Origin of the sequence: Vibrio hepatarius (assembly GCF_011806575.1) — a bacterium.
Lineage (GTDB): Bacteria > Pseudomonadota > Gammaproteobacteria > Enterobacterales > Vibrionaceae > Vibrio > Vibrio hepatarius_A.
The window spans coordinates 1-41,286 of sequence record NZ_JAATOO010000032.1 but is presented as its reverse complement, the minus strand read 5'-3'; the positions used below and the strand labels follow the sequence as shown (position 1 = coordinate 41,286).

Sequence of the window (41,286 nt, the reverse complement as noted above, 5' to 3'; positions counted from 1 at the left end):
CCAGATCCAACCCCATTTGCGTAACACCTGAGCGAGACAGCAACACAGGAATACCCATTTGCGCGACTTTTATTACCATCTCAGACGTCAAACGGCCGGTGGTATAAAAGATCTTATCTTCACCTGACTCCCCATTGAGCCACTTTTCACCCGCCAGTGTATCCACCGCGTTATGGCGACCGACATCTTCAACAAAAGACAGTACTTCATCGCCACGGCAAACCGCACAGCCATGTACCGCGCCCGCTTTTTTGTAGGTATCGTTGTAATGTGTTAGCGCTTCTAACGCCGCATACACTTGTGATTGCTTCAGCTCGACTTGTGGTACTTGGTAGTTTTCCAACTGTTTCATTACGTTGCCGTACATAGTGCCTTGACCACAGCCCGACGTAACCGTCTTTTTCTTTAGTGCGCCTTCAAGGTGCTCGGTATTTTCTTTGGTGATAACCGCAGCAGTATGGGTTTGCCAATCAATGATGACTGACTCAAGTGCTTCTGGATTAGATAGGAAACTTTGGTTTTTTAAGTATCCGAGTACTAAAGACTCAGGCCTTGAACCGAGCGTCATCAAGGTGACGACTTCTTTCCAGTTAAGCATAACGGTCAAAGGGCGTTCACAGGCAATTTGTTTGACGAGCTTTTCGCCGTACTCGTCATACACTTCGACTTCAATGGTCTGCAGAGGGTTTTCACTGGTTTTTATAATATTTGGCTTAACCACGAGTTGTCCTATGTTTAGAGTTGGTTACGAATTCTAAGAATATACTACAAGCAATTACTATTCCTTGTTTAAGCGCGTCATAATTTTATTTCTCGCTGATTGTTTCTTGTCGCCCACTTGTGCTGGTGAGCTTGAAGATAGGTATAAATATTGCTTAGCTTGATAGATGACGAGAATATAGGGAAAAACTTAATGACCAACCAAGATATTGCTGACAGCAAATTAGAGAAAAATGAGGAACTTTGGTCTCTGGAATGCAATTTAGTTGCGCACGAGATCACGACTGGTATGTGGCTGACCACGCAATGGCAACTTACGGGGTTTAACTTAAAGCCAGAGACCGTCAGCAAACGCGTTGTAACGCTTCAACTGCATCGTGATGAGCGAACTGACTATCGCTTTAACTTAAGTTCTCAGCAGCCGAAATTGTTCTTGGTGCTGGATACCGTAGAGTGTGAGGACGACCCTAACATCGTGTTGCTCACTGCCTCTCAAGGTGTTGCGGGACAATACATGGACGGAGACTATCTGGTGCTGTCGGCTGATATGCCACTGCCTGTTCAGGCTTGGATGGAAGCCTATATCGGGCGTCACGGTGAATTGTTAGAAACACGACGTAAGAAACGCAAAGGTGCAGGGCGAGCAAGTGGCAACTAGTTTTTTAGGGCGCTGGTCAAAGCGTAAGCTAGAAGGTGATAACAAGGAACCGGATGTGGTTGGTTCTGACAGTAGCGAACTTGCAGTTGAAACTCATGATCAAGATGAACAGCTCGTTGTTTCACCTGATGAAGAGAACACTATTGATGTAGCCTCAACTGACGAAGGGGAAGAATTATCAGTAGCGGCGTTACTGGCGTCGGAAGCCGAAGCGGCAGTCAAAAAGGCCGCACTACGAAAACTGTTCCTGTCTGGTGAGTTCAGCGAAGTTGACCGACTTGTTGACTATGACCATGACTATGCTGCTGTGAGTTCATTGCCAAGTGAAGCTGCAGCCAAACTTCGTGAATGGTTAAACACAGCAGAAGAAGAGTCAGAAGAGAGTGAGGCTCAACTCGTTGACGAAGAAACGCAATTAGCGTCTGTTGATACAGAAGCTGCGGAAATCGATGATTCAGAACAAGATTTGCAAGTGGGACAAAATATACCACACGAAAACTAGGTACATTTTGACTAAGTCATCAATTGAACGGGTGCGACATTTTGTCTCATCCGTTTTTTATTTATTCTGTTTTTACTCAGTAGTTATATAAATTACTGATTTTAATTGAAATAAAAGTTGGTACAGCATTTGCTATTACTATCCAGAGTGAATATTCATGTTCTAACTGGAACAGAGCAATGCTTAGACAACTACTACAAGAATCTACGTCTGAAAACGGTAAAGCGCGTTTGTATGCGTTTGAAAATACTGTTGAACTGACAAACCTCATTCCTCCTACGGTCAGTTATGAAAGTGGCGGGAATACCCTGATTATTGGTCCTACAGCAATCATTGAGAGTGCGGCTGAACAGCTGTCTCAAATGAATAGCTTAACGTTACTGTCGACAGACGGTGAGGATGGGACGCATCAAAACCTCTACTACGCAAATAGCGTTCAGGTGTCGGGCTTTTTAGGTACGTTCGAAGTGATTATCGAAAATCGCGATGTGTCGAGCAATTTGGCAAAAGTCGCGATTAACCATGATTGCTTTGATGTTGTGCTCGACCTTTGCCTAAATAGCTGCATGGCAGAAGAAGTTCCCGTCCCGGGTTATTACCCCGTTGGACGCGGTTATCCAAAACTGGCTGAAGCATTAGAAGAAATTCCCACGTTGATGGGAACATTCGATAAGCCAAAGTTTTTCCGTTTAGACACAGACTTATGTGCCCACAGTTCACGTGGCGTGAAAGGCTGTGAACGCTGTGTCGATGCTTGTCCTGCTGGTGCGCTGTCGAGCGAAGGTAATGACAAAATTGGTCACCGCATCGAAATCAATCCTTACCTTTGTCAAGGGGTGGGGACTTGTGCGACGGCTTGTCCAACAGAAGCGATTCATTATGCGTTGCCAAATCCACAAGACACGCAAAAATTCATTGAACGTATGCTGGCGAATTATCAGCAAGCCGGAGGCGTTGATCCAATCGTCCTTATTTGTAGTTCTCGCCATGAGACCTACAACGTTATGGCACTAAAAGCGCTACCAGATAACGTTATCCCTGTTGTCGTTGAAGAGCTACCTTCTGTTGGTATTGATAGCTGGTTTGCGGCTTTGGCGAACGGTGCGACACAAGTGTTGTTTGCAGCGAGTCGTTTTATGCCCGCAACTATCATTCGTGTGCTCACTAGCGAAATATCGACCGCTCAAGAACTGCTTGAACAGATGGGAATTGCGAAAGAGACGATCGACATTCTTTATCTAGAGTCTCTACGCGAAGCGCAACCGACGTTGACGACTCAACCTTTCGGTTTGTCGCTAGGCGATTTGGCTGGCAACAAACGTGCACGTCTATTTACTGCACTTGATGCTCTGGCTGAGAACCATATTCCAGCTGAAACCATTCAAGCGCTTCCAGCAAGCGCGCCGTTTGGCAATGTCGATTGCGATAAAACAGCGTGTACCTCTTGCATGAGCTGCGTTGCGGTATGTCCAACGTGCGCGCTACACACTGAAGGTCATTCACCATCACTTAAGTTTATTGAACAAGATTGTGTTCAATGTGGTTTATGTGCCAAGGCATGCCCTGAGAATGCACTAAGCTTAACTTCGAGAATGAATTGGGATGCTTCAGCGCGTCAACAAGCGATTGTACTTCATGAAGAGAAAGCGGCGGAATGTACGCGTTGTCACAAACCATTCGCACCGCAATCTATGATTGATATGTTGCAGAGTAAGTTACGCGGTCACTCTCATTTCCAAGATGATTCGGCGATCAACCGTATCGCGATGTGTGAAGACTGCCGAGTGATCGACATGTTCGAGTCAATGGCAGAAGACCCAATGCAGCAGCTGAAATACTAGGAGTTCTCGTGGAAAATCAACAAGACACATTACGTTCAGATATTTACTTACTCCTTTCTGCACTTTACCGCCAGAGTCCGAATTCTGAGGTGTTGGCATTTTTGGCGGGCTTAGAGCCTGAATCTGCCGCTAGCGATATGCAGAAAGCTTGGCTTGAGTTGATTGAAGCTGCACGCAATGCCAACGAAGAAACACTTGCCGATGAATATCAAGAACTGTTTATCGGTATTGGTCGCGGGGAAGTGATTCCATTTGCCTCTTGGCATCGCACGGGTTCGCTAATGGAAAAACCGTTAGCAGAGATTCGTCGAGACTTAGAACTGCTCGGATTAGAGAGAGAGGCTGAAGTCAAAGAGCCGGAAGATCACATTGCAGCGCTTTGTGAAGTAATGGCGATGCTTACCCAAGAAGAAGAGGGACTGCAGCAAGCTTTCTTCAATAAACATATCGCGCCTTGGTTTTCATTGTTCACTGGACAAATTCTTCGCGCACAACATACTGCGTTTTATTTGCCAGTCGCGCAGTTTACCCAAACGTTTTTAACACTGGAGCAAGTTCGTTTCAGTGAGAACACCCATAGCAGTAAAAGCAAAATAAAAATTGATGTGAAAAACGTCACTGAGTACGACCCAACTCAGCCGTAACGAGTTCGCGTCGATAGAGAGGCTCAGAGTCTCCAAGTACCGCAAGGTAAGGAAGCAAAATGAAAGACAATAATGAGAAATCAATAGATACATCCCGTAGGGATCTACTTAAAGGATTAACCACTGCAGCAGTGGCTGGTGCTGTTGTCGCAGGTACGACAAAAGTTGCCAATGCGACAGAATCCGTTGAAGTAGAAAAAGACGTTAACAAGACCGGATACCGCGAAACGCAACATATCCGAGATTATTACGAAACCCTATAGGAGCTGAGTAATGAAACTAATTAAACGCTCCGATAGTGTGAGCAAAGAACAAAATCAATTGGGCATTTCACGCCGCGCATTCATGAAGAACAGTTCGCTGGCTGCTGGTGGTGCTGTTGCAGGAGCGTGTTTATTCACGCCGGGCATGATCAAAAAAGCCGAAGCGAAGTCGGTTGATCCAAATGCAAAGACAGAGATCAAACGTACTATTTGTTCTCACTGCTCAGTGGGTTGTGGTATCTACGCCGAAGTACAAAACGGTGTTTGGACAGGACAAGAGCCTGCTTTTGACCATCCATTTAACGCTGGTGGCCACTGTGCGAAAGGTGCAGCATTGCGTGAGCACGGACATGGTGAGCGCCGCTTGAAATACCCAATGAAGCTAGAAGGCGGTAAGTGGAAAAAGCTTTCTTGGGAGCAAGCGATTGAAGAGATCGGCAATAAAGCGCTAGAGATTCGCAAAGAGTCAGGTCCAGATTCGGTTTACTGGTTAGGCAGTGCGAAACACAGCAATGAACAAGCGTACATGTTCCGTAAGATGGCGTCGCTTTGGGGGACGAACAACGTTGACCACCAAGCGCGTATCTGTCACTCAACCACGGTAGCCGGTGTAGCAAACACTTGGGGCTACGGCGCGATGACCAATTCTTTCAACGATATGCACAACTGTAAATCGATGCTATTTATCGGCTCAAACCCGGCGGAAGCTCACCCAGTTGCGATGCAGCATATCTTGATCGCAAAAGAAAAGAACAGTTGTAAGATCGTCGTTGCTGACCCACGTCGTACTCGTACCGCAGCAAAATCTGATTTCTACGTTTCTCTGCGTCCTGGTTCTGACGTCGCGTTCATTTGGGGCATCCTATGGCACGTATTTAAAAATAACTGGGAAGACAAAGATTTTATCCAACAGCGTGTATTCGGTATGGATGAGATTCGCCAAGAAGTGGCCAAGTGGAACCCAGCCGAAGTTGAACGCGTAACAGGTGTTAGCGAAGAAGAAGTGTACAACACCGCGAAGATCCTTTCTGAAAACCGTCCGGGTTGTGTGGTTTGGTGTATGGGTGGTACGCAGCACACCACAGGTAACAACAACACTCGTGCTTACTGTGTGCTTGAGCTTGCGCTTGGTAACATGGGTAAATCTGGCGGCGGCGCAAACATTTTCCGTGGTCACGATAACGTACAGGGTGCAACTGACCTTGGCGTACTATCGCACACATTACCAGGTTACTACGGTCTCGCTGATGGCGCGTGGAAACACTGGGCAGGCGTATGGGATCTGGATTTTGAGTGGATTAAAAACCGCTTTGACCAGAACGAATACCGCGGCCAAAAACCAATGAACAACATGGGTATTCCGGTTTCTCGTTGGATTGACGGTGTGTTGGAAAACAAAGACAACATCGAGCAGAAAGACAACATTCGCGCCATGTTCTACTGGGGCCATGCGGTTAACTCGCAAACCCGTGGCGTTGAAATGAAAAAGGCGATGCAGAAACTGGATATGATGGTAATCGTTGACCCGTATCCAACAGTAGCTGCAGTAATGAACGATCGTACAGACGGCGTTTACTTGCTGCCTGCGACCACTCAGTTTGAAACATACGGCAGTGTGACGGCGTCAAACCGCTCACTTCAGTGGCGTGACCAAGTTATTCAACCGCTGTTCGATTCAAAACCAGACCACGAAATCATGTATCTAATGTCTAAGAAACTTGGTTTCGCAGAGCAGTTGTTCAAACACATCAAAGTAGAAAACAACCAACCAGTCATTGAAGACATTACCCGCGAGTTCAACAAAGGTATGTGGACGATCGGCTACACAGGCCAAAGCCCTGAGCGTTTGAAGCAACACCAACAAAACTGGCACACATTCCACAAGACAACGCTTGCTGCGGAAGGTGGTCCAGCTCATGGCGACACTTATGGTCTACCTTGGCCATGCTGGGGTACACCAGAAATGAAACACCCTGGCACGCACATTCTTTACGATACGTCTAAGCCTATTGCTGAAGGCGGCGGTACTTTCCGTGCGCGTTTTGGCGTTGAATTTGAAGGCAAGAACCTGTTGGCGGAAGACAGCTACTCACAAGGTAGTGAAATCCAAGACGGTTACCCAGAATTTAGCGACAAGCTATTGAAGCACCTAGGTTGGTGGGATGACCTGACTGAAGCAGAGAAAGCTTCAGCCGAAGGTAAAAACTGGAAAACGGACCTGTCAGGCGGTATCCAACGTGTGGCTATCAAGCACGGCTGTAACCCGTTTGGTAACGCGAAAGCGCGTGCCATTGTATGGACGTTCCCAGATCGTGTACCGCTACACCGCGAACCACTGTACACACCACGTCGTGACTTGGTTGCTGACTACCCAACTTGGGATGACAGTGAGTCAATTTACCGTCTACCAACGATGTACAAGTCGATTCAGGATCAAGATAAGTCGAAAGAATACCCGATTATCCTGACGTCTGGTCGTCTGGTTGAATACGAAGGTGGTGGTGAAGAAACCCGTTCTAACCCTTGGCTTGCTGAACTCCAACAAGAGATGTTTGTGGAAGTGAACCCGAAAGACGCTAACGATCTTGGCTTTAAAGATGGCGATATGGTGTGGGTTGAAGGGGCAGAGAAAGGCCGCATTCACGTCAAGGCGCTGGTAACACGTCGTGTGAAACCGGGTTTGGCATTCATTCCGTTCCACTTTGGCGGTAAGTTTGAAGGCGTTGACCTGCGTGATAAGTACCCAGAAGGAGCCGACCCATACGTGATTGGTGAGTCTGCCAATATCGCTACGACTTACGGTTATGACCCTGTAACGCAAATGCAGGAAACCAAAGTCACCCTATGTAACATTCGCAAAGCGTAAGGAGTCTACTAATGGCTAGAATGAAATTCCTTTGTGACACCAAGCGCTGTATCGAATGTAACGGCTGTGTCACTGCATGTAAAAACGAAAACGATGATGCTCTTGAGTGGGGCATTCAACGTCGTCGCGTCGTTACTCTAAATGATGGCGAACCGGGCGAGAACTCAATCTCAGTTGCTTGTATGCACTGTACCGATGCGCCTTGTATGGCGGTGTGTCCAGCAGACTGTTTTGAGCATACTGAAGACGGCATCGTGTTACACAATAAAGACCTGTGTATCGGTTGTGGCTACTGTCTGTTTGCCTGCCCATTTGGCGCACCTCAGTTCCCTAAACAGGAAGCGTTTGGTGAGCGTGGCAAAATGGACAAATGTACATTCTGTGCGGGCGGCCCTGAAACTGAACCTGGCTCAGTTGAAGAGCGTCAGAAGTACGGTGCAAACCGCATCGCAGAAGGTAAGCTGCCAATGTGTGCGTCGCTTTGTTCAACAAAAGCGCTACTTGCGGGCGATGCAGAGAAAGTATCTGACATCTTCCGTCAACGTGTGGTTGAGCGCGGTGCGAAAGGCGCTGGTTGGACAGATGGCAATGATCTGTCTTACGACGCAACGAAAAGCTAATGCTGGAGAGAGTCATGTTTTCAATGTTTAAACGTGCATCTCTCACAATGCTGTCATTGTTGGCAGCATTGGTTTTTGCTTTGTCGTTGCCCGCGCATGCTGAGCAAAAAGAGTCTGATGTTGCACAACGCGAAATGACCCAACTGGCTGGCGCTGATTTTTGGCGTCAGGTTCGTCAGGGTGAAGAGGGCTATACGACGTCTCAGTTCCCAGAGCACGGAATGCTAATTAGTAAGCCAGGACAAACCTGGTACATTTTGAAAGAGAAATGGATGTCTCCTGCGGGCGCTATCGCGATCTTTGGTAGTATTGCTTTCGTGATTTTGGTTTACCTCTTCATGGGACCAATCATGTTAAGTGCGCCAAGAACTGGCAAGCGAATCAAGCGCTGGTCTCGTCTCGATCGAGCAATGCACTGGAGTATGGCATTTACTTTTTTAACCCTTGGTTTTAGTGGCTTGATGCTTGTATACGGCAAGCACTTCTTGAAGCCTTATATTCCCGCGGATTTGTGGGGATTCATTATTATGCTGGCTAAGCAGTACCACAACTACATCGGTCCTATTTTTGGTGTGTTGTTGATCTGTGTGTTGGTGAAATGGTGGCGTAAATCTATCTTTACTAAAGTCGACTTTGTTTGGTTTATCAAGCTGGGTGGTATGGTAGGTAAACACAAAGGCTCGCACCCATCTGCAGGTTTTTCGAATGCAGGTGAGAAAGCGCTGTTTTGGCTACTGATCGTTGTTGGTAGTGTAGTGGCTGTGAGTGGTCTGGTGCTTGATTTCCCTATCTTTGGCCAAACACGCCGTGATATGGAATTGTCGAACCTAGTACATATGCTAGCCGCGTTAATCCTTATCTGTGGTTTTGTTTTCCATATCTACATTGGTCTATTTGGTATGGAAGGCGCGCTGGAAGGTATGGTCACAGGCGAAGTTGATGAAACATGGGCGAAAGAGCACCATGACCTTTGGTATGAAGAAGTGATGGCGAAAGAACAAAACGCGCAAGCTGCAGAGCCTCAAGATAAAGTGAAAGGAGCGACGGCAAATGAACAAACCTCATAAAGGTATTTGGGTCGCGTATATCCTGAGCTGCTTCACTCCGTTTACATGCCTTATCTCTGGCGTAGTTGCGATTATCTACGCGGGCTACCGTCTGGATAAAGGAGAGGATGGAGAAGTGATTGATTCGCACTACTATGGTCTGATTCGAACTTTTTTCCTTAATCTGACCTATTTCGTTGTGCTGATCATCACAGTGGCCACGTCAAACGGTGTGTTGGTAGGTCTAAATGACTACTGGTATAAGAGCAGCGTGTTAGACAGCATCGCGTTTTACATTCCTTATGCTGGCATGTTACTTGGCTTGCTAGCGATCTTCCTGTGGTTTATCCGCATGTATGAAGGGATGACTAAACTGAGAAACAATCAACCGTTTAAATTCTCTAAAGGTCCGAACCTTTAATTCCCCCAGAGCCCTGAATCAATCAGGGCTCATTTCTTCTCGATGCACAATGTAAGAACGCTTTAAATTGGTGCGTTGTCACCATAATTGTGCAACCTGGCGTCTGACTTTGATTACAGAGTTAAGTGGTCATCCATCAAGAATCAATAAAATCAGTGCCTTATATCTCATTGTTTTTTATGTTGTCAGTTGGCACATTCATTGCTCCAACACGTTTTTGATATTCATATCACCAATATGGTGAATTGAATGTGCTACTGCACAGGATAAGTGCACGCAAACACAACGGAGAACAAAAACGATGAGTGTAACCGCAAGTCAGGTTCATGGAGCCGTTCAAACCCTGACCCAAAGTTCCGATACTTTATTCTTGCTACTAGGCGCAATAATGGTGTTTTTAATGCACGCGGGTTTCGCCTTCCTTGAAGTGGGAACCGTTAGGCACAAGAACCAAGTCAACGCCTTAGTTAAAATTCTTGCCGACTTCGGTATCTCAGCCATTGCGTACTTTTTTATTGGTTACTGGGTCGCGTATGGCGCTAACTTTTTCGCCGACGCGCAAACTCTCTCGCAAGGCAATGGTTACGAGTTAGTGAAATTCTTTTTCTTACTGACTTTTGCTGCTGCTATCCCTGCCATCGTCTCAGGTGGAATTGCAGAGCGCGCTCGATTCTATCCCGTCTTGATTGCGACCTTCTTTACCGTTGGTATCGTTTACCCACTGTTTGAAGGTATGATCTGGAACGGCAATTTTGGTTTGCAAGCGTGGTTTGAAACGCAATTTGGTTATGGCTTTCATGACTTTGCTGGTTCTGTTGTTGTACACGCTGTTGGCGGCTGGATTGCTCTGGTCGCGGTTACGTTTTTAGGCATGCGTAAGGGACGTATTCGCGCAGGTAAGCACACCAACTTTGCTCCCTCGAACATTCCTTTCTTGGCACTAGGGGCTTGGATCCTTTGTGTGGGTTGGTTTGGCTTTAACGTCATGTCGGCGCAAACTTTAAACGGCATCAGCGGTCTGGTTGCAATGAACTCGTTGATGGCGATGGTTGGTGGTATTGTGGCATCGCTGCTTGCAGGCAAGAACGACCCAGGCTTTATTCACAATGGTCCGTTAGCAGGCTTGGTGGCGGTTTGTGCTGGCTCTGATTTGATGCACCCAATTGGTGCTTTGGTGACTGGCGCGGTGGCAGGGGCGTTATTTGTTTACTTATTTACCTACTTGCAAAACAAAACCAAAATTGATGATGTGCTGGGTGTATGGCCTCTGCACGGTGTTTGTGGCGCATGGGGTGGTGTCGCTGCAGGTATCTTTGGTCAAAGCACACTAGGCGGCTTAGACGGCGTAAGTTTTGCTGTTCAGCTACTGGGAACCATAGCGGGTATTTCAATCGCTGTAGCTGGCGCTCTGGTTGTTTATGGTGCGATCAATAGCATGACCGGACTACGCTTATCTGAAGAAGATGAATTCAACGGTGCAGACTTAGCGATTCATAAAATTTCAGCGACCAACGAAGACTAAAGCAAAAACAATCATGGAAAGGGCGGCTTTGACCGCTCTTTTTTGTATCACTTCACAATCCCTGCTGATAAAACGCCAACTTCGACTATGGTCTAACCCTCATAACTTCTGATGTTATTCATCAAATGCTAAGCTACAGACAAAGGATATGAAGAAGGATGTGGTATGAAGTTTCCGTATCGTAATGTAGTTGTATTAACGGGAGCCGGTATTTCTGCCGAATCAGGAATACAAACGTTCAGAGCCCAGGATGGCTTGTGGGAAGATCATCGAATTGAAGATGTCGCTACGCCAGAGGGCTTCGAACGCGACCCAGACCTAGTACAAGATTTCTATAATCAACGCCGTTTAAAACTGCAAGAGTCGCATATTGAGCCAAACGCTGCGCATTTAGCGCTAGGGCGCTTAGAAAAAGAGCTTGAAGGTTCGGTGACGGTAATTACGCAGAATATCGACAATCTGCATGAGCGTGGTGGTAGTAGCAATGTCATCCACATGCACGGTGAACTGCTTAAAGCGCGCTGTAGCGAGTCGAACCAAGTGATAGAGGAACTGGGTGAGATCAAAACTGGTGATCTTTGCCATTGCTGCCAAATTCCATCTCAGTTGCGCCCGCACGTGGTTTGGTTCGGTGAAATGCCGCTGCGCATGGGTGACATCTATGAATCACTCGAGCAAGCGGACTTATTTATTTCGATTGGTACTTCTGGTGTGGTATATCCAGCAGCGGGTTTTGTCCATGATGCGAAAATGCACGGGGCGCACACTATCGAAATCAACTTAGAGCCGAGTGCTGTAGAAAGCGAATTTGAAGAGAAGCGTTACGGCAAGGCAAGTATTGAAGTGCCAAAATTGGTTGAAGAGATCCTCGATCTGCAGAAACCTGACTCGCAAAGTGCTTAACAGCAGTCATTCCCCACATACAAATAAAGCGGCTTTTAAGCCGCTTTATTATTATCTAAATCGCTACTGGAGCAATAGATTAGTTATCTACTTTAAGTTTTTGGAAGTACTCGTCGTAAATCACGCTTGCTTCGCCAACTTCATCTTGCCAAGTACCGCTGTCCATTACTTCTTGAGGAGGGAAGATGCTTGGATTGTTAGCAAACTCTTCAGGAAGCAGTTTATGCGCACTTGCCACTGGTGTTGGGTAGCCGATTTCTAGAGCGATCTTCGCCGCGTTTTCAGGGCGAAGTAGGAAGTCGATCATCTTGTGTGCCGCATCAACGTTTTTCGCTTCTGCCGGGATGGCTAGGCTGTCCATCCAGAAGATCGTGCCTTTTTCTGGCCAGATGATATCGATGGATGCGCCTTCTTGACGAGCCATGTACGCAGAACCGTTCCAAAGCATACCGAGTGATACTTCACCCGCGAGGTATGGGTTTGCTGGGAAGTCTGAGTTAAATACCAACACGTTTGGCATCAGTTTCTTCAACTCTTCGTATGCTGCTTTGATTTCGTCAGGGTTAGTGGTGTTTGGCGAGTAACCCAGCTTGGTCAATGCGATGTGGAACACTTCACGTGAATCGTCCATCATCATTAATTGACCTTCCCACTTGCTGTCCCAGAAATCATCCCATTTGGTCACAGATGATTTGTCTAGCATGTCTGAGTTAATACCAATGCCCGTTGCACCCCAGATGTATGGGATAGAAAAGTTGTTGTTTGGGTCAAACGGCTTGTTTAGGAAGTTAGTATCGAGGTCTGCAAAGTGAGAAAGCTTGCTCTTGTCGATTTCTTGAAGCATACCTTCTTTGCGCATCTTAGATACGAAATAAGTAGACGGAACCACAAGGTCATAACCAGAACCTTGAGTCTTTAGCTTCGCGTACATGCTCTCGTTAGACTCGTAAGTCGAGTAGATAACTTTGATGCCTGTCTCTTTGGTAAAATCTTCAAGAATTTCGTTAGGAATGTATTCAGACCAGTTGTAGAAGTAGAGTTCTTGATCAGCAGCCATTGCAGAAGAAGCGGTTAGTGCCGCTGCGCACAGTGCGCTTGCATAGAATTTACTTTTCATTACTTTTCCGTTTTTGTTTTTGCCTAGCCATCAGAGCGTCAATCGGGACGAAATGTTCTGATTAAGCAGTGGGTTAAGTGCTTGTCGAAAGACAAACTATACAAAAAAAGAAAGTATATCAGTCAATAAACAAAATAGGCAGCGAATGCTGCCTATTTTAAAGTAAAAGGAAGAGATTATTGGCCGGCTTTCAGTTTTAAGAAATATTCTTCATATTTAACTGTTAAGTCGCCAACAGCGTCTTGCCATTCAACACGGTCAAGGTCTTCTTGAGATGGGAATAGCGGCGCAACATCTTTAAATTTGGCGTTAGACTCAGCGACCGCAGTCAAGTAACCAGTGTCAGCTGAAATTTGCTCTGCAATTTCAGGACGTAGCAGGAAGTTGATCATCTTGTGCGCTGCATCGACGTTTTTTGCGCCAGACGAGATCGCAAAGTTATCAACCCAGCCGATACCGCCTTCTTTAGGGAAAACCAGTTTAAGGTTCAGGCCTTCTTTTTGTGCCGCAGCCGCACTGCCGTTCCAAAGCATACCAACGCCGACTTCACCAGACATGTATGGTGCGCCCGGGTTGTCAGAGTTAAACACCAATACGTTTGGCATCAGTTTTTGTAGCTCTGCGTACGCTTCATCAATCTGTTTAGGATCGGTAGAGTTACCCGAGTAACCCAATTTGCGTAGGGCAATATGGAACACTTCGCGCGTGTCATCCATCAGCATTAACTGACCTTCAAGCTCTGGGTTCCATAAATCAGCCCAACTTTGGAAGTCATTTGGATCATACATGTCAGTGTTCACCGCTAGACCTGTGATAGCGACAACGTGAGGAATGGAGTACTCGTTGTTTGGATCAAATGGCTTGTCCAAGTAGTTTTTGTCTAGGTTGTCAAAGTTACTCAGCTTTGATTTGTCGATCTTTTGTAGCATGCCTTCATCACGCATCTTTGCAACAAAGTACGTCGAAGGAACAACTAAATCATAACCTTCATTATGTGTTTTTAGCTTTGCGTATAAAGTCTCGTTCGACTCGTAAGTCGAGTAGATCACTTTAATTCCAGTCTCCTTGGTAAATTGTTCTAGAAGGCTACTGTTGATGTACGGCCCCCAGTTCATGAATACCAATTCCTTATTTTCGTCCGCTGCCACTGAACCAGAGAACAGAGAAAGCGCACATGCACTACCAGCTAATAAAGTAGCCCATTTTTTCATTGACGTTAGCTCCAAACCAAACGTTGCTCATTACGAGCGTAGATAGAAAAACAGAATGGCTATTCTTGGCCATTCTGTTTGGTAATTCACGCGGATTCTACTTCACTTTTTCTCTTGCTAGCAACTGAGATATGACTACCAAAATCAAGGAAACAATCAGCATGACTGTTGCGAGAGCATTCACCTCTGGTGATATTCCCACTTTTACCATCGAGTAGATTTTTAATGGCAAAATTTCATATGTTGGCCCCGTCACGAATGAACTGATAATCACGTCATCCAGTGATAGGGTAAAGCTCAATAACCAACCTGCAGCAACCGCAGGTTTGGCAAGTGGCAGAATAATCTGTTTTAAGATAACCCATTCACTCGCACCTAAATCTTTTGCTGCTTCTAGCATCTTCACATCAAAACCATTCAATCGACTGTAAACCGTTACGACAACGAAAGGTAAACAGAAGGTGATATGCGCAATCAATAGTGTAAAGAAGCCAAGCTGTGCACCTAAAACAAGGAACAGGGCAAGCAACGAAATTGCCATCACAATATCCGGAGACATCATCACTACGAATAGCATGCCATTCACAGCGCCTTTACCTTTAAAGGTATAGCGGAATAGGGCAACAGCAGTAAAGCTACCGATAATTGTAGCCGCTGTTGCAGAAAACACCGCAACATTCAAAGAATGCCACGCAGCCTGCATTAAACTGTCGTTGTTTACTAAGGTTTCGTACCACTTGGTGGTAAAGCCGCCCCATTTCATACCAAATTTATTGGCATTAAATGAGTTCACAATTAGTACAACGATCGGTAGGTACAAAAATGCGTATACCAACGCCATAAAGCTAAATCTAACTGAACGTCCCATTAGTCTAGCTCCACTTTCTTATTCAAAAGTTTGCCTGCTCGGTAGTAGGCGTAAAGCATAATTGCCATGGCAATCGTTAAGGCAATGCTTGTTGCCGCGCCAAATGGCCAATCACGTGCGTTCAGTACCTGACTCTTAATCACGTTACCAATTAGAAGGTTCTTCGCACCGCCTAATAGGTCTGAGATATAGAACATGCCGAGTGCTGGTAGCAATACCAATAAACAACCGCCGATAATACCTGGCATGGTTAAAGGCAGAGTCACTTTAGTAAAGATCTGGAACTTGTTTGCGCCTAAATCTTTTGCCGCTTCTACGTAGGTATGGTCAAGTTTTTCAATCGCCGAGTACAAAGGAAGAATCATAAATGGCAATAGGATGTAGACCAGACCGATCATTACTGCGGTTTCGGTGTACATTAAACGAATCGGTTTATCGATGATTTCCATTGCGATTAGAGATTTGTTCAAAATCCCTTGTGTACCCAAAACAATCTTTAGACCGTAAGTACGAATCAGCGAGTTGGTCCAAAACGGTACAATCACCAAAAACAGCATGATTGGCCGCCATTTTTCGGGCATTTTCGCCACGATATACGCAAATGGATAACCGATTATTAAACATAAAATCGTTGCTACGATCGCCATGTAGAAAGAGTGCAACAACACTTTTGCGTACAGTGGGTCAATCAGCCTTAAATAGTTATCAAAGGTGAACGTTAACTCAATCAGATTGGCTTCATCACGAGTTAGGAAACTGGTTCCAATGATCATCACGTTTGGAATTAGGACGAATAGTGTCAGCCAACCAACGATGAGAGCAATGATTGCGTTCTGAAGATTAAACTTCTTGCTGATCATTAAGGACGACCTCCCAGCTCTCAACCCAAGTGACCGCCACTTTTTGACCGATAGAGTGGTCTACATCTGGGTCATCTTCGTTGAAGAATTCGCTTACCATCACACGCATGCCCGATTCGAGTTCGATAACGGAATCTAACGTCATACCTTTATAGGTGCGCTCAGTAACGTGGCCAACAATGCCTTTTTGCTCAGATTCTTTGATCTCTTCGATACGCAAATCTTCAGGGCGGAGCAAAACTTGCAGTTTATCACCAGCCTGTGCTGGCTTGTCGTAATAGACGACAGATTCGACACCTTCAATCTCTGCGCGAATACGCTGCTCGTCAATGCGGTTAAGCATCGTTGTATTGAAGACGTTAATCTCACCGATAAAGCGGGCTACGAAAAGGTTCTTTGGTTCTTCGTAAATTTCACGTGGTGTGCCGTCTTGTTCAATAACTCCGTCTCGCATTACTATAATACGGTCAGACATAGATAAAGCTTCTTCTTGGTCGTGTGTGACAAAGATAAATGTAATGCCAAGTTGACGTTGAAGCTGTTTCAGCTCAATTTGCATCTGCTTACGTAGTTTGTAATCCAGTGCAGAAAGAGATTCATCCAACAGAAGAACTTTGGGTTTGTTCACAACCGCACGAGCGATTGCGATACGTTGTTGCTGACCACCTGAAAGTTGATGCGGTTTACGCTGCGCCATTTTTTCTAGGCGAACCATACGTAACGCTTCCATGACTCGCGGCTCGATATCTGCCGAAGGCACTTTTTGCATACGCAAGCCAAATGCAACGTTTTCAAATACGGTCATGTGAGGGAAGAGTGCATAACTTTGGAATACAGTGTTGACGTGCCTTTGTTCAGCAGGGACTTCAGTAACGGTCTGGCCATCAAGAATGATGTCGCCATTATCAGCGGCTTCGAAACCAGCAATCATCCTAAGAACGGTCGTTTTACCACAGCCGGAAGGACCAAGGATGGTTAGAAATTCACCATGGTTTACATCAAGGTTTAGGTTGGCGATGATTTCCTTGCCATCGAAACTTTTGCTGATGCCAGTTAGACGGATAACTGGTTGTCCTGCTTGTTGTTTAGCGTTCAACGTCTGTCTTTCTCCCACATTGGATATTTAACTCGTAAATATACCCGTAGTTATACAAAATAGAGGCGCGCATCATAATCACCAAAATGGTGAATTCAAAGCAATTTCTTAACTTGAAACACAAAAAATTTTGCAGGTAAAAGTAAACATTTCTTACCATACTGTTTCTAAGCGATTTATATGCGCAAATAGGGCTTGAATTTCATATCTGAATCAAGAGCCTATACCTTACCAAGCACATGTTTTCGGTCAATTATTAATCATACAGATGAGAAAGCAAGTGATTGGTGGATATCTGATTTTAGACTTTCAAACGTTTAAGTATAATGTCACACAATTACAGCCTGACATTCAAACAACAAGCTAGCTTAGTGAATACTAAGTGCTGGATTCAATAATGAATAATGATATAGAGAAAGATTTTAATTTAGGTGGAAGTGTGGAGCGTGCACTTTCAGGAGACTATGAACTTAAAATAGGCGATGTGCTAAAAGAAGCATGGAACCTAACCATCAAGAACTTCCTTTCATTTTCACCAGCGATAGTGGCGCTGATCGTGATTCAGTTTGCCATCTTTTATATCGCACTCAAATTACAATTAGGTGACCCATCAATGATCATCGACGCGTTTACCAGCGCCGATGCGTTTGATCCTAATATTATCAATGCGATTATGGTGGCAAACTACAGCTACGAAGTTATCAGTGCGCCTATCTATGCCGGCATCAGCCTAATGGCGATGAGTCACGCGGCAGGACTGACGACAAAGTCTCGTCACATTGCTAAAGGGCTTCAGTTTACTATCCCTGTAATTCTGGCAACCTTGTTCAGTTTGATGCTTCAGGGCATTGCGGGTTTATTGCTGCCATTCATATCGTTGTACCTTTCAATCGCGTTCAGCAATTCGATCTTGTTGATTTGTGAAAAGAAAGTGCCACCGATGCAATCGTTGTTGTTATCGTTAAGAGCGGCCAACAAAAAGATATTTGTCTTAGCTGGTATCTATCTAGTAGTTTCCATCATGTTTGTAATCGGCATGATGTTTTACGGTTTAGGCTTAATCATCGTACTGCCGTTTTTCTTCCATGTTAAAGGTATTATCTACCGCAACATGTTTGGCATTAAATTAAGAATTATCGCTTCAGACCGTCCTAAAAATGATGATGACCATGACAAAAATTCACAAGTGTTCGATGCGTAAGGGCGAGTTCCTTGCGATTGCAGCTGCGGGTATTCTCGCGAGTTGCACTACCTATCAATATGAAAGTACTCAAGAGCGAAAGAAAATTGTCACTTCTGAGGCTGCCGCGAAAGTCGGTGACGCACCTGATTTCACTGCGTTTACCGATACGCGAGCAAAAAAGCAGGCGTTCTTCGATTATTTAAGACCGGGGATTGAGCTTGAAAACCAGCGCGTAAAGAAAGAGCGCGAACGTCTAGAAAATATCCAGACTCATTTGCAGCAACAACAGCTCTCAAATGACGATATTGAGACAGCCAAACGTTTAGGGAAGCTCTACAACCTAGAACTGAATGAGGGAGAAGTCACTCAAGTTTGGATGGACAAGATGTTACATCGCGTCGACGTGTTACCTAAAGCATTAGTCATGGTACAGGGGGCAAACGAATCAGCTTGGGGAACATCGCGATTTGCGACTAAAGCGAATAACTACTTTGGGCAATGGTGCTATAGCAAGGGGTGTGGGCTGGTTCCGTTACAGCGAGCTGATGGGATGAGCCACGAAGTGGCCAAATTTAGCTCTGTTCAACAGTCGATTCATGGTTACTTTATGAACGTCAATCGTAACGCCGCATACGAAGCGTTGCGCGAGATCCGTTATCAACGTCATATCGCTGGTCAAAGTTTAACGGATATCGACGCAGCTATCGCACTGACTAACGGATTACTCAAATACTCTGAAAGAGGTGAGGCATACGTCAACGACTTACAAACAATGATTCGTCATAATAAGCCGTTTTTTGAAAGCCAGACCACTCAACAATAAGATTATAAATTCAATGAAGAAAATATCATTAGCCTTCTTGGCTGCTGCTTTGACGACTGTAGCAGCACCTTCATATGCTCAAGAATATATGTTCACCTATAGCAAGCTCTTTACTCAAATGAAACAGAATGTGAAGGAAGGGCACGATGACGTGAAAATCGGCTTCTTTTTTCTCGATGCGCAAAGCAAACAACTTTGTCCCATCGATAAAGCTTGGATGGAAAAAGAAGAACATTACGAAGAGCTAAAATCCTCCCAATACAATGAGTTGCTTGTGCCAATCGACGACAATTTGCGCCAAGCAAATCCGCTCGTGTTTGTGCAAACACCGCAAGATCGACGCTGTGATTTTTCTATGGTTGTGATGACGAAAGAACCATTCGAGGGCGAAGTTAGCTACCAAGACGTAGAAAAGCTTATGCCGCAAATGCAGGCGATGCTGGAAGACTTAGGGGGTATGTTTGCGAGTTGGTTCACTCCGAATGTTGAAGGCGTCACACTGGAGTTTGCCAACAAGCTCAACTCGACGATTCAGTTTTCCAACGGTGATGTTAAACCTATCGTTGATGGAAAAGTGCAGGTCGCGCTTTCTGAGATTGGAGAGGGCGGCTATATGACACTCCCAAAACAAACAGCTCGAGTGTTACCTTATTTGCCAAACGCAAAATAGATATTTGACCTATATCACTAAAATAGGGCGTCGTTTATATAAGTGACGCCTTGTTTTTATAATCTCATTATTACTTGATGCTATATACATTTGCGGACTTATAATGTTTTTTAGCTAGTTCTATTGCTTCTCGTCGACAACCTACATTTAATTTTTTGTACAATTTATATAGATGTGTCTTCACCGTGCTTTCAGCGATATATAAACTTTCTGCTATCTCTAAGTTAGAATTTCCACACACTAAATGATCGAGAATTTGTTTTTCTCGCTTGGTTAATTCGTTGATGCCATCTGGTGTCGATAATATATAAGGACGAATTTGGTTTAACATTTGCGCCATCAGGCTTCTTGGTAACCACAGGCTGCCATTAAGAACAGCATCGACACAACGAATTAAGTGCTCAATCGGTGCATCTTCATAAATCATTCCTTTTACACCAAACCAAGTTGAAAGTTCCACGCATTCAATGTGCTTCGGAATACCATAAACGACTAGGCTTGTATTTAAACTATTCGCGTAGATATCGTTTAAATATTGGCCTTCTTTAAGACAGGTAAAAGAGACAAGAACAATATCAACGTCGTTATTGTCAATGATTTGATTGACTTCGTTCGCATGGCCAATGATCACATTCAACTTTTCATTTTTACTTAGTTCTCGTTTGATAAGTTGCGAGTGAAAATTGTTCTTTTCATCCAGTAGAACATTCCAGTGCTTTTTCTTGTCCAGCTTAACTCCCATAACGGACTCCGGCGTATGTATGCATTTATATGAACGTAGGGGCACGAGTATACACCGCACTCGGTGCGCTATCGTGTTTCTAAACTGATACAATTCGTAATAAATTTCATCAATTTCTAAAACTTCAGCCAAGAACACAATTTTTATTCTGTAAATAAATCCACACTATTTTTAAGTGTGTTTTTCTACAGTTATTTAAACTCGTGGCGCCTACAACTTTTTCTACTACTTGTATTTCTGATCCGTCTTAGTTTCATACTTTTTATCTTATTGAAAGCGGTATATTTAATCTCATCTCAGATAGAGCAAAGGCCTCTTATGAGGGAATTAATTAAGTACATTATTTTAGTGATTTTTATATCGCCAAACTCAGCCTTGTTTTCATACTCAGCTAAAGCAGGCGATTTGTCTTTAGATCTTGTAGGACAAATTGAAAGTCGCTGTGAATTAAGCTTGATGACAGACAACACGATAGATTTGTCAAATATACGCTCAAAAACGTTGCCGTTTAATGTTTATTGCAACCAACCTTTGAGAATGAGTATTTCCTCACGAAATGGTGGTTTGTTAGCAAGCGATGCCAATCAGGAACATGGGTTAAATAGGTATTTATTAGAAATATCGATCACCAAATTAGGTATTAAAAAGCAGATATCCAGTAGTGACTTAACTTCTGAGAGCTCTGTCGATAGTTCCGGTGTTATTCCGTTTTCAACGCAAGGAGAAATACGGGTAACCCTTGAAGATAACCTGCTATACGCAGGCAATTACCAAGATGTTATCGAAATTGATGTCTATCCATCAATCAATGACATCAAACAGTAAATAGCTTACTTCATGCGAGTGAGCACGTCAGTCGCAATCTGCCCAAACGTATCTGGGCTACGACATGTAAGTCAGTAAAAAACTCTCTAAGGAGCAATTATGAATAAGTTAACAGTTTGTGCAGTTGTTATTTCTGGTGCGTTTGCCACTCAAGCTCTTGCAGCGCCGACAGCGATACAAGTTCAAGCAATCAACCCTTCAGTTTGTGAAATTTCAGCAAACCAATTAGTGCTAGATCTTAAGAATCCATCAGCTCAAAACACTGCTACAACTAACTTTACAATGAAATGTAATGACCGTAACGGTGCAACTGTGAAGATGGTAAGTGCTGAAGGTGGTCTAGAAGCAGACGACGCATTACCAGATGATTTTGCACTTGCATATGAAGCAACATTTACTCCAGAAGGTCTAGATCCACTATCTTTTGCTCCTCCTGGCGGTACTGGTCCAAACAACTTTGAGTCTGATGCTAAATCATATGCGGGATCAACAGACCTAGCTGATGGCCTTTCAGCAACTCTAGAAGTAACTAACACTCAAACAGCACCTTGGTCAGGTGGTTACTCAGATACAATCACAATTAGTATCACTTCAAACTAATTGTCTTAAGCTAAGGGAGGCTATTCATAGCCTCCCGATTTCTATTCAAGGAGTGTATGAGTGTTTAGAAGCATAGTTATCATCTTATCCATCATGGTCAGTTTTTCTGTTCAGGCGTACCGAGTTGAACCTATGGTTTCTGAAATGGAGCCATTAGGTAAACGCTCTCAAATAGTGATGCGCGTGGATAACACTGGCAGCCAACCACTTACCGTTGAATTGATTCCCAAATCTATGACTATGGATGAAATGGGCAACGAAACCACTCAACCTGCTGATGATGAGTTACTTGTTATTCCGGTTACTGCGGTTATTGAGCCAGGGCGCTCCCAATCGGTGATGATCCGCTATCTTGGCAACCCATCTATATCTGAGTCGAAAGCCTATCGTGTTACGGTGAAGCAAGTTCAAGTTGAACGCGCGAGCGCGGAAGCTGCGAACGTTGGTTTACTGCTAGAGTTCAATACACTAATCAACGTAAAGCCAAAGAACTCACGACCTGAGCTATCAGTGACAAATGTAAAACAAGATGGCGCAAATTGGCTGCTTGAAGTAAGCAATACAGGTACAAGCTACGCGAGACTAAATAAAACTAACTGGCAAGTAGCTGATAAGACCCACAATTCTTTTGTTACTGGAACAGAAATACGAGAACTCATTGCAGGTAGCTTAGTATTGCCTAAATCAAAGCGAAGCTTTGTCATGAAGCCACTTGAAGGTTTTGATGTAGATTCATTGTCGATAGATATTGAATTAACGGAATAGCAAATAATGCGCTGTAACCACATTTTTGCTTATTTGCTTGCGCTGTTTAGCTGGACATCACATGCTATTGTGATGTCTCCATCGATCGTGGAGTTTAACGTACAGAAAGGTAACTCCGCACAAATTGTGGTAACGAACAACACGACCAATAAGTTACCACTTGAAGCCTCATTGCTAGAACTTAGCTTTAACCAAGATGGGAGCTTCACTCCTCAACCAGTCAATGATTTTGATCTTTTAGTGTTTCCACCTGCTGCAATCCTCAAGCCAGGAGCGAGCCAAGTATTTCGCATTCAATGGGTAGCCTCTTGGACACCTCGTCAATCTAGAAGCTATTTCGTTCGCTTTAGCCAACCTCCGCTAGAAAACAATGAACAATCAGGAATAGCACTGCAAGTCCACTACAACGCGTTACTACATGTCTATGCAAATAACAATCGAGCAAATGTTGCACTTAAAGTTGAAAAAGATGGTAAGGCTACTTTGGTAAATAGTGGCAATAAATATACCTACAGTAGTCTGCTGACGTTTTCTCAACATAATCAAATAATCCAAGATACCGTTGGTACATTATTTATTCCGCCAAATACAAGCTTAGACGTTCAATCTGTAGTTAATCTTCCGGCTGGTGAATATGATGGATATGAACACTAAGATAAATTCATTCGTTAGGGTCATCATTCTAGCCCTGTTTGCCTTGTTTTATGTACTTGGCAATATTTCAGTTGTCCAAGCCGCCAAGATCAATCCAACAGGCAGAGATATTGAACTAACAACTTTGCTTAGAGTTAGTGATAGTGTACTTGGCGAAGCGTTGGTAACCATTACTGCTGATGACGAAGTCTTGTTACCTAAAGAGAATACTCTCGAGTTACTTAGGTCGCTTTTGTCTGAAGACACTATCAATGATCTTAGAAACGTTAGTAACAGTTCTGTACTTTCTCAGCAAGACTTCCAAACAGTCGGCCTAGACATGCGTTTCGATTCCTCTACTTTTGAATGCATTATTTCTATTCCTGCTGATTTAGCGTTTACTCAGCAAATACGCTTTGCCCATCAAAATCCAAACCAGAATCATCTTGAGCCAGAGGTTTTTAGTGGATATATGAATATCACGCTGACCGCAAATGAAACTCGAGCAGAAGACACAGAGACACAGAACAACTATTATCACCGTTTAGAATCAGCGCTCAGTGCTGGACCTGCCAGCATCGAATATGAAGCATCGTTTGACTCGAGCGCAGAGAGTAACGAACAGTACGTACGTGAAGGGACAAGACTCAACGTAGACTTTCCGAGTCAAGGGACAAGACTCGTCTTAGGCGATATGTATAACAGCGGTAAACTGTTTCAAGATGGTACCGACGTACTTGGAATTGGCTTGACGCGAGATTTCACTCTTATCCCAACAAGAAACGTTAGACCGAAAGCTGCCCAGTCGTTCACTCTCCAAAGAACCTCAAGTGTGGATGTCGTCATCGATGGTGCAGTTGTTCAACGTTTAACTTTGAGTGCGGGTAGTTACAACTTAAGTGATATCCCTCTTGCACAGGGTAACAATGATGTTGAGCTCATCATTACCGACTCGGCGGGAAGAGAGGAGAGAATCAGTTTTTCAATCGCGACAGGTAATGGATTACTTGCACAAGGTGAGTTTGAATACAGCATTATGGCGGGGATGCCAAGTGAATTTCGTGATGGTGAGATTAAGTACCTATCTGAACAACAGATTCTACACGGTTATTTAGATGTGGGTGTTACGCCGTCACTAACGCTAGGGGTTGATGCTCAAAGTAGAGAAGATGTCTACCAGTACGGCGCATCAATACTACATGCATCAACACTTGGTGTAACGGAGCTCGTAACTTCTCAAAGCCATCATCCAGAGTTGAAAAGTGGTGACGCTTATCGTTTATCATTCGATGCCGAGTTTGATGATAGTAACGACTTAAAGCCCCAACTGAGCTTTATTTATGAGTATCAATCTGAAGATTTTGTTGGCATAAACAGTTTCGATACAACTGACTCACCGGTAAACGCAACTCAACATTACGCATCACTGTTTGGTTCTATCGCAATAACGCAGCGATTGCGTACTGCACTTACTTCCACATACAGTTCAGGTGTAGAGGAGACCAGCAACTATTGGTCTGTAAGCCCGAGCCTATCAGGCCCACTATTTGGGACACCTGCGACTTGGAGTACACGTTTAAACTATCGTGATTATCAATACACCGAAGATGAATTTTCTGCATCATTTACTATTAGTTGGCCTTTTAGCCGGGAGCTACGTGCAGTCGGGCAATACTCAAGCCAAAACCAACAGGGCTCATTAGATGTGACATACCGCGATGGTATTGGCAGCACTGGTGGTGTGTCTGCCTACGCATCGTTGGAAACGAACAAAGAGACTGATGGTAACCTCAATGCAGGCGTAAATTACACCGGTAACCGCTTTGAAACGCTTGCGGACCATACAACACGAGTTGAAAACTTTGATGAGAGCAGTCTAACGCACAATACTAGAGTTGAGGTTTCAAGCTCAATTGCGTTTGCAGGAAGTGCGGTCACCATTGGTCGACCGGTCAAAGAAGCTTTTGCCGTTATCGAGAAGCACCCAAGTTTGGCTGAAAATCGTGTAGCGGTGGATCCAACCTTAAATAGTGATTACGCCCGTGTGTTCAGCGAATCTTCCTATGACGTTTTGTTACCTGACCTCGTCGCGTATAACTCTCAGCTTATTGGTTACGATGTAGAAGATTTGCCCCCTGGATATGACTTAGGCGATGGTGCCTTTTCACTCTACCCAGGGTACAACCGAGGCTATCGTCTGTTGATTGGCTCTGATGCCGTGCTAACCGCGATGGGTAAAATCTATGACCGAAAATCTGGTGAACCTATCACTTTGGTTGCCGGTAAAGCGATCTATTTAGGCGATAAAGAGCATGAGCCTGTCGAGTTTTTCACCAACAGACAAGGGTTATTTGCGCTATCCGGTCTACGACCAGGTGATTACAAGCTCGAACTCGACAACAAAGAAAAACAATCCGTTACGGTCAATCTACCTGAAGATGGTAACGTCTTGGTCATGCTAGGAGACTTATATGTGGATTAATTCATTAACTAAATATGGGTTACTACTGTTGCCCGCTTCACTAACACCGTTTTTTAGCTACTCAGCGTGCACGTTAACCTACTTAGCAATCGAGCCTGTTACGGCATCGAGAAGTTACAATGTTTTTGAATCGGGTACTAATGCGTTGGTGCAAAACTATCGATTGAAATCTGACATCATAGATGAAGACTGTGAAGTTGAGGTTGAACTCAGCGTTGAGAATGAACTCAACCATTTAGTCAGTGACAGCCAGCAAAACTTAATCTTCGATTGGCATAGTAGTAACGGTTATCAGAGAGCTGGGCGTTGGTATACCAAACTTTCTTCTGCTGAGCCCGATGCAATATTTCAATTGAACTACCCAAGTCAGCAAAAAATCGATGCAGGGAGTTACTTTGGGCGACTGCAAGCGACCGTAGGTGATCCAGATCTCAACGTGAAACAAGCGTCTTTGGACGTTTCAGTTTCGGTACCACCGACCGCAAAGATACAATTTTATGGATTATCCCAAAATCACTATGATCTTGATCTTGGTGTATTAACAACCAACAAAACGATTGGTTATGCCCCAAAGCTGTGGATTGAGAGCAACTCAGGATACCGAGTCTCTGTCGAGTCATTGAACCGTGGGTCACTTCGTCATCAATCGGAAGATATTCGTTGGGATATAGGATACAAAATGTACCTAGATAGCCAACAAATCGAAATAACAAGTCCAATCGCTTATTGGCGGAGCAGTGAGTCTACTTTTGGCAGACCTGTTTCGATGGAATTTGTGGTGGGAGATACCGTAGATAAACCAGCAGGACTGTACAGAGATACCTTGCAAATATCTATCGAACCGGAACTAACGGCTCTGCCTTAACAGCCTAAAGAAAAGGGTCGCTAACAAGCGACCCTTTATTATCTATTTCAACTAGATATTAGTGACATTGAGTTGAAGGCTTGGATCGAACTCTTGTACACGATCATCTGCGTCTAACTCAACTTTTGGCATTTCTTCTTTATCAAAGCCAATATCACCACCGTTGATAACGCCTGAATCCTTGTTAATCGATTTGAAGTCGAATAGTTCAAAATCAGCTAAGTGGCTAGGCACGACGTTTTGCATTGCGCGGAACATAGTCTCGATACGTCCCGGGAAGCGTTTATCCCAATCATTCAGCATTTGCTTGATGTTTTGGCGCTGAAGATTTGGCTGAGAGCCACACAAATTACAAGGGATGATCGGGTATTCACGCATTTCAGAGTACTTGATAATGTCCTTCTCTCGGCAGTAAGCAAGAGGACGGATAACTACGTGCTCACCGTTGTCAGAAACCAACTTAGGTGGCATACCTTTCATTTTTCCGCCATGGAACATATTCAGGAACAGTGTTTCCAAAATATCATCACGGTGGTGGCCGAGTGCAATTTTGGTGGCACCCAGTTCATTGGCCGTACGGTACAAAATACCACGGCGTAGTCGAGAACAAAGCGAACAAGTCGTTTTACCTTCTGGGATCTTATCTTGAACGATAGAGTAGGTATCTTCTTCTACAATCTTGTACTCAACACCCAATGACTCCAAGTACTCAGGCAGAATATGTTCTGGAAACCCTGGCTGTTTTTGGTCTAGGTTGACTGCAATAAGAGAGAAAGAGATCGGCGCGCTCTTTTGCAAACTCATTAGGATATCAAGCATAGTAAAGCTGTCTTTACCGCCAGATAGACACACCATAATGCGATCTCCATCTTCAATCATGTTGAAGTCTTGGATAGCTTGGCCTGTATTGCGGCGAATGCGCTTTTGTAGCTTATTGAAATTGTATTGTTGAGCTTTAGTGCGCTCTTGAGTTTGCTCTGTCATCAGCTTGCGTTCTTTAATCAATCTTCAAAACAAAATGAAGTGCGTATGATACGGATAAATAGCGCAGATGCCAGATCTAATCACTCTCAGAAACAAAAAATCCCCTCGAATCAATCGAGAGGATTTGAGTGACAATACGGTAGATACCTAACGCTTAGATAGCAGTTGCTGGGTCGAGTGGACTGATGTAACCGCTTGGCTTCAAGGCCAATACGTCACAGTTGATCTTATCGATGACATGTTCAGCTGTATTACCAATAAACACAGCAGACAAACCTGTACGTCCGGTGGTTCCGATGATTACCATTGCAGCATTTAAGCGCTCTGCAACTTCAGGGATCACATCTTCAGGGAGGCCTTGCTCAACGATGGTTTGCTCATCATCATAACCGTGTTTCTGACGCAGTGCTTTCATCGCAGTCAAGTGATGTCCTCTGACTGCATCGGTGTACGTCGCTGGGTCAAACTCTGGAAGCTCAATGGTGATGTTTGCCGGAGTCACAGGATAAGCATTAACGAGGTAAGGGGTCGCCCCCAGACGTTCCGTCAGGCTCTTCATTTGATCGACCATGCTGTCGTTTAAGTCCAGATGGGTTTCGTTTTCCGAACCCACATGAACAGAGGCAATAATACTCGCATCCTCTGGCCAATCTTCGTTTTTAACCAGCAGAACTGGGCAAGGGCATTTTCTTAACAAATGCCAATCGGTCGGGGTAAAGATTACTGATTCCAACACATCGTGTTTACGTGTTCCTTTAATCAAAATATCGTGGCTGCCACCAAATACTTCAGCAATAATCGCCTCGTAAGGGCGATTGTGCCAAACCACTTTCACTTCAAAGTTCACACCTTCAAGCAGATATTCTTTGGCAACTCGTTGCATCCATTGTTCACGTTGTCCAATTACACCACGACGCATCGCATCGCGCTCGTCGACAGATAACATAGATGTCATGTCATAGGAGAAGTCATAAATAGAAAGGAAAAAAGTCACATGGCTAGGCGAGCGACTTTTGGCAGCAAGCTGCATTGCACGGGCTAAAGCGGGTTGGTCATCTTTATTGATGTCCGCCACAACTAAGATTTTATTATAGATGCTCATATCTACTCCTTAAACATGAGGAGGAACATATGATTACTGTAGCCTAGTTCAGTGGGAAATATTAGGAAAAGTTGAAGGAGAGTAAGAGAAGTATGATGTAGCTCAGCTTTGAGCTACATCATTGATGTTATTACGATTCTGCAGAAACGCCAGCCAGTTCCATCAGTGCATCGTGGTCTAAGATAGTAATGTATTTCCCTTTCACACTTAGCATTTCTGCTTTCTGGAAACGACCAAGTAGACGAGAAATTGTCTCAACCGTAAGGCCTAAGTAATTACCAATATCACCACGAGTCATTGTTAGACGGAACTCGCGAGGACTAAAGCCGCGTTGTGAGAAGCGAGTTGAAAGATTGTAAAGGAACGCAGCTAAACGCTCTTCAGCATTCTTTTTCGAAAGCAGAAGAATCATTTCTTGATCACCTTTGATTTCATTACTCATCAAACGCATGATTTGTTGACGCAACTTCGGCATTTTGCCAGATAAGTCATCTAATGTTTCGTATGGAATTTCACAAACCATCGATGTTTCTAGCGCTTGAGCGAAACTAGGGTGAGAGTCGCCAGTGATAGCATCGAAACCAACTAAATCACCAGCCAAGTGGAAAGCAGTAATCTGCTCGTCACCTTGTTCTGTGATTGTGTAACTCTTAATCGTACCTGAGCGAATAGCGTAGAGAGACTTAAGCTCATCACCGGCTTTGAAAAGCTCTTGGCCTTTTTGGATCGGCTTTTTGCGCTCAATAATTTGATCAAGTTGATCTAATTCTGACTCATTAAGAGTAAATGGAATACAAAGCTGACTGATGCTGCAGTCTTGACAATGGATGGCACAGCCACCTGATTGAATACGCTTTGTTGCAGGCTTTTCAGAAATCATAACAACCTTTCACTATTTGATATACATCAATATTTTAGCATCCCTTAACTCTAAAGGGTAGTGTAAAAAGACGCATAAAAACATTGGACGATTAAGTTATTGATAAGATGGTAAATGCACCATAGCCAGTGTAAATGCCATAGATTAAGAGTGCTAATGCGACAATGTGTCGAAATATGACATTATTTTGAAGCTTATTTAAAAAATTAGCGGAATGGCCGAGCAACAACATTGCGGGAAGCGTACCCAACCCAAATGCTAGCATTACCATCGCCCCATTCGTTGCGCTGCCCGAGACAGCTGACCAAGTCAGGGTGGAGTAGACAAGCCCACACGGCAGCCAACCCCATACGAAGCCAAACGGAATAGCGTGAGCGGGGGATTTTAGTGGAAGTAACGAATGCCCAGCAGGAGAGATAAACTTCCACAGTGTTTGACCAAGTTTCTCAATGTACACCAATCCATGCCACCAACGCCCGATATAGCAAGCGAGAAGTATCATAAAGATGGCAGCAGCAATTCTCAGCCAGATCAAGACGTTGTTAAGTTGACTGACTTCCGAAATCGAAGATACCGCACCGCCCACCAACGCTCCGATGATGGCATAGCTCGTTAAGCGTCCGAGGTTGTAGAATAGCGGAATAAGTTTAGAAGGTTGGGATTGGCCAATAGACAGCATCGAAGCTATACCACCACACATTCCCATACAGTGGCCGGCGCCGACGAGCCCGATAACAAATGCACCAATCCAATCGGGGGTCATTGCTTATCGTTCTCTTTGTTATCTTCTTCATCAAACAGAATATTGTGACCTTGACGTTCAAGGTCCTCAAACTGCTCACTTTTTACCGCCCAAAGAAAGATAGCCACAGCGACACACACTAAAACTATCGCAATAGGGATAAGAATATATATGCTTTCCATCTATTTACCCTGTTCCTTAAGCAAACGAAGGGAGTTAGATACTACAATAATTGAACTCGCAGACATACCCACAACTGCAAAATATGGCGCAACTAATCCCGCCACGGCAAGAGGCAAAACCAGTAAGTTGTAGCCCAATGACCATGCAAGGTTCTCACGAATGATCTTACGAGTTTGTAACGCGAGCTTACGAGCTTCTAAGATGCGCTCAAGATGATCGCCAAGCAGAACCATATCGGCAGACGCTTTTGCCACGTCAGTACCACCGCCCATAGCGACTGAAAGGTGCGCTCCCGCTAAGGTAGGGGCGTCATTGATGCCATCGCCAATCATCATAGTGATATCTTTGTTATCGACACTTTTTAGATAGTCCAGCTTATCTTGCGGTTTAGCACCAGAGACAACATGCTCAATGCCAATCTCTTTGGCAACACTCTCTGCGTTTGTTTGAGAGTCCCCAGTCAGCAGAGTAATTTTTATATCGGCTTGTTTAAACTGTTCGATAAATGATTTCGCTTCTTTACGAATTGGATCTTGATAGCGGAACGTTGCGATATGGACACCGCCTAAAGACATGTAAACCGAGTTAGCTTCTGCCGTTACACCATCATCCAAAACATAGCTTGCGCTACCAATTTTGGCCTCTAGGCCTTGGTAAATTCCACGAATGCCTGAGCCAATAATATTTTCAACATCAGTCACTTCAATGCCTTGCTCAGTATATGTTTTAAATGCGCGAGCAATAGGGTGGTTAGCGTGTGACTCTAACGCTGCAGCAAGCGCTAGTGCTTGTTGTTCGGTGTAGATTGAAGGGGTTGAGACAGAACTGATGACAATATCACCGTGTGTTAGCGTGCCTGTTTTATCGATAATCAGATGATTAACCTTGCACAGCGTTTCAAACACGTGGCTCTTGCGTAGTAGAATACCGTAGCTACCCATACGCGATGTCGCACAAGTCAGCGCCGTTGGCGTCGCCAAGGAGAGTGCACAAGGGCAGGTCGCAACAAGCACAGATAGCATGATCCAGAACGCGTCATCTGGACGAGCTTCATGCCAGAAAAACCAAGTACCGGCGGCAATAATCAAAATAATACCAACAAAGTAACGTGCGACTACGTCGGCAATCTCAGCGATCTTTGGTTTGCTTGATTGTGCTTCGTCTTGAAGGCGAACGATATTAGATATCATAGAGTCGGCTTTAGATGACATAACTTCCAACTCAAACGCTTCTTCACCGTTCAGTGTGCCTGCGTAGACGTAATCATCGATAGTCTTTACTACCGGGACAGATTCGCCTGTTAACATCGATTCATCTATATGAACGCGGCCTGAGATGATCTTGCCGTCAGCGGGAACATGCTCACCCGGCAATACGCGGATTCGATCGCCTAGAACCAATGTTTTAACGGGGACTTGCTCACCATCGAGTTTGGTCGCAATAGCAGGGATCAGTTTAAGCAGGTTTCCACTCGCAGCCGCAGCTTTACGGCGTGCTCGCATTTCCAGAAATCGTCCCACCAACAGGAAGAACGCAAACATAGAAATGGATTCGAAGAACACTTCACCCTGTTCGGTAACGGTCGCGACTAAACTCGCGCAATAAGCGAAAATCATCGCTATAGAAACTGGCACGTCCATACCGAGGGTACGACTGCGAATGCTTCGCCAAGCGTTGACATAGAAAGGCAACGCGGAATAAAGCATGACTGGAGTGGCAAAGATTAAACTAACCCAGCGGAAATAGTTCTTAAACTCGGGTTCAAGATCGCCAAACACCTCAAGATAAAGAGCAACAGCCAGCATCATGACTTGCATGGTCGCCAAACCAGCGATCCCCAAGCGATAGAGATACTGCTTCATTTGTTGGTGGTAAGCGGCTTCCTGTTTATCGGCTTCAAACGGTGCGGCGGTATAACCCAACTTATGAATAGAAGAGAGTAACTCACTTAGGCGTGTTTTGGTTTTATCCCAAGACAAAATAGCGCGGTTAGTCGTGGTATTGACGCGGATAGAGAGTACGCCTTCTTTGTTAGAGACTTGTTTTTCTATCAACCAAGCACAAGCGGCGCACGAGACGCCTTCAAGCGACAATGTGACTTCAGCTCTGTCATCAGAACTTCGTACAAACTCAGACTGCACTTGTTCATTGTCATAATGGATAAGTGCTTGCAGTTGTTCTGGCACCAAATCCGCTTTTTCGGCAGGTGCTGTACGGTACTGGTAGTACGAGGTAAGCCCGCTATCAACGATTGTTTGTGCGACTGTTTCGCAGCCTGGACAACACATATCGCGGACTTCACCTAGGATTTCAACCTTAAAATCCGTGTTTACTGGTACTTCTTCACCACAGTGGTAACACGACTTACACATGATTTTGCTTAGTTATCCAATTGAACAGGAGATGACGATGGGAATGTAACGCGGCCTTGAACCAACCATTGCTTATCATGTGGAGTTAGCTCAATAAACCAAGGACCTTGAAGTTCTTTGTCCAACGTGAAGCGGTAAACGCCTTTCGCATCGGAAGTAATGATTTGAGAGAAGTCTCTATCAGGAAGAGTACGGTGGGCAAACATGGCTGTGATTGCAGGGTAGTGTTCCAACTGACCTTTGTCGAATTGGATAACAACACTATTACCGTCAGAATAAACGGCAGCTTTTAGACCAAGGTCTTTCGCCACATTTTGTTTACTAATGTCGACATTAATGCCTTTACCTTTTTTATAGTAATCCTCGGTCACTAACGAGACAGAATTTTGCGAGAAAATCACAACAGTGATCAGCGTCCACACAACAACAGTAAGTGGCAATACAATTAGAAACCACGGCCAAAACTGCTTATACCAAGGCTTTACCATAAAAAAGTTCTCAATTTGTAAGATGGAATTAGGGCTTTAACTTTAAAGGAAAGACAGCCCCTTGTGAAAGGGGCTGTTATTGAATAGTTACTTATTTATCTGAGTTGCTCAAGCTCCAAACGTAAGCAGCAACAAGCTGAACTTTGTCTTCGCCTAGAATATCTTTCCAAGCAGGCATTACGCCAGAACGACCGTTCGTTACTGTTTCTGTTACGTCCGCACGAGAACTACCAAACAACCAGTCTTGGTCAGTCAGGTCAGGAGCACCCACTGCTGGGTTACCTTTACCATCTGTGCCGTGACAGGCTGCACACACGACAAAACGTGCTTTACCAGCTTCTGCATCACGAGCATTTACGCTACGACCAGAAAGGCTAAGAGTGTAGCTCACTACTTCCTCAACGCCTTGCTCGCCAAGAGCATCTTTCCAAGATGGCATCTGACCGATACGACCGTGCATGATAGTCGTAACGATAGCTGCAGGCTCACCGCCGTATAGCCACGCATCATCAGTTAGGTTAGGAAAACCTTTCTGACCACGAGCATCCGAACCGTGACACTGAGAACAGTTTTGTAGGAACAAGCGCTGGCCTACTTTAACCGCTTCAGAGTCTGCCGCGATTTCAGGAATCGGGCGTAGCTCAGTTGAACCGTTCACGTACGCGAGGCTCTTGAATGCTTCACCAAAGTAGGTATCTGCATCGTCTAGCTCTTTTGCGTATTGGTCCAGTTGCTTGTTGCTTTGCGCAGCTGCTACTGATGCCTTCGACTCTTCAAGAGAGCGTACTGTTTGGTCTGAACTGGTCCAGCCTAATACACCTTTGAAGTTACCAAGACCCGGGTAAAGAGTCAGGTAAATCGCCGCGAAAAAGAACGTACCCACGAATAGGTAAGTCCACCATTTCGGCAGTGGGTTGTTTAGCTCGCGAATACCATCGTACTCGTGACCCATATCTGCACTTTCTTCTACGCCCATCTTGTCTTTTAGACACCAGATAAGCAGTGCAGCACAGCCGACAAGAGTACCGACTGTAATGATGATTATCCAAAGACTCCAAAATGTAGTCATTGCTTAGTCACTCCTTGTTCTTTTTCGGGCGTTTTTTCTTCATCAGCAAAAACAAGGTTTGCAGCCTCATCGAAACGTGCTTTGCGACGTTTACCGTAAGCCCACCAAACTACACCCAGAAAGCTAACGAACAGAACTATGGTCCAAATACTGTGAATAGTACCGATATCCATAATTTCACCCCTTTAATTACTTCATTGCGTGACCAAGAGACTGAAGGTAAGCAATGATGGCATCCATCTCTGTTTTACCTTCTACATCTTTAGACGCATTTGCGATTTGCTCATCAGTGTATGGAACACCAAATTGATCACGGAAAAGACGTAGTTTCTTTTCTGTATTCTTGCCATCTAGAACATTGTCAGCCAACCAAGGGAAACCTGGCATGTTTGACTCAGGAACTAGTTCGCGAGGATCAAGAAGGTGAACACGGTGCCACTCGTCAGAGTAACGACCGCCAACGCGTGCTAGGTCAGGACCAGTACGCTTAGAACCCCATAGGAATGGGTGCTCCCATACACTTTCACCAGCAACAGAGTAGTGACCGTAGCGTTCCGTTTCAGAACGGAATGGACGAATCATTTGGCTGTGACATACGTTACAACCTTCACGGGTGTAGATGTCACGACCTTCAAGCTCAAGAGCTGTGTAAGGACGTAGGTTTTCAACAGGTTCAGTTGTTTGCTTTTGGAAGATCAACGGTGTGATCTCAACCAAAGCACCCAAACTGATTGCAAAAACAATAAGAATCGCTAGCAAACCGACATTGCGTTCAACAATTTCGTGGCGATTGTTAGAATTAGAACTCATTCTTTAAATCTCCTTATGCCGGTTGCTGGATTGCTTTTAAGCTAGCTTTTGGTGCTGAAAGCGTCTTGTACGTGTTGTATGCCATTAGGAACATACCACTTAGGAAGATGAAACCACCTAGGAAACGTACAAAGTAGAACGGGTAAGACGCTTCTACTGATTCAACAAAGCTGTAAGTCAACGTACCGTCAGAGTTAACTGCGCGCCACATCAGACCTTGCATAACACCAGAAATCCACATCGCAACGATGTACAGAACTGTACCGATTGTCGCTAACCAGAAGTGAGCGTTAATCAGGCTTACAGAGTACATACGCTCTTGACCGAATAGGCGAGGGATTAAGTGGTATACCGAACCGATAGATACCATTGCAACCCAACCTAGAGCACCAGAGTGTACGTGACCAACTGTCCAGTCTGTGTAGTGAGACAGCGCGTTTACTGTCTTAATAGACATCATTGGACCTTCAAACGTAGACATACCGTAGAACGATAGTGATACGATTAAGAAACGAAGGATAGGGTCATAACGAAGTTTGTGCCAAGCACCTGAAAGCGTCATGATACCGTTGATCATACCACCCCAAGAAGGCGCAAACAGAACAAGAGACATAACCATACCTAGCGACTGCGTCCAATCTGGAAGTGCAGTGTAGTGTAGGTGGTGAGGACCTGCCCAAATGTATAGAGAGATAAGAGCCCAGAAGTGAACGATTGATAGACGGTAAGAATAAACTGGACGCTCAGCTTGCTTAGGAACGAAGTAGTACATCATACCTAGGAAACCAGCCGTCAGTAGGAAACCTACTGCGTTGTGACCGTACCACCACTGTACCATCGCATCCACCGCACCTGCGTAAATCGAGTACGATTTACCCATAGAGACCGGGATTGCCATGCTGTTTACGATATGAAGAACCGCAACAGTAATGATAAAGGCACCGAAGAACCAGTTTGCCACGTAGATGTGTGACGTCTTACGTTTCACAAGCGTTCCGAAGAACACGATCGCGTAAGAAACCCAAACAACCGCGATAGCAATATCGATTGGCCATTCAAGTTCAGCGTACTCTTTACCAGAGGTATAACCCAAAGGCAGAGTAATCGCAGCTGCGAGGATAATTGCTTGCCAGCCCCAGAAGGTGAAGGCGACAAGAGGGCCACCAAATAGACGAGTTTGACAGGTACGCTGCACAACATAGTAAGACGTTGCGAACAGAGCACTTGTACCAAACGCAAAAATAACCGCATTAGTATGCAGAGGACGTAAGCGACTGTACGTCAACCACGGCGTATCAAAGTTTAGCTGTGGCCAAACTAATTGAGCGGCAATCAAAACACCAACAGCCATACCGACAATACCCCAGAGAATAGTCACAAGGGTAAATTGACGGACGACTGTATAGTTGTAGTTTTGTTCAAGCTGCTTTTCTTGGCTCATTTGCATGCTTCCAATTTCTAATTAACTACACTTTACTTCCAACACGACACATGTCGTAATGCCACCCAAAACGTAAAGAATTTCGTCCCGCGTTTCAGACGGTTAAATATTCTTATCGGTTTTTAAAAAAAGTGGCATTTTCAGCCGCCAACTATACTGCATTTAACAATTCAATGACAGCGTAGTAACCTTACACTTGGTCAGGTTTTGGCCTTTTATTTTAAAACTTTGAAGTTTGTTACACGGAGAAACACCCTGAATGGCAGCCCAAAAACTCACACGCGGTCGTTTTGTTCAAATAATCATCATGTTAACCCTACTAATTACAGCGTTTTTCTGGAGAACGGTCACGCATGAGTCGACACTTGAACTGTCGTGTGAGGCAGAAAAAGAGTGTGTTTTTTACGCAGGCAACACCCGGTTTTCTGTGCAATTAGGTGAAGAAAACATGTTAATTGAAACGGATAAGGAAGGGTGGATTCTTGAATCAACATCACCTGAGTCCACGCTCGAAAAAAATGCACTTTTTTGGTCTATTTTCTTTCCAAAATACAATAACGAGATCACAATCAAATTGAGCTCACCAGAAGGTGAACAAAAAGCAATCACTATTAGAAGAATCTAGATGGAATTTAAAACGCATATTTCTTATCAACTGAAAGAAAAAGATGCCGTCGCAGAAATCGTCAGTGAAATTAGTACCAAAAACCTAGCAAGCGTTATTTGCTATTTTACGCAAAACTATGGCGCTGAAAAATTGAGAGGGGCGTTTAAGAAAGCATTGCCTGACGTATCAATTATTGGTTGCTCGACGTGTAAAGGAATAATGACCGAGCGTGGTGTTCACTTTGGCAATGTGATTGGTCTGATTGCGATCTACGATTCAAATTCAAGAGCGTATGGATCCAGTTTGGTTGAATATGATAACGAACAGGATTCAAAAATCGCCGCCAAAAGAGCGATAGAAATCGCATTGGAAAAGGCAGATCGCATTGGGGAAGTGCCTAGCTTTGCCATTATCCATACGACCCCCGGCTTAGAAGAGACATTGATAAAGTCGATTGATAACTTTTTCCAAACGCCAGTTCCGATAATTGGTGCTACAGCCGCAGACAATGCCGTAAAAGGACAGTGGTCAGTCTTTAACGAAGATGCGTCAACACACCAAGGTTTAGCCATTCAACTTCTGTTTCCTTCCAAGCCCTTAGCCGCTGGGTTTAGTGCTGGCTATTCTCCGACGCAGTTCACAGGTAAGGTAACCAAAGCAAAAGGTCGAGAATTGATGGAGATCGACCATAGGCCCGCCCAACAAGTTTACCGAGAATGGTTGGAAAAACACGCTAATATCGACCTTCCAAGTCACTTTATATTTCAACTAGTTACGCAATATCCTCTTGGTAGAATTGCCGGAACGCTTTACAATCAACCATATTATAAATTGTCTCATCCTGTGAACCTCACCGAAGGTGAAGGCATACTTCTTTTCACCAATATTGAAGAAAATGATAACGTTACGTTAATGTTTGGTGACAAATCTCAGTTGATTTTTAGACCAGCGCGAGTGATAAAAGAGGCCAATAGACAATCGATTAATAGCTCGAAAATCGCCGGAGCCGTGTGCATTATCTGTGCTGGGGCTATGCTTTACTTAGATGAAGACATCCATAAAGTTTACGAAATAATAAAACAACAAATGGGGAACACCCCCTTTATTTGTCCATTTACCTTTGGTGAACAAGGGCGCTTTGTTAACGGAGAAAACGGTCACGGTAATTTGATGATCTCCTCCGCTACATTTTACTCTGATTAATTCGACTTATGTGTTTAAAAACGAAAGAACAATTACATGAAGCACTCGTAGAGCTGAAACAGAGCCAAGAACGCGAAGGGCGTTTAATGGCAGAAAACCGCGCTATTCTGGATGCGATCTCAAGTATTACTAGCGCGTCGAACAAACAGCAGATTTTCCAAGAGCTCAAAAACGTACTTTCTCTCTATATAGATTTCTCTGATTTCATCGTACTTAGTAAGAAAAACTGCGAGTTGCACTTCAATACATTGCTTACTTCAAATAAGGAATTTGAAGGCGTCAAATGGTGTAATGACGGTAAGTTTCCCCGAGTTTTAGAGGGAGACTGCATTCTATTGTTTGAGCCAGCCAAACTAAAAGAGTTCGCCTGTTTGGATGACCAGCAAAAGAACGCGATGAAATGTGCTCTAGCTACTGGCGTTAAAGCAACCATTACCGATTCCATCATTTTATTGATAGGGAACAAAGTCGGACAATTCACACTAGATTCGCGCGATACACTGTCACGTTTCAGACCGCTTCTTGAGCGCGCATTGATAGATATCGAGCATAAAGAGCAACTTCAACACTTAGTCGATGTTCGTACGCAACAGCTAAAATTAGCTCAAACTAAAGCGGAAAAAGCCAACGAAGCAAAATCTCGATTTTTGGCGATGATGAGCCATGAGCTGCGAACTCCCTTAAATGCAGTGCTGGGTTACATTGACGTTCTGCTTGAAGAACTAAGTGTTCCAGAACAGCTTGAGATGCTCGAGAAAATGGAGTCGTCCGCAGAGCTGTTACTTGTTTTAATTAATGACATACTCGACTTATCTAGGATTGAAAGTGGCGAGTTCTCCACTAAATATCAATGGGTTAAGTTAAGAAACGACCTATCTTCAATTCTTGAGCACTTCCAAACCCTCGCAAATGCAAAAGGGTTAGACTTCACCGTCGACTTAGAATTTGAGCAGGATTTATTGTTGTGGATTGATCCAACTCGAGTGATGCAAATTGTATTCAATCTTGTCGGCAATGCTCTCAAGTTTACTGAACGAGGTTCAGTGTCTTTAAGTGCTACAATCTCAAACTCAGTACTGAAAATAGAAGTAAAAGATACTGGAATAGGTATCGAACATTCACGTCTTAATGCAATATTCAGTCAGTTTAGGCAAGCCGATGATTCTATCACGCGAAAATACGGTGGTAGTGGACTTGGATTAACTATCTCCAAGCACTTAGTGGAGTTGATGAGTGGTAACATTTCCGTTGAAAGCGTGTTTGGTAAAGGCACTGTGTTTACGATCAGTTTACCTGTAAAAACCAAACTATCAGCCAATCCAGACGATCACCCACATGATTCAGCGGTTAACTTTGGCAAGAGCCTTAACATTCTCGTGGTAGAAGACACCGTAACCAATCAAATGGTAATTAAACTGATCCTAGAGAAACTTGGACATAAAGTAGTTACCCAAAACAATGGCTTGGAGGCGGTGGATTACTTTAAGCAAAACTCAGAGTACATTGATCTTATTTTTATGGATATCTCGATGCCAGTTATGGATGGATTAACCGCCACGAAACAGATCCGACAGTTCTGTAGTGTGACACCGATTATTGCGCTAACTGCTCACGCAATGGCTAAAGACAAGCAAACATGTATCGATGCCGGTATGAATGCGTTTGTCTCGAAACCAATTCGTAGTAAAGAGATACAAAGAATGCTAAAAGCCGTCATCAGTGTTTAGGTGGTGATGACTGACTAGCGCAATTAAAAACTACGATGGCTGAATTCGTTCGATCTCAGGATGCTTTAGCAACATAACCCGTATCCAGTGATGTACAACCCACATGAGCATTGCTGTAAGCAAAACCGCGACAAAGATTGAGCTAAAGCGATACAAGATAGAGAAGAACGCATCTTTTTGTTCAGGAACCAATGACGTTGTCAAAGGGACGGACAGGGCAGACATGGCAGAGAAAGCGATGGCTGCTTTAATTTGCCCTTTAGTCAGCCACAAGCAAAATGGCCCCATGGCTATAACAAATGCCAGCCAAAATAGTAGACCGTGTCCATACCAACTGCCTAAAATAAGCTGAACCGACATACCCGCTAAACACCCTAGAGCCGTGCCTATGATACGAATCTTAGCCATTGCCATTGAGCCAGCGAGCGTCATTGGTGTCAGGATAATAAGAATCGATGCTTGAGCAGATAGCGAATCATATAAATCAGCGACTTGGAAGACAATAAACGCCGTCATTGCGACAACCCAACCCATAGCAACCTGGCTGATGTAATCTATATCGCTTTTTACAGGAGTTGAGATCTCAGCCTGTTCACATTGAGATTCCCGCTCAGGGAAGATCCAATATGCTAACGCACAAACTAAAATGTTGCTCAATGCCATTACCCACAAATTGACGTTAAACTCTTCGATATCCATAAAGTTGTAGCTAGCAAAATTCAGTACAATAGAGCCAACCAATAGCCCCATATAGCCGAATAGGTATGTTTTTGGGTTCATCATTGCAATGCACTTAAACAACATCATAATGCCAACGGCGGCAATCATTAGAGTAGGGTGGAACTGTAAAAATTCTACGATATACGTTGCTTGAATAGTGCTCCAAACCGCAGATAAGAACACCATTAGCAAGCTAGGTAAGCTAAATCGGT

General features: G+C 44.3%; 42 protein-coding genes. 23 read left to right on the top strand and 19 right to left on the bottom strand.

All coding sequences use genetic code 11. The annotated features are described in order from the left end of the window. Positions 1 to 721 (bottom strand): formate dehydrogenase accessory sulfurtransferase FdhD (locus HCZ42_RS19350; RefSeq protein WP_167422349.1); only part of this gene is annotated, 721 nt, incomplete at its 3' end. Between the two features lie 192 nt (positions 722 to 913). On the opposite strand from HCZ42_RS19350, the gene HCZ42_RS19345 reads away from it, so the two are divergent. From HCZ42_RS19345 to cobB, 11 genes are all read left to right on the top strand, one after another. After that, entirely contained in the window at positions 914 to 1,378 is a 465-nt protein-coding gene (locus tag HCZ42_RS19345) for a DUF3305 domain-containing protein (RefSeq protein WP_167422348.1), read from the top strand. Then, complete coding sequence (locus HCZ42_RS19340) at positions 1,368 to 1,880, top strand: DUF3306 domain-containing protein (protein ID WP_167422347.1); 513 nt, start codon at positions 1,368 to 1,370, stop codon at positions 1,878 to 1,880. Before HCZ42_RS19345 ends, HCZ42_RS19340 begins: the two co-directional genes overlap by 11 nt. Before the next feature lie 179 nt (positions 1,881 to 2,059). Continuing rightward, entirely contained in the window at positions 2,060 to 3,721 is a 1,662-nt protein-coding gene (locus HCZ42_RS19335) for a 4Fe-4S dicluster domain-containing protein (RefSeq protein WP_167422346.1), read from the top strand. A gap of 8 nt (positions 3,722 to 3,729) precedes the next feature. Then, positions 3,730 to 4,365, top strand: a complete 636-nt coding sequence (locus HCZ42_RS19330; RefSeq protein ID WP_439849008.1) for a TorD/DmsD family molecular chaperone — start codon at positions 3,730 to 3,732, stop codon at positions 4,363 to 4,365. A 59-nt stretch (positions 4,366 to 4,424) separates the two neighbouring features. Continuing rightward, entirely contained in the window at positions 4,425 to 4,628 is a 204-nt protein-coding gene (locus HCZ42_RS19325; RefSeq protein ID WP_053408565.1) for a twin-arginine translocation signal domain-containing protein, read from the top strand. 10 nt (positions 4,629 to 4,638) lie between these two features. Beyond that, entirely contained in the window at positions 4,639 to 7,494 is a 2,856-nt protein-coding gene (locus HCZ42_RS19320; RefSeq protein WP_167422345.1) for a formate dehydrogenase subunit alpha, read from the top strand. Between the two features lie 11 nt (positions 7,495 to 7,505). Continuing rightward, positions 7,506 to 8,114, top strand: coding sequence for a formate dehydrogenase FDH3 subunit beta (gene fdh3B / locus HCZ42_RS19315; protein WP_004414075.1), 609 nt, complete (start codon positions 7,506 to 7,508; stop codon positions 8,112 to 8,114). 14 nt (positions 8,115 to 8,128) lie between these two features. Next, positions 8,129 to 9,181, top strand: coding sequence for a formate dehydrogenase subunit gamma (locus tag HCZ42_RS19310; RefSeq protein WP_167422344.1), 1,053 nt, complete (start codon positions 8,129 to 8,131; stop codon positions 9,179 to 9,181). Beyond that, a complete protein-coding gene (locus tag HCZ42_RS19305) occupies positions 9,165 to 9,581 on the top strand; it encodes a hypothetical protein (protein WP_167422343.1) in 417 nt (138 codons plus the stop codon). The genes HCZ42_RS19310 and HCZ42_RS19305 overlap by 17 nt, the downstream gene beginning before the upstream one ends. A gap of 301 nt (positions 9,582 to 9,882) precedes the next feature. Then, complete coding sequence (locus tag HCZ42_RS19300; protein WP_167422342.1) at positions 9,883 to 11,103, top strand: ammonium transporter; 1,221 nt, start codon at positions 9,883 to 9,885, stop codon at positions 11,101 to 11,103. A gap of 165 nt (positions 11,104 to 11,268) precedes the next feature. Then, a complete protein-coding gene (cobB, locus tag HCZ42_RS19295) occupies positions 11,269 to 12,006 on the top strand; it encodes a Sir2 family NAD+-dependent deacetylase (RefSeq protein WP_167422341.1) in 738 nt (245 codons plus the stop codon). Between the two features lie 79 nt (positions 12,007 to 12,085). Here the strand turns inward: cobB and HCZ42_RS19290 are convergent, their stop codons facing one another. The 5 genes from HCZ42_RS19290 to potA form a co-directional block, all read right to left on the bottom strand. Further along, complete coding sequence (locus HCZ42_RS19290; RefSeq protein WP_167422340.1) at positions 12,086 to 13,123, bottom strand: extracellular solute-binding protein; 1,038 nt, start codon at positions 13,121 to 13,123, stop codon at positions 12,086 to 12,088. Positions 13,124 to 13,299: 176 nt separating this feature from the next. Next, the gene (locus HCZ42_RS19285) at positions 13,300 to 14,334 is read right to left on the bottom strand and encodes an extracellular solute-binding protein (protein ID WP_167422339.1); all 1,035 of its coding nucleotides are present in this window, start codon (positions 14,332 to 14,334) and stop codon (positions 13,300 to 13,302) included. Positions 14,335 to 14,431: 97 nt separating this feature from the next. Continuing rightward, positions 14,432 to 15,202, bottom strand: a complete 771-nt coding sequence (potC, locus tag HCZ42_RS19280; RefSeq protein ID WP_167422338.1) for a spermidine/putrescine ABC transporter permease PotC — start codon at positions 15,200 to 15,202, stop codon at positions 14,432 to 14,434. After that, positions 15,202 to 16,062 carry a spermidine/putrescine ABC transporter permease PotB gene (potB, locus tag HCZ42_RS19275; RefSeq protein ID WP_167422337.1) on the bottom strand — a complete coding sequence of 287 codons (861 nt, stop codon included), beginning with the start codon at positions 16,060 to 16,062 and terminating at the stop codon, positions 15,202 to 15,204. The genes potC and potB overlap by 1 nt, the downstream gene beginning before the upstream one ends. After that, on the bottom strand, positions 16,043 to 17,176 hold the full coding sequence (gene potA, locus HCZ42_RS19270) for a spermidine/putrescine ABC transporter ATP-binding protein PotA (RefSeq protein ID WP_167422336.1): 1,134 nt from the start codon (positions 17,174 to 17,176) through the stop codon (positions 16,043 to 16,045). Before potA ends, potB begins: the two co-directional genes overlap by 20 nt. 379 nt (positions 17,177 to 17,555) lie before the next feature. Between potA and HCZ42_RS19265 the strand changes: the two genes are divergently transcribed. Genes HCZ42_RS19265 through HCZ42_RS19255 form a run of 3 tightly spaced genes read left to right on the top strand, consistent with a single transcriptional unit; the run spans position 17,556 to position 19,834 of the window. Then, positions 17,556 to 18,359, top strand: a complete 804-nt coding sequence (locus HCZ42_RS19265; RefSeq protein ID WP_167422335.1) for a hypothetical protein — start codon at positions 17,556 to 17,558, stop codon at positions 18,357 to 18,359. After that, the gene (locus HCZ42_RS19260; RefSeq protein WP_167422352.1) at positions 18,352 to 19,164 is read left to right on the top strand and encodes a glucosaminidase domain-containing protein; all 813 of its coding nucleotides are present in this window, start codon (positions 18,352 to 18,354) and stop codon (positions 19,162 to 19,164) included. The genes HCZ42_RS19265 and HCZ42_RS19260 overlap by 8 nt, the downstream gene beginning before the upstream one ends. A gap of 13 nt (positions 19,165 to 19,177) precedes the next feature. Next, a complete protein-coding gene (locus HCZ42_RS19255) occupies positions 19,178 to 19,834 on the top strand; it encodes a DUF2987 domain-containing protein (protein ID WP_167422334.1) in 657 nt (218 codons plus the stop codon). A gap of 70 nt (positions 19,835 to 19,904) precedes the next feature. Here HCZ42_RS19255 and HCZ42_RS19250 read toward each other — a convergent pair whose 3' ends face one another. Further along, entirely contained in the window at positions 19,905 to 20,576 is a 672-nt protein-coding gene (locus HCZ42_RS19250; protein ID WP_167422333.1) for a response regulator transcription factor, read from the bottom strand. A gap of 318 nt (positions 20,577 to 20,894) precedes the next feature. Here HCZ42_RS19250 and HCZ42_RS19245 point away from each other — a divergent pair, with 318 nt between their 5' ends. From HCZ42_RS19245 to HCZ42_RS19220, 6 genes are all read left to right on the top strand, one after another. Next, complete coding sequence (locus tag HCZ42_RS19245) at positions 20,895 to 21,401, top strand: hypothetical protein (protein WP_254868992.1); 507 nt, start codon at positions 20,895 to 20,897, stop codon at positions 21,399 to 21,401. A gap of 99 nt (positions 21,402 to 21,500) precedes the next feature. Next, positions 21,501 to 22,001, top strand: a complete 501-nt coding sequence (locus HCZ42_RS19240) for a hypothetical protein (RefSeq protein ID WP_167422332.1) — start codon at positions 21,501 to 21,503, stop codon at positions 21,999 to 22,001. A 93-nt stretch (positions 22,002 to 22,094) separates the two neighbouring features. Further along, positions 22,095 to 22,766: a molecular chaperone gene (locus tag HCZ42_RS19235; RefSeq protein ID WP_254868993.1), complete on the top strand. Its 672-nt coding sequence runs from the start codon at positions 22,095 to 22,097 to the stop codon at positions 22,764 to 22,766. A 6-nt stretch (positions 22,767 to 22,772) separates the two neighbouring features. Continuing rightward, entirely contained in the window at positions 22,773 to 23,420 is a 648-nt protein-coding gene (locus tag HCZ42_RS19230; protein WP_167422331.1) for a hypothetical protein, read from the top strand. Continuing rightward, on the top strand, positions 23,404 to 25,881 hold the full coding sequence (locus HCZ42_RS19225) for a fimbria/pilus outer membrane usher protein (RefSeq protein ID WP_439849007.1): 2,478 nt from the start codon (positions 23,404 to 23,406) through the stop codon (positions 25,879 to 25,881). Before HCZ42_RS19230 ends, HCZ42_RS19225 begins: the two co-directional genes overlap by 17 nt. Next, positions 25,871 to 26,746, top strand: coding sequence for a hypothetical protein (locus tag HCZ42_RS19220; protein ID WP_167422329.1), 876 nt, complete (start codon positions 25,871 to 25,873; stop codon positions 26,744 to 26,746). The genes HCZ42_RS19225 and HCZ42_RS19220 overlap by 11 nt, the downstream gene beginning before the upstream one ends. A 51-nt stretch (positions 26,747 to 26,797) precedes the next feature. Here the strand turns inward: HCZ42_RS19220 and ttcA are convergent, their stop codons facing one another. The 11 genes from ttcA to ccoN all read right to left on the bottom strand — a co-directional run bounded on the left by ttcA (position 26,798) and on the right by ccoN (position 36,817). Beyond that, positions 26,798 to 27,730, bottom strand: a complete 933-nt coding sequence (ttcA, locus tag HCZ42_RS19215) for a tRNA 2-thiocytidine(32) synthetase TtcA (protein ID WP_167422328.1) — start codon at positions 27,728 to 27,730, stop codon at positions 26,798 to 26,800. 154 nt (positions 27,731 to 27,884) lie between these two features. Further along, positions 27,885 to 28,832, bottom strand: coding sequence for a universal stress protein UspE (uspE, locus tag HCZ42_RS19210; protein WP_167422327.1), 948 nt, complete (start codon positions 28,830 to 28,832; stop codon positions 27,885 to 27,887). Positions 28,833 to 28,962: 130 nt separating this feature from the next. Then, on the bottom strand, positions 28,963 to 29,712 hold the full coding sequence (locus HCZ42_RS19205) for an FNR family transcription factor (RefSeq protein ID WP_053408638.1): 750 nt from the start codon (positions 29,710 to 29,712) through the stop codon (positions 28,963 to 28,965). A 91-nt stretch (positions 29,713 to 29,803) separates the two neighbouring features. After that, entirely contained in the window at positions 29,804 to 30,475 is a 672-nt protein-coding gene (locus HCZ42_RS19200) for a sulfite exporter TauE/SafE family protein (protein WP_167422326.1), read from the bottom strand. Then, positions 30,472 to 30,636 (bottom strand): cbb3-type cytochrome oxidase assembly protein CcoS, encoded by a 165-nt coding sequence (gene ccoS, locus HCZ42_RS19195; protein ID WP_167422325.1) that lies wholly within the window; start codon positions 30,634 to 30,636, stop codon positions 30,472 to 30,474. The genes HCZ42_RS19200 and ccoS overlap by 4 nt, the downstream gene beginning before the upstream one ends. Beyond that, positions 30,637 to 33,009 carry a heavy metal translocating P-type ATPase gene (locus HCZ42_RS19190; protein WP_167422324.1) on the bottom strand — a complete coding sequence of 791 codons (2,373 nt, stop codon included), beginning with the start codon at positions 33,007 to 33,009 and terminating at the stop codon, positions 30,637 to 30,639. Between the two features lie 8 nt (positions 33,010 to 33,017). Further along, entirely contained in the window at positions 33,018 to 33,497 is a 480-nt protein-coding gene (locus HCZ42_RS19185) for a FixH family protein (RefSeq protein ID WP_167422323.1), read from the bottom strand. A 91-nt stretch (positions 33,498 to 33,588) separates the two neighbouring features. Then, positions 33,589 to 34,566: a cytochrome-c oxidase, cbb3-type subunit III gene (gene ccoP, locus HCZ42_RS19180; RefSeq protein WP_167422322.1), complete on the bottom strand. Its 978-nt coding sequence runs from the start codon at positions 34,564 to 34,566 to the stop codon at positions 33,589 to 33,591. Further along, a complete protein-coding gene (locus tag HCZ42_RS19175; protein ID WP_053408632.1) occupies positions 34,563 to 34,739 on the bottom strand; it encodes a cbb3-type cytochrome oxidase subunit 3 in 177 nt (58 codons plus the stop codon). Before HCZ42_RS19175 ends, ccoP begins: the two co-directional genes overlap by 4 nt. A gap of 16 nt (positions 34,740 to 34,755) precedes the next feature. After that, positions 34,756 to 35,376, bottom strand: coding sequence for a cytochrome-c oxidase, cbb3-type subunit II (gene ccoO / locus HCZ42_RS19170; protein WP_053408631.1), 621 nt, complete (start codon positions 35,374 to 35,376; stop codon positions 34,756 to 34,758). A gap of 13 nt (positions 35,377 to 35,389) precedes the next feature. Beyond that, entirely contained in the window at positions 35,390 to 36,817 is a 1,428-nt protein-coding gene (gene ccoN, locus HCZ42_RS19165) for a cytochrome-c oxidase, cbb3-type subunit I (protein ID WP_053408630.1), read from the bottom strand. A gap of 259 nt (positions 36,818 to 37,076) precedes the next feature. Here ccoN and HCZ42_RS19160 point away from each other — a divergent pair, with 259 nt between their 5' ends. The 3 genes from HCZ42_RS19160 to HCZ42_RS19150 are packed head-to-tail and all read left to right on the top strand — an operon-like array spanning position 37,077 to position 40,354. Continuing rightward, the gene (locus HCZ42_RS19160; protein ID WP_167422318.1) at positions 37,077 to 37,442 is read left to right on the top strand and encodes a hypothetical protein; all 366 of its coding nucleotides are present in this window, start codon (positions 37,077 to 37,079) and stop codon (positions 37,440 to 37,442) included. Further along, on the top strand, positions 37,443 to 38,627 hold the full coding sequence (locus tag HCZ42_RS19155; RefSeq protein ID WP_167422321.1) for an FIST signal transduction protein: 1,185 nt from the start codon (positions 37,443 to 37,445) through the stop codon (positions 38,625 to 38,627). It abuts the gene before it with no gap. 8 nt (positions 38,628 to 38,635) lie between these two features. Beyond that, positions 38,636 to 40,354, top strand: coding sequence for a response regulator (locus tag HCZ42_RS19150; RefSeq protein WP_167422320.1), 1,719 nt, complete (start codon positions 38,636 to 38,638; stop codon positions 40,352 to 40,354). Positions 40,355 to 40,384: 30 nt separating this feature from the next. Here the strand turns inward: HCZ42_RS19150 and HCZ42_RS19145 are convergent. Beyond that, positions 40,385 to 41,286: DUF2955 domain-containing protein (locus HCZ42_RS19145; RefSeq protein ID WP_167422319.1), on the bottom strand; the 902-nt coding region annotated here is incomplete at its 5' end.

What these genes read in the sequence shown, in the direction of transcription:
- HCZ42_RS19255 (WP_167422334.1), top strand. Translation starts at nt 19,178, where the DNA reads ATGAAGAAAATATCATTAGCCTTCTTGGCTGCTGCTTTGACGACTGTA.
- ttcA (WP_167422328.1), bottom strand. Translation starts at nt 27,730, where the DNA reads ATGACAGAGCAAACTCAAGAGCGCACTAAAGCTCAACAATACAATTTC.
- HCZ42_RS19335 (WP_167422346.1), top strand. Translation starts at nt 2,060, where the DNA reads ATGCTTAGACAACTACTACAAGAATCTACGTCTGAAAACGGTAAAGCG.
- potB (WP_167422337.1), bottom strand. Translation starts at nt 16,062, where the DNA reads ATGATCAGCAAGAAGTTTAATCTTCAGAACGCAATCATTGCTCTCATC.
- HCZ42_RS19185 (WP_167422323.1), bottom strand. Translation starts at nt 33,497, where the DNA reads ATGGTAAAGCCTTGGTATAAGCAGTTTTGGCCGTGGTTTCTAATTGTA.
- HCZ42_RS19230 (WP_167422331.1), top strand. Translation starts at nt 22,773, where the DNA reads ATGCGCTGTAACCACATTTTTGCTTATTTGCTTGCGCTGTTTAGCTGG.
- HCZ42_RS19310 (WP_167422344.1), top strand. Translation starts at nt 8,129, where the DNA reads ATGTTTTCAATGTTTAAACGTGCATCTCTCACAATGCTGTCATTGTTG.
- HCZ42_RS19345 (WP_167422348.1), top strand. Translation starts at nt 914, where the DNA reads ATGACCAACCAAGATATTGCTGACAGCAAATTAGAGAAAAATGAGGAA.
- HCZ42_RS19300 (WP_167422342.1), top strand. Translation starts at nt 9,883, where the DNA reads ATGAGTGTAACCGCAAGTCAGGTTCATGGAGCCGTTCAAACCCTGACC.
- HCZ42_RS19200 (WP_167422326.1), bottom strand. Translation starts at nt 30,475, where the DNA reads ATGACCCCCGATTGGATTGGTGCATTTGTTATCGGGCTCGTCGGCGCC.
- HCZ42_RS19155 (WP_167422321.1), top strand. Translation starts at nt 37,443, where the DNA reads ATGGAATTTAAAACGCATATTTCTTATCAACTGAAAGAAAAAGATGCC.
- HCZ42_RS19260 (WP_167422352.1), top strand. Translation starts at nt 18,352, where the DNA reads ATGCGTAAGGGCGAGTTCCTTGCGATTGCAGCTGCGGGTATTCTCGCG.
- ccoP (WP_167422322.1), bottom strand. Translation starts at nt 34,566, where the DNA reads ATGACTACATTTTGGAGTCTTTGGATAATCATCATTACAGTCGGTACT.
- cobB (WP_167422341.1), top strand. Translation starts at nt 11,269, where the DNA reads ATGAAGTTTCCGTATCGTAATGTAGTTGTATTAACGGGAGCCGGTATT.
- HCZ42_RS19150 (WP_167422320.1), top strand. Translation starts at nt 38,636, where the DNA reads ATGTGTTTAAAAACGAAAGAACAATTACATGAAGCACTCGTAGAGCTG.
- HCZ42_RS19160 (WP_167422318.1), top strand. Translation starts at nt 37,077, where the DNA reads ATGGCAGCCCAAAAACTCACACGCGGTCGTTTTGTTCAAATAATCATC.
- HCZ42_RS19205 (WP_053408638.1), bottom strand. Translation starts at nt 29,712, where the DNA reads ATGATTTCTGAAAAGCCTGCAACAAAGCGTATTCAATCAGGTGGCTGT.
- HCZ42_RS19290 (WP_167422340.1), bottom strand. Translation starts at nt 13,123, where the DNA reads ATGAAAAGTAAATTCTATGCAAGCGCACTGTGCGCAGCGGCACTAACC.
- HCZ42_RS19305 (WP_167422343.1), top strand. Translation starts at nt 9,165, where the DNA reads ATGAACAAACCTCATAAAGGTATTTGGGTCGCGTATATCCTGAGCTGC.
- ccoS (WP_167422325.1), bottom strand. Translation starts at nt 30,636, where the DNA reads ATGGAAAGCATATATATTCTTATCCCTATTGCGATAGTTTTAGTGTGT.
- HCZ42_RS19250 (WP_167422333.1), bottom strand. Translation starts at nt 20,576, where the DNA reads ATGGGAGTTAAGCTGGACAAGAAAAAGCACTGGAATGTTCTACTGGAT.
- HCZ42_RS19245 (WP_254868992.1), top strand. Translation starts at nt 20,895, where the DNA reads ATGAGGGAATTAATTAAGTACATTATTTTAGTGATTTTTATATCGCCA.
- HCZ42_RS19285 (WP_167422339.1), bottom strand. Translation starts at nt 14,334, where the DNA reads ATGAAAAAATGGGCTACTTTATTAGCTGGTAGTGCATGTGCGCTTTCT.
- HCZ42_RS19265 (WP_167422335.1), top strand. Translation starts at nt 17,556, where the DNA reads ATGAATAATGATATAGAGAAAGATTTTAATTTAGGTGGAAGTGTGGAG.
- potC (WP_167422338.1), bottom strand. Translation starts at nt 15,202, where the DNA reads ATGGGACGTTCAGTTAGATTTAGCTTTATGGCGTTGGTATACGCATTT.
- HCZ42_RS19325 (WP_053408565.1), top strand. Translation starts at nt 4,425, where the DNA reads ATGAAAGACAATAATGAGAAATCAATAGATACATCCCGTAGGGATCTA.
- ccoN (WP_053408630.1), bottom strand. Translation starts at nt 36,817, where the DNA reads ATGAGCCAAGAAAAGCAGCTTGAACAAAACTACAACTATACAGTCGTC.
- HCZ42_RS19225 (WP_439849007.1), top strand. Translation starts at nt 23,404, where the DNA reads ATGGATATGAACACTAAGATAAATTCATTCGTTAGGGTCATCATTCTA.
- ccoO (WP_053408631.1), bottom strand. Translation starts at nt 35,376, where the DNA reads ATGAGTTCTAATTCTAACAATCGCCACGAAATTGTTGAACGCAATGTC.
- HCZ42_RS19235 (WP_254868993.1), top strand. Translation starts at nt 22,095, where the DNA reads ATGGTCAGTTTTTCTGTTCAGGCGTACCGAGTTGAACCTATGGTTTCT.
- fdh3B (WP_004414075.1), top strand. Translation starts at nt 7,506, where the DNA reads ATGGCTAGAATGAAATTCCTTTGTGACACCAAGCGCTGTATCGAATGT.
- uspE (WP_167422327.1), bottom strand. Translation starts at nt 28,832, where the DNA reads ATGAGCATCTATAATAAAATCTTAGTTGTGGCGGACATCAATAAAGAT.
- HCZ42_RS19220 (WP_167422329.1), top strand. Translation starts at nt 25,871, where the DNA reads ATGTGGATTAATTCATTAACTAAATATGGGTTACTACTGTTGCCCGCT.
- HCZ42_RS19190 (WP_167422324.1), bottom strand. Translation starts at nt 33,009, where the DNA reads ATGTGTAAGTCGTGTTACCACTGTGGTGAAGAAGTACCAGTAAACACG.
- HCZ42_RS19320 (WP_167422345.1), top strand. Translation starts at nt 4,639, where the DNA reads ATGAAACTAATTAAACGCTCCGATAGTGTGAGCAAAGAACAAAATCAA.
- HCZ42_RS19175 (WP_053408632.1), bottom strand. Translation starts at nt 34,739, where the DNA reads ATGGATATCGGTACTATTCACAGTATTTGGACCATAGTTCTGTTCGTT.
- HCZ42_RS19240 (WP_167422332.1), top strand. Translation starts at nt 21,501, where the DNA reads ATGAATAAGTTAACAGTTTGTGCAGTTGTTATTTCTGGTGCGTTTGCC.